The sequence below is a fragment of the Streptomyces iconiensis genome, from assembly GCF_028657195.3.
Classification (GTDB): domain Bacteria; phylum Actinomycetota; class Actinomycetes; order Streptomycetales; family Streptomycetaceae; genus Streptomyces; species Streptomyces iconiensis.
In genome coordinates this window covers 56,552-113,180 of the sequence record NZ_JANCPR020000029.1, presented here as the reverse complement: position 1 = coordinate 113,180, position 56,629 = coordinate 56,552, and the positions used below count along the sequence as shown (strand labels likewise).

Here is a 56,629-nt window from a genome sequence, read left to right as displayed (position 1 = left end):
GAGCATCCGTTCGCGCGCGGCGTGCCCGGACAGCGGGTCCTCGCGGTCGCCAGAGGATCGCTCGGCCGTTGGGCGAGGCGCGACATGCGCCACTCGCAGGGGCAGCTCATGGGCCCGTGCCGTGCGCGCCGCCCACTCCACCGCCGCCAGACTGGCAGCGGAACCGTCCGTACCGACGACAACCACCCGTGTCATGTGGCGCTCCTTTCAAGCCTGCCTGTGTTGCCCAGCGTCGAGGTGCGCAGGGAACCGGGGCAGGGCCGAGTGACCAGGACGGTGGGCCGAACGGCTTGAGGCGGAGGGCCCGTAGCGCGAAGACGGCGCGTCAGCCATGCCGTTCACACAGTGGTCCTCCGTGCCCGTGCCCCACGACGGTCGTCCTGCCACAAAGACCGGGCGGCCCCCGGACTGTACGGAAAAGTGGCCCCGTCCCTCGCGCCGTGCGGGGGACAGGGCCACTCGTCGCCAGGTCACAGCAGCCAGCGGTGCCGGCGTATGAACGGAAGCCGCTCCCACCAGGCGCCGAGCCCCCACGCGCGGCCCGCGTACAGCACTGCCAGGAGGACGAGCACCGCCGCGTACACCAGGTGGTAGTCGGCGAACGGGTTCGTCGACATGCTCGGCGAACCGTCCGACAGGTGCTTGGCCGGCGGCCACTCCGCGATCCACATCAGCGCCATCATGAACGTGCCGGCGACGGCAGAGAGGCGCAGCAGGATGCCTCCGGCCAGCGCGATGCCGATCCCGAGGAGCCCCAGCATGAACAGCGAGTCGACCCAGCCGTTACCGGCCCAGTTGTGGAACGTGGATTCCATCGGCCCGACTGTGACTCCGCTGAGGAATCCCTTCGTAGGGGAGCCGCCCTGGACCCAGCCTTGGCCCGAAGGTGTGGCGTAGCCCCAGCCGAAGGTCTTGTCGAAGAACGCCCACAGAAAGACGAAGCCTGTCAGAAGGCGTACGCCGGCGAGGACGCGGGCCGGAGCCGTGGTGGCCATTGCCGCGCTCCTGCCCTCGCTGGTCACGCGTGCCTTCTGCCGGCGGAGGGAGAGGAGTCGCAAACCCGGACTCCGGTGCTGCTGACCTTGGACCGCCATGATGTCTTTCCCTTCGTTGTCACTGTGCGATCTGTGCTGACGTCATGAGCCTCCCGCGGCAGGACGCTCAAGGACTGGGGCCGATCCGGTACAGGACCGGGGCCGATCGGCTCCGATACAGGCACCGATCGGCCCCCGCGCCGCCACCGGGTGTCATCCGGCTTCGGGGGCTTCGCCGTCGAGCACCGTGTCCGCGGTCAGCCGGGGGCTGACCGGCCCCGGTGGGCCGTAGCCCAGCCGGATCAGCATCTGGACGTGCCGAGCGGGCAGCCCGGCTCCGCCCAGGGCCCGGCGCAGGTCGGGCCATTCGAGGCCCTGGTGCAGCAGGGAGGCTCGCAGTCGGTGAGCTGTGGCGAGCAGCAGCACGTGTTCGAGGGCCTGGCCCGCACGCAACCAATCCACCCTCCGGTCGTGCTGAGTGGACAACACGGCCAGGGTGGGATGCCGCTCGAAGGCCCGGCTGGGCAGGGCACCGGGGCGGCGGGCACCCGTGAAGTCCCGTACGGGCACGTGCCCCCGGGCGTCCTGGGGGCCGAGCACGGCGCTGGCGAGGCCGAGCCGTCCGCCGCTGCTGCCCCAGTAGCGGGTCTCGGCGCGGCGGTCGGCGTCCTGAGAGTCTCGACGCTCGCCTTCGGCGGTGTGCGCCAGCAGGCGGGACACCTCCTGGGACGTGGGGAAGCGGAGGCCGGCGCCCTCGCTGTGCGCGACCTCGTTCAGCTCGGCCCTCACGTCTTCGGGGACGGGGTGTTCCGTAAAGGGGAATCGACTGCTGTGCCGGTGCCAGATCGCCTCGTACAGCTCCTTGCGGTGCGGCCTGCCGATCCGGCCGGCCTCCGCCAGCCGTACGGTCGCCAGAAGGGCGGGATCTTCGGGGGAGGGCAGCAGTCGGACGACGGGATGCCAGCCGTGGCGGGCGATGGCGACCCGCAGGTTGAGCACGGCGGCGCCGACGGACACGAGCAGGGCCCGTCCCTCGGGATCGGCGTGCCTGAGCCCGCGTTCGGTGGCTGCGCGCACGGCCAGGGCCGGTGCATACGGGTCGAGACGGTAGTGCCAGGGCTGGGTGTTGTGAATCGAGGGCGCCGCTACCGCGGCGGAGACCAGGGTTTCCAGGGTGGCCGCGTTGAGCGTCGCGGTACGCATGGCCGGTTCCTCCTCGGTCGCTGGCTTGGCTCTCAGCCTCACCTTCCGCTGCCACAGCGCCGGAATCGTAGGGCCGAACAGGCTGGGGAGACCGGCGAACGTCCTGTCTTCGCAGACGGGTCCGGGCAGGAGACAGCGGAGGATCGATGAAACCGGTGCCGACGGCGCGGACCAGCTCGTCGGCGTCCGTTCCGGCGAAGCCCGGTACTCGGCGGCAGAGGGTGTGGCGCCGAGAGCGCGCCGAGCATGGACTCGGTGACGTCGGCCGCCCACCTGACGCGCCCGGGTTCCGCAGGTCCGGCGTCACTCGGGGCCGAGAAGGCGGTATGTGGTCCAACACCGGGTGTCCGGCGGCAGGTCGCCGCTGAGGGCGACGTGCTTGCGCGCGCGTACAGCCGCTCGGCTTGCCGTGCCTGGACGACCACGTCATGGCCTCCGGCGCCGCTTCCCTCGCCATTCCGAGCCGCAGGCCCCTCCCACCCGTTCAACGGCGCTGCGACCACCGACGGGAGGGGGCAGGGACTGAACGGGCCGCTCCGGGGAACTCCAGGTCCCGTGCGCACAGGGCCGGTCGGCCCCTCAGCCATCCCCTCTTCGGCCCCTGTGGGCCGCGCGGTCCCCGGACAAGCATGTGGGCGAAGGCACGCCGACAGCGGGAGGAGAACAGCCATGACGGTGCGGGTGGGCATCAACGGGTTCGGTCGCATAGGGCGCAGCTACTTACGCGGGGTGTTGGAGCGCGCCGAGGGCAAGGGCACCCCGGTCGAGGTGGTGGCCGTCAATGATGTCGCGCCCGCAGCCGTTCTCGCGCACTTGCTGGAGTACGACTCGACGTACGGACGGCTCCAACGACCCGTCTCGCACGAGGCCGGAGCCCTGACGGTCGGAGGCCGTGACATCGCCGTGAGCGCTGTGCACGACCCGGTGGAAATCCCTTGGGCGGCGCACGGGGTGGAGATCGTGGTCGAGTCGACCGGCCGTTTCCGGGCTCGTGCGGACGCGGCGCGTCATCTGGAAGCGGGGGCGCGGAAGGTGCTTGTGTCCGCGCCGGGCAAGGGCGCGGACGCCACGGTGGTGATGGGTGTCAACGAGTCCGTGTACGCGCCGGATCGGCACCACGTCGTATCCGCGGCCTCCTGCACCACCAACTGTGTCGTGCCGATGGTCAAGGTGCTGCACGAGCGATTCGGCATCGATCGCGGGCTGATGACCACGGTGCACGGCTACACGGGCGACCAGTCGCTGCTGGACGGTCCGCACAAGGACTTCCGGCGTGCCCGGTCGGCCGCGCTGAGCATCATCCCCACGAGTACGGGCGCGGCGCGGGCCGTCGGCGCTGTTGTGCCCGAACTGGACGGTGCTCTTGACGGCTTGTCTCTGCGTGTCCCCGTGGAGGACGGCTCGCTCACCGATCTGACCGCCGTGCTGCGGCGTCCGGTGGAGACGGAGGAGATCACCACCGCGTTCACCGAGGCGGCCACCGGCCCGCTGAGCGGCATCCTGCGCGTGAGCACGGCGCCGATCGTCTCCCGCGACATCATCGGGGACCCCGCCTCGTGTGTGGTCGACGCGCCGCTGACCCTGGTCCGGGGTGACTTGGTGAAGATCTTCGGCTGGTACGACAACGAGTGGGGATACGCCAACCGCTTGCTCGATCTCACCGAATTCGTCTCGAACCACATCGGACTGTGACCACCGGCGAGTGCCGAACCGCGGCCGGGGCGGACCGAGCCGGCTGTTCACGCTTCAGCGTCCCGGCCCCCTCCGGCTGGAAGCGAGCCGTGCAGCCGTTGCTGTGAACGTCCGAAAACGCAGGAACACCCGCAATGGCCAACATCAGGAAAGAGGCGAAAAGTTGTGAGGAACATCAGTGGTCACGTGGTTGTCGGGTACGACGGATCGCAACCGGCCGAACGCGCCGTGGAGCGTGCGGCCTCCGAAGCCACCCTCCGGAACACCGGTCTGGACGTGTTGTGCGGCTGGCCATGGGCTGTGCATGCGCCCCCGACACAGTGGCTCGGCATCGGCTCCGCGTTGGACGCCTCCCTGGCGCACCGTGACGAGACGCGTGCAGCACTGGACCGTGTCGTCGAGCACGTCCGCGAACGTCATCCCGGACTGCCGGTCACAGCGACACTGACCGATAAAGCGGCGGCGCCGACGCTCATCGACGCGAGCCGTGACGCCGCGCTGACCGTGGTCGGCACGCGCGGACATGGCGGATTCGCAGGCCTGCTCCTGGGATCGGTCAGTCTTCGGGTCGCTGCGCATTGTGAGGGACCGCTGATGGTGGTGCCCGTCGGTGCGGAGCCGTCCGGGGAGCGGCGGAACGGGGTGCTGGTCGGCGTCAAGACCGATGTCGACGGTGTGGCCGTGCGCTTCGCTTTCGAGGAAGCCCGGCTTCGCGCGGCGCCGCTGAGCGCGCTGCACGCATGGCTGTATCCGCCGATCCCCAGAGGGCTGCGTATGCCGCCCTCGGAGAACGACATATGGGAGGCGGAGAAGTACCGCAAGGCGGCGGAGGGAGTCGCCCAGTTCGCTGTCTCCCCCTTCCGGGAAGAGTACGCCGATGTCAAGGTGAGCACCGATCACACCTGCGCAGACCCCGCTGCCACCTTGGTGGCCGCCAGCCGGGATGTGGACCTGGTCGTTCTCGCGATGCACCGCCCCGCTCACCGGCTCTCCCTCCAACTAGGCCCCGTCACACACGCGTTGCTTCACCACGCGCGCTGCCCTGTGGTGCTCGTGCCGATGCCGGAGCCGTCGTCCTCATAAGGAGACGGACAGGCGCCGGGCGGTCAAGAATTCCGTCTCGGGAGCGCCGCAAGACCCGCTGCCTGGTCTCCGGCCCGTCCGCCGCCGCCTCCGGCCTATCCGCCGGCGGCGGTGGCGCAGTCGCAACGGCGCGCCGTAATCAGTGCGCTTGCAGACGTTCGGCTCCGCGCCGAGGCGATCACCATGCACGCACCACCCGGCGTACGCCTCCGATTCGCTCTGCCCCAGATCCGCACCGGTTAGCTGGCCGTTGCTTCGGGAGGCCTTCTGTCACCCGCGCTGGTTCCGCCTGGCCCCGCTGAGGAGACGAGGACGTACTGGTGTCCGCCGCAGGAACGGCCGACAGAGCTGTCATCGAGGCCCGTTCGGCACCGTGATCCGTCAGGAGATGAAGTATGCGCCGCACGCGCTCCGCCGAAGTGTGCCCGACGAGGTCGAGCGATGCTCTCCCGAAGAACGCGCAACGGCGAGCAGCAGGTTCCGGGGACTCGATGATCTCTCGGTCGTCTTTCCGCCCCACCGCTACAACATGTTCAGCACCACACGTTTCAGCATGCCGTTGCTGCCGTCCTGAAGCCGGCCCACCGCCTCGGTGGCCGGCGGGCCCATCCGGTTCCGCCGGCCATGGGCCCGGGTGGGCCGATGAGTTCGACGCGATGACGACCCGGGTGCTGAGGGGCCAGGTGGTCACGTTGCCTGTGGTCAGGAGCATCGCGCACCGGCTGAAGCGGCAAGCCTTTGGCACCACTTCGGTATGTACGTGCCCCACGCCTGCGCGTCGGCCGTGTCTGGCAGCGACCGCCGGGACCGTCCCTTCTCCGGAGGGGTGGCGTCATGCGTGATGTGGGCTGGCGATGGCGGTGGCAGCGTGTGCCCATGCGGCGGCCCTGGGATGTGGCTGATGCCTGGGTGGGTCTGCTGACATTGCTGGCGCTGCTGCTGGTGGTTCCGGCCGCAGGGAACGCTGCCGGCCGTGCCGTGGCTGAGAGGGGGATGAGTGCCCGCGCGGCACAGATGACGGAGCGGCACGAGGCTGTCGCCGTACTGCTCCGGGACGCGCCCAGAGCTGGTGCCGACGCGGGCGCAGCTCGTGGGAAGTTGTCGGAGGACGAGGCGTTGGTGCGGGCGCGATGGAGCGGTCCCGACGGTCTGAGCCGGGTGGGTGATGTTGTGGCCGTATTGGGGCAGCACAAGGGCGACCGTGTGCGTATCTGGGTCCACGAAGACGGGCAGCTTGCCGAAGTCCCGTTGAGCCGGGCGCGGGTGACCGGAGATGCCATTCTGGCGGGTCTCGTCGCCGCCTCGCTAGCGGCCTTGCTGCTGGTCGCCCTCCGCCGGATGTGCAGACGATGTCTGGATCGAGCACGCCTGTGTGCCTGGGACCGGGAGTGGGCCGAGGTCGGCCCGCAGTGGGGTGAGTACAGCTGAAGTGGCGTGCGCGCGCAGCGGGTTGGCGAGCTGTGGTCGCGTTCACTCGTGCGGGACGACGGCGACGGGGCAGCGAGCGTGGTGGATCACCGCGTGCGCGACGGGCCCCAGGCGGGTGCCGATGGCGGGGTGTCTGGCCCTGCGGCCGATGACCAGGAGTTGCGCGTGCGCCGCAGCGTGCGTCAGATGGTGTCCGGGACGGCCCTGAACCGCGTTCCCGATCACCTCGACCGTGGGCCATCTCGCGCGCCATGGCTGGAGCGCCGCCGTCAGCTCCCGCATCACCTGGCTCTCCAGTTCCGGCTCGGTGTCCAGCTCGGTGCCGGGCACGGTGAAACCCGGTGCGTAGGCGTAAGGGACCGGAGGCCTCCAGCAGTGCACGACGCGCAGCCGCGCCGAGCGGCGGGCCGCGGCGTCGAACGCGAACGCGAGCAGCGGATCACAAGGGTGGTGCAGATCCAGACCGAGGACGACCTCCGCCTCGGTGCCACGTGTGGAGGAAGCAGCGGCGGATACGTCGCCGGCAGGGGCGCCCGTGTCTGCACGAACGAGTACCACGGGACACGAGGCGTGGTTGGCGATGGCCAGCGCGACCGAACCGATGAGGAACCCGGTCACGGCGCCCAGGCCGCTGGAGCCGAGGACAAGCAACTCCGCCTCTTCGGCGGCGGCTTGCAAGGCGTCGCGCGGGTCCTGCGTGATCTGGTCGGCCTGCACGGTCACCGTCGGGTAGCGGGCCGAAATGTGCCTCTCGGCTTCCTGGAGCATTAGCAGCGAGCGGCGTAGCGGTTCCGACAGTTCAGGCAACCGCGTCGATTTCGGGGTGTCGTCCCATCCGGCCTCACTGGCGTGCAGCAGCCACAGGGGCAGTTCCCGGCGCTGGGCCTCCTCGGCCGCCCATTCGGTGGCGGCGAGGCTCTCGGGAGAGCCGTTGACTCCGACGACGACGGATCGGTTCATGGAGCACACCTCCAGGTGTCCCAGGACACCGGTATGAGAGATGACGGGTGGCGCGCGAACCTCGCTGCCGCGCCGTTGCTCTCCACCCTGTCGGATACCCGATGCGACTTGTAGGGGCCGCACAGACCTGGAGTTGGGGCACCAAAGATGCGAACCTCCCGGCGCCCTTGCCTCGCCCCGGCGTGGCACCGCGGCTCGGCGGAGACGCTGGAAGCCGACCGAGGTGGTGCGGGGTTGGTGAAGGGCGCCCTTGAAGCGGCCACAGTCCTCAAGGGTGTTCCCGGCGCGGTGCCCGCGCTTGGCGGGCACGGGCGGTCGTGGTCAGCCGTAGTAGGCGGTGCGCATGATCCCCTGCATGTCGTCCAGCATGGGCATACGGGGGTTGGCGGGCGAGCATTGGTCCTCGTAGGCGTTCAGGGCCTGCTGCGGCAGGGCGTCGAGGAAGGTCTGCTCATCGACTCCGAGGCGTTGGAACGTCGGCTCGATGCCTACAGCGTCGCGCAGGCTCTCCACGGCCGCGGCGAGCGAATCCACGCCCTCCTGCGGGGTGGCGGCAGGGAGGCCGAGAGCACGGGCGATGTCCCGCAGGCGTTCAGGGGCCCGGTAGCTCTCGTACTTGGGCCAGCCGGTGAGCTTCGTGGGGATGCTGCCGTTGTAGCGGATGACGTGGGGGAGGAGGACGGCGTTGGTGCGGCCGTGCGCGATGTGGAAGGTGGCGCCGAGGGTGTGGGACATGGCGTGGACGATGCCGAGAAAGGCATTGCCGAAGGCCATGCCCGCGATGGTGCCGGCGTTGTGCATCTTCTCCCGCGCCTGGGCACTGTTCATACGGTCGTTCACCGCGGACTCGATGTTGCCGAAGACCAGCCGGACGGCATGCAGCGCGAGACCGTCGGTGAAGTCGTTTGCGTAGACGGAGACGTAAGCCTCGATGGCGTGGGTGAGGGCGTCGAAGCCGCTGTCGGCGGCCAGTGCGGGGGGCAGGGCGGTGGCCAGCAGCGGGTCGACGATGGCCACGCTGGGAGTGAGCGCGTAATCGGTCAGCGGATACTTCTTGCCGGTCGCCGGGTCGGAGATGACTGCGAACGGAGTGACCTCGGCGCCCGTGCCAGAGGTGGTGGGCACGCACACCAGGCGGGCGAGCGTGCCCAGGGTCGGGAAACGGAAGGCGCGCTTACGGATGTCGGAGAACTTCTGCCGCATGTCGGCGAAGTCGACGTCGGGCTGCTCGTACAGCAGCCACATGACCTTCGCCGCGTCCATGGGAGAGCCGCCCCCGAGCGCGATGATCGTGTCCGGGCGGAAGTCCCGCATCAGGTCGGCGCCGCGCTGCACGGAGTCGATGCTCGGCTCTGGTTGGACGTTGTCGATGATCTGGAGGGTGATCGGGTCGCGGCGCTGTTGCAGGACGTGGGTGACGCGGTCGACGAATCCGAGGCGGGTCATGGTGGCGTCGGTGACGATCGTGACGCGGTGCACGTCGGGCATGGAGGTCAGGTAGCGGATGGCCTGCGGTTCGAAGTAGATCTTCGGTGGGACCTTGAACCACTGCAGGTTGTTGCGGCGGGTGGAGACCCGCTTGACGTTCAGCAACTGGGCGGCGGAGACGTTGTTCGACACCGAGGTGCTGCCCCACGATCCGCAACCCAGCGTGAGAGACGGCAGGAGGCCGTTGTAGATGCCGCCGATCGCGCCCTGGGAGGACGGGGAGTTGACGATGATCCGTACGGTCTTCATGCGCTTGCCGTACGCCTCTGCCAGGGCCCGGTCCTCGGTGTGGATGACGGCGCTGTGGCCCTGGCCGTGGAAGGCGACCATGTCGGCGGCCAGATCGAAGCCGTGACGCTCGTTCTCGGCGCGGAGCACGGCAAGGACCGGGCAGAGCTTCTCCCGGGTCAACGGCTCGTCCGGGCCGACGCGTTCGGCCGCCACCAGGATGACCGAGGTGTCCTCCGGGACGCGGAACCCCGCCTGCTCGGCGATCCACGACGGGCTCTGCCCGACGGCCGCCGCGTTGACCTTCGGTTCGCAGCCCGCGCCCGAACCGCCAGAGGCGGGGAACAGGAATGCTTCCAGCGCCGCCTTCTCCTCGGGGGTGGCCATGTGGGCGTGCAGGGTACGGAACTCGGCCAGCGCCGTGTCGTAGATGTCCGCGTCGAGAATGACGGCCTGTTCGGAGGCGCAGATCATGCCGTTGTCGAACGACTTCGACAGCACCAGATCGTTGACGGCCCGGCGCAGCTTCGCGCTCTTGTGCACGTAGGCGGGGACGTTGCCCGCTCCCACGCCCAGTGTCGGTTTGCCGGCCGAGTAGGCGGCTTTCACCATGCCATTGCCCCCAGTGGCAAGTATCAGAGAGACGCCCGGGTGCCGCATCAGTGTGTTGGTCGCCTCGACCGATGGTTGCTCGATCCACTGCACGCAGTGCTCCGGCGCTCCCGCAGCGACGGCCGCGTCCCGCACGACCCGGGCGGCCTCCGTACTGCACCGCTGGGCCGAGGGGTGGAAGGCGAACACGATCGGGTTGCGGGTTTTCAGCGCCATCAGTGCCTTGAAGATCGTGGTGGACGTCGGGTTGGTGACGGGCGTGACCGCGCACACCACTCCCACCGGCTCCGCTATCTCGACCATGTCCTCGGTGTCGTCGCGGGCGATGACACCGACCGTCTTCATCGGGCCCATGCTGTGGGTGACGTGCTCGCACGCGAACATGTTCTTGGCGGCCTTGTCCTCGAACACTCCTCGCCCGGTCTCCTCCACGGCAAGACGGGCCAGCGCGGTGTGCTGGTCCAGAGCCGCGACCGACGCCTTCTTCACGATGTGGTCGACCTGCTTCTGGGTGAGGCGCTCGTAGTCGTCGAGTGCCTTGAGACCGACCGTGACCAGACGGTTCACGGCGACCGCGGTGTCGGACGGAGCCTTGGTGCCGACCGTGGCCATGCTCCGGGAGTCTCGTCGGGTCATGGTGATGTGCCTCCGATGTCAGGGCCGCCGTGGACGTACGACGGCGTTGGGCGGGAGCGGCACCGCGGGGTGGGGTCGCTCGCCTTCTGGGACCACTGTTCTGTGTCATCCGCCCCGCTGCGTGGGCCGGAGGGGCCCCTTCGGGGGTGTCTTCGGCCCACGTCGGCGGGGACTGCCGGCGTGGGCAGCCCGTTCGACACCGGCGCGCCCTGAGTCGGGGGGCGTCCGGCACGGGCTGTTCCGGGCGCACGGTGAGTGCGGGCTTTGTCATCAGGTCCTGCGCCACGACGGCGCGATCGGGGCTCCGGCCCGTCAGGTTCCCCGGCGCACCACCAAGTCGGTTCCGGAGGCCACGCCGAGCGCCTTGTTGTCCTCGTCGACCACGGGCAGCACGCTGATGCGCTCTGCGGTTCCAAGCAGCCGGACGACATCCTGGAGCGGTGTCGTCCGGCCGGCCTGGACGACGTCACAGGTCATCACTTGGCCGACGGCTTGGGCTGACTCGGCGGTTCCTCCTCCACCAGCCCGGCGCGGAGGGGTAATCGGCTCGGTCTCGCCGGGCGGGTGCGGACGCCGGGTGCCTCTACTGCTGCGGGCCGCCTCGCCACGGGGGTGGTGTGGCGGTCCTGCGGTCGGCGTAACGGCGGTGCACGGTGCGTTCCGTGCGGCTGCGCAGCCGGTCGTGCAGACGGTCGGCGAGTTCCCGGGCGCTCGCCTCGCGGGCGTGCACGACGACGAGGTCGGCGCCCACCAGGATCTCGGCGCTGACTGCCCAGGGGCACTCGACGTGATGGGCTGCCGCTCTGCTGACGCGCACTTCCCCGCTGATGGACGGAAGTCCCGGACGGTCGAGCACCGCGCCGATCTTTTCCCGCAGATAGGCGAGCGACTCCTGGTCCACGTCTCCCACGGCCCGCACCTGCACGGTTGCGGTGACGCCCTCGGCGCCAATGTCCTTGGCGGTCATGTGCTCCACTCCTTGCGATCGTTCCGGCGATGCCTCAAGGCTGCTGTGCGCCTCGCCCCTGCTCCCAGGGCCGGTTGGCCCTGGGAGCAGGGCCACGGGGCCCGGTCATCGGCTGTCGCTCACGTCGGTCGCCTCCAGCGCGGCCCGTCCGGCCTCCAGGCGGGCGACGGGGACACGGAACGGTGAGCAGGAGACGTAGTCCAGGCCGACGGTGTGGAAGAAGTGCACCGAGCCGGGGTCGCCGCCGTGCTCGCCGCATACGCCGATCTTGAGGTCCGGCCGGGCGGCACGGCCCTCGGCGACGCCGATCCGGATCAGCCGGCCCACGCCGTCGCGGTCGAGCGTCTCGAACGGGGAGGCGGGGAAGACGCCTTTGTCGAGGTAGGTGGAGAAGAACTCCGCCTCCACGTCGTCGCGGGAGAAGCCCCAGGTCGTCTGGGTCAGGTCGTTGGTGCCGAAGGAGAAGAACTCCGCCGCTTCGGCGATCCGGCCCGCCGTGAGCGCCGCCCGGGGTAGCTCGATCATGGTCCCGACGGGGCAGGTGACGGGGACGCCGGCCGTGGAAGACACCTCATCCAGCACCTGCTTCACCGCCCTCCGGACGATCCGCAGTTCACGGACGTCCCCGACGAGCGGCACCATGATTTCTGCCCTCGGAGCGCCGCCGGCCCGCGTGCGCTCGGCGACAGCCTCGCCGATCGCCCGTGCCTGCATGGCGACCAGACCGGGGATCACCAGTCCCAGACGCACGCCGCGCAGGCCGAGCATCGGGTTCTCCTCGTGCATACGGTTCACTGCGGCCAGCAGATCGACGTCGTTCGCGGTCGGCAGGCCGCCGCGGGCCTCAGCGGTGGCGATGCGCACCGACAGATCGGTGCGATCGGGCAGGAACTCGTGCAGTGGCGGGTCCAGCAGGCGGATGGTGACCGGCAGGCCGTCCATAGCCTTCAGAATGCCGGCGAAGTCCTGCCGCTGCAGCGGCAGCAGAGCCGCCAGGGCCCGGTCACGCTCGGCGTCCGAGCGGGCCAGGATCATCTCCTCGACCAGCTTGCGCCGCTCGCCCAGGAACATGTGCTCGGTACGGCACAGTCCGATGCCCTGTGCTCCGAACCGGCGTGCGCGGGCAGCGTCCTCGGGGGTGTCGGCATTGGCGCGCACCTCCAGCCGCCGGACGGCGTCCGCCCGGGTCAGCGCGCGGTCCACGGCGCCGATCAGCCACGGTGCCTTCGCGTGGACGTCACCGGTCGGCTCCCCGCCGGTGTCACCGGCCGTTTCGTCGTCGGGGCCGCTCTCCAGGAACCGCATGACCTCCGAGTCCGCCAGTGGCACCGCCCCCGCGTACACGGCTCCGGCAGAGCCGTCGACGGAGATCACAGCGCCCTCCTCGACAACGGTGCCGTCCGGGGCGGTGAAGTGCCCGGTTTCGACGTCCACGGCCAGTTCCTCGGCGCCGCACACACAGACCTTGCCCATACCGCGGGCCACCACGGCTGCGTGGCTGGTCTTGCCACCCCGGCTGGTGAGGACCGCCTGCGCGGCGATCATGCCAGGCAGGTCGTCGGGGGTCGTCTCCTGGCGGACCAGAACCACCTTCTCTCCGGCTGTGGCACGCCGTACCGCGTCGGGGGAGTGGAATACCACAGCGCCCACCGCTGCACCGGGCGAGGCGGGTAGACCGTGAGCCAGGGGCGCACCGGTCGCGGACGTGTCGAAGCGCGGGAACATCAGTTGAGCCAGCCCGTCGCCGCTCACCCGGGCGAGGCTCTCGTCCGGGGTGATGAGCCCCTCGTCGGCCAGTTCGGCCGCGATGGCGAAGGCGGCCTCAGCGGTGCGCTTGCCGATCCGGGTCTGCAGCATCCACAGACGACCGTGCTCGATGGTGAACTCGATGTCGCACAGGTCCCGGTAGTGCCGCTCCAGAGTGCGTGTGTGTGCGCGCAGCCGGGCGTACGAGCGGGGGTCCAGGCGTTCCAGATCGGTCAGGGGCATCGTGTTGCGGATGCCGGCGACAACGTCCTCGCCCTGCGCGTTGGGTAGGTAGTCGCCGTACAGGCCGGGCTCTCCGGTGGCCGGATTCCGGGTGAAGGCGACGCCGCTGCCGGAGTCGGGGCCGAGGTTGCCGAAGACCATGCGCTGCACGTTGACGGCGGTGCCGAGGTCGTCGGGGATGTGCTCGCGGCGCCGGTACAGACGGGCGCGTTCCCCGTTCCAGGACTTGAAGACGGCCAGGACGGAACGGCGCAACTGCTCGGCGGGGGCCTGGGGGAAGTGCTCGCCGGTCTCCACGTGGATCAGGCCCTTGTACGTGTCCACCAGTTGGGCCAGGTCACCGGCGTCCAGGTGCACGTCGTCCGGGACGCCCCGCACGTCCTTGAGCAGGATGAGGGCCCGCTCGAACTGTGCGGGGTCGACGCCCATGACCGTGCTGCCGAACATCTGGACGAGACGGCGGTAGGAGTCCCAGGCGAAGCGGTCACTTCCGGACACTTTGGCCAGTCCGAGGACGGATTCGTCGTTGAGACCGATGTCGAGGATCGTTTCCATCATGCCGGGCATGGAGAACCTGGCGCCGGAACGGACGGACAGCAGCAGTGGGTTGTCGGGTTGCCCGAGCAGCCGGCCTGCGGCGCCCTCGACAGCAGACAGGTGCGCCGCAAGCTCCTCTCCCAGGCCGGCGGGCTCACTACCGGTGCTCAGGAAGACCCGGCACGCTTCGGTGGTGAGCGTGAAGCCCGGTGGCACCGGCAGTCCGAGCCGGGTCATCTCGGCCAGGTTCGAGCCTTTTCCTCCGAGGAGGTCGGCCATGTCACGGCCGCCTTCGGTGAAGTCGTAGACATAACGGGCCATGGCGCTGTGCTCCTCAGCTCGGAGGCGTGGTGGTCTCAGCGTCAGGTCGCGACGCGCTCCGCACGAGGTGCCGGCAGTCCTGCCCTCCGGGGCCGGTCGGCCCGGCGCCGTCCGTCCCGCAGGACCCGGAAGGCCCCCTGCCGAAGCTGAATGGCCTCTGGGCTTTCCTGCACACCGAAGTGAGGCTCGGAGAAATCTGGAGGTTCACGAATCCGGGAGGGACTGTCATGGTTCACGGCATCGTCGTAGGGGTCGACGGATCATCCGCGAGTCTGTCGGCCGCGCACTGGGCGGCCCGGGAGGCACTTCGGAGGGGAATCGGGCTCACCGTGGTGCACGCCTGGCACCGCCACGCCCACCCCGCGCCTTACGTCCCTTTGGGCAGCAGCGAGTACGACTGGGCCCGGCGGACCCTGAGGGATACCGCACGCAGCGTCCGTACGGCCCATCCCGGCCTGCGGATCAGAGAGCGCCTCGTGTGCGACGCGGCGGTCGCGGCGTTGGTGGCCACTGCAGCCGACGCCGACATTCTGGTCCTCGGCAACCTCGGTCTGAGCCCCTTCAGCGGGTTCGTGACAGGGTCCGTGTCCCAGCGTGTCGTCGCCCGGTCCGCTCGCCCCGTGGTGCTGGTGCGGGCAGGCCGCGGTGGCGCCAGCGAGCACCTGCCCGTCACGGACGGTATCGCCCCGGAGGAGATTCCCGGGACGCCTTACCGCGAGGTCGTTCTGGGCTTGGACATCGACCATCCCTGCGACGAACTGATCGAGTTCGCCTTCGACACCGCCCAGAGGCGCGGCACCGGTCTGCGGGTGGTCCATGCCTTCCGAATGCCGCTCCGGCCCAAGCCCGGCCCGTCGGTGCCCACCCAGCCGGCGCCCAACGAAGGCCCCGCACCCGACCCGCGGTCACAGACGCTGGCCGACGTGGAGCACATGTCGACAGTGGCGCTGCGCCCGTGGCGGGAGAAGTACCCGACCGTACCCGTGACCGAGACGATCTCCGAGGGCCGGGCCGCTCTCATGCTGGAGCACGCGACGCGGGACGCCGGACTCCTCGTGGTGGGCCGTCGCATGAGCGGGCACCGTATCGGTGCCCACACGGGTCCCGTCGCACATGCCGTCGTGCATCACGTCGGCTGCCCCGTCGCCGTGGTCCCTCACGGCTGAATCTGCTCGCCTGCTGCTACCCGGTGCGCGGGCAGGGCCGAACGTCCTGACGTACCAGGGCCGGTTGGGAACGGGTGCGGTGACCTGTCCGGCACTTCTTGCCGGAACCTCGGGCGACCAGCATCAACTGTGAAACGGATGACTCGTTGAGAGGACCTGTGATGACCGCGACGGTGACAACCGGCCCCCGGGCCGCAGACGTGTGGCGGCAGTTCGCCGGAGTGGGGTGGCGTGAGCGCATCGATGTGCGCGACTTCATCCAGGCCAACTACACGCGCTATGACGGTGATGCCTCTTTCCTGACCGGGCCGACGGACCGTACCCGCGCCGTGTGGGAAAAGGTGAGCTCGCTCTTCCCCGAGGAGCGGCGCCGGGGAATCCACGACGTGGACGCCACCACGCCGTCCACCATCACCTCGCACGCCCCCGGTTGGATCGACCGGGACCGCGAGCTGATTGTGGGCCTGCAGACCGACGCGCCGCTGAAGCGGGCGATCATGCCCAACGGCGGTCTGCGTATGGTGGAGAACAGCCTGAAGGCGTACGGCTACGAGGCTGGCCCGTTCGTCACAGAAGTCTTCGGGACCTATCGCAAGACGCACAACGACGGCGTCTTCGACGCCTACACCCCCACGATGCGCGCCGCCCGCAAGGCCGGCATCATCACCGGGCTGCCCGACGCGTACGGCCGTGGCCGGATCATCGGCGACTACCGTCGCGTCGCCCTTTACGGAACCGATCGGCTGAGCGAGGCGAAGCGCGCCGAACGTGCCCAGCTGGACGCCCGGCCCTCCACCGCGTGCGTCATCCGGGACCGTGAGGAACTGGCCGAGCAGATCCGGGCGTTGAGTGAACTGACCCGCATGGCGGCGACCTACGGCTGCGATGTCTCCCGGCCGGCCGTCACCGCGCACGAGGCCGTCCAGTGGCTCTACCTCGGCTACCTGGCTGCGGTCAAAGAGCAGAACGGCGCGGCGATGTCGCTGGGACGCACCTCCACCTTCCTGGACGTCTACCTCCAGCGGGACCTGGAGGAGGGCGTCCTCGACGAGACCCGCGCCCAGGAACTGATCGACGACTTTGTGATCAAGTTGCGGATCGTGCGTTTCCTGCGCACTCCCGAGTACGACGCGCTGTTCTCCGGTGACCCGACCTGGGTGACGGAGTCCATCGGCGGAATCGGTGTGGATGGCCGCCCACTGGTGACCCGCACCTCCTTCCGTTTCTTGCAGACTCTCTACAATCTCGGACCGGCTCCGGAACCGAACCTGACCGTGCTGTGGTCGCCGGGGCTGTCGGCCGGGTTCAAGGAGTTCTGCGCCCAGGTCTCGATCGACACCAGCGCCGTCCAGTACGAGTCGGACGAGCTGATGCGCCCACGCACCGGTGACGACACCGCGATCGCCTGCTGCGTTTCCGCCATGGCGGTCGGCAAGCAGATGCAGTTCTTCGGCGCCCGGGTCAACCTCGCCAAGGCCCTGTTGTATGCGGTCAACGGAGGCCGGGATGAGATGACCGGCGAACAGATCACTCCTGAGATGCCCCCTCTGACCGGCGAGTACCTGGACTACGACGAACTGTCGGCGGCCTACGACCGCGTCCTGGACTGGCTGGCGCAGACGTACGTCGACGCGCTCAACGTCATCCACTACATGCACGACAAGTACGCCTACGAGCGCATCGAGATGGCGCTGCACGACTACCCGGTGCACCGCTTCATGGCCTGCGGCATCGCCGGTCTGTCCGTTGCCGTGGACAGTCTGTCCGCCGTCAAGCACGCGCGGGTGAAAGTGTTCCGCGACGCGACGGGACTGGCTGTGGACTACGGGACCGAGGGCGAGTTCCCGGCATACGGCAACAACGACGACCGCGCGGACCGCCTCGCCGTCGACCTGGTGGAGACGTTCATGACGAAGGTACGCAGACACCCCACCTACCGCGAGGCCGAGCACACACAGTCCGTGCTGACCATCACGTCCAACGTCGTCTACGGCAAGCACACCGGCAACACTCCGGACGGCCGCCGCGCCGGGCAGCCCTTCGCACCCGGCGCCAATCCCATGAACGGCCGAGACAGGCACGGGGTGGCCGCCTCAGCGCTGTCGGTGGCCAAGCTGCCGTACGAGCAGGCGCGGGACGGCATCTCGCTGACCACGACCATCACCCCCGAGGGGCTCGGCCACGTGCCTGGGGAGCGCGCGGGCAACCTGTGCGGCATCCTCGACGCCTACATGTCCGCGGGCGGCTTCCACATGAACGTGAACGTCCTGGACCGAGCCGTGCTGGAGGATGCCATGGAGCACCCGGAGAGGCACCCGGAGTTGACGATCCGGGTTTCGGGTTACGCGGTCAACTTCGTCCGCCTGACACACGAGCAGCAGCTCGACGTGATAAGCCGCACTTTCCACGGATCGCCGTGAAGGGCGTGGTCCACGGCACGATTACCGGCCGGATCCACTCCTGGGACCTGTCCACCGGTGTCGACGGTCCCGGGACCCGATTCGTGCTGTTCGTCAGCGGCTGTCCACTGCGCTGCCTGTACTGCGCCAACCCGGACACGTGGCACATGCGTGACGGGTGGGCGACCACCGTTGACGAGACGATAGAGGAGATCGACAAGTACCGGGCGTTCCTCACCACGGCGGGCGGGGGAGTGACTCTCACCGGCGGGGAACCCCTGCTCCAGCCCGCGTTCACCGGTGCCGTGCTGCGCCGTTGCAAGGAGGCCGGCCTGCACACCGCGCTCGACACCTCCGGCTTCCTCGGCGCCCGTGCCACGGACGAACTCCTCGCCACGACCGACCTGTTGCTGCTGGACATCAAGTCCTTCGATGCCACCACGTACCGGAAGCTGACCGGCGGTGGACTCGCCCCCACCCTGGACTTCGCCACCCGGCTCGACCGACTGGGCAAGCGCATGTGGATCAGGTACGTACTCGTACCAGGCTGGACCGACGGACCGGTGGCCGTCGACGGGCTCGCCGAATTCCTCGCGGGCCTCAGCAGCGTCGAGCGGATCGACATCCTGCCGTTCCACAAGCTCGGTGCCGCCAAGTACGACGCCCTCGGCGTTCCTTTCCCCCTGCGAGACACGCCGGTCCCCGATGTGGCACTGGTGGACCGGGTCCGCCGCCAGTTCCGCGAACACGGTCTGGTGGCCCACTGACCGGAGACGCGACCTCCGTGCCCCTGTAGCTGCGGGGCCGGGACACTCGTCCCCGAACGCCGGGCTCTCCGGACGAAGTGAGTGTCCGGACGGAGCCCGGACCACCGCGGCCCGGATCTGTAGGGCGCGGGTCCTCGTATCGAGTCGGAAGCGCCGGCCGGGTGCACGGACGGCGCGGCCACTGCTGCGGTACCGGGCGCTCCGACGCCGAAGCGTGGAGCGTCGCGGTGCTCCTGCCTACCGTCTTACCCGTCCCACATCCCAGGCAGAGGGTGCCGGTGGACAACCTCCGCGGTCTCCCCGGAGCGGCCGGGTCGGCCAGGTGCTGTACGCCCCTGCGGGGGCCGGTCGGCCTCTGCCCCGGATGTACCCGAACGTCCCTCATGGGGTAGGCCGTTCAGCCCGTAAGCATGGCCCATCGGTACCCGGCGCGAGACCGGCTCCTGCACCAGGGTGAGTGATGTCAGGAACCAACCGGACCGTCCCCGAAGGGATCACCACGGTGGCCGCCGTGCACGAGCGCTCTCAGCCCAGTGCCGGCTTCCACCTGCTGTCCGTCCGCAGGAGCCGGAGTGCCACCGCACCCCGGACCCACCCTCCCGTCACGCAACGCGTACGCCACGCGGGCCCTATGCCCCTCCTCAGCACATCTGTTGACGGGCCCCGGGTCTTCCTGTGGGGGCTTCCCCGCGACGCCCGGCCCCGATTCAAGACCGGCGGCGCCTGCCCCGAGAACCCGATGAACGAGACGCGGCAACCGCGTCCCCGACCCAGGAGGAAGTCATCATGTCCCGTGTGATCACCGTAGGTCTGGACGGCTCTGCCGAGAGCCTGGCCGCCGCCGAGTGGGCGGCCCGCGAAGCGGCGCTGCGCGGAGTACCGGTCAAGCTCGTTCACGTGTGGCAGCCGGTGCCGGCGCCGATGGCTCAGGCACCCCTCCTCGGAACCGAGACCCACCAGCACTGGTCCGAGCGGATCCCCCGCGAGGCCGCCGAAGGGCTGAAGTCGCGTCACCCCCAAGTCGAGGTGAGTACCGAGCAACGCACCGGCACGCCGACCGACGCCCTCGTGGATGCCGCCCGTGATGCGGAACTGTTGGTCCTCGGCTCCCGCGCGCTGAGCGGACTCGGCGGGTTCCTGGTCGGGTCCGTAGGACAGTCCGTGGTCGCCCGGACCGAGGTGCCTGTGGTGCTCGTCCGTGCCGGGGAACGAGCCGTCGACGAACACGTGGTGTCTACCAGCGTTACTTCCGCCGCCACCGTGTTCCGGCCCGTCGTGCTCGGCCTTGACGCCGGCAGCCCTGATGAGACCGTGATCGCCTTCGCCTTCGAGGAGGCACGGCGGCGCGACACTGAGCTGTACGCCGTCCAGGGCTGGAGCCTGCCCCCGTACCACGCCTACAGCCTGGCCGCCGGTGTCGATCCGAGCGACGACATCGCCCGGCAGCAGGCCGCTGAGCTCACCGAGGCTCTGCGCTCCTGGCGGCAGAAGTACTCGGACGTCGGGGTCGTCGAGGTCTCCCGCCTCGGCAGCCCCGCACGCCAACTGATCGATGCCTCCCGTGAAGCCTCCCTCGTGGTTGTCGGCCGGCGCGTGCGCCGCAACCCCTTCGGCGCCCACATCGGTGCCGTGACTCACGGGGTGCTGCACCACTCCGTAGCCCCCGTGGCTGTCGTCGCCCACGGCTGATACGGCCGATCCACAAGAACGAAGAGCAGGCGTCCCAATGGCCTGGGTGCGTGCTGCCGCACACTTGCCCTCTCGTCCTGATCCGAGCCCACGAAATGAGGTCCCGCCCCCAATGCACCGGTCAGGCAGAAGAACAGCGGGCCGCGCCACGGTCGTTCGGCTGGGCGTTCCCGTACGGGCGGGCCGGGATGGTGCCGCTGAGCTCGAACCGGCCGGGGTCTGCAGGCGATGGTGGGAGGAGGGCTTGGCGGAGGCCGAGCAGCGTGCGCACACGGCCGCGCCAGGTGTCGAGGACAGCCGTTCCGTCGTGGTCGGTGGCGTGCTGGTGGTGCTGGAGATCGAGGCAATGCGGTCGCGTCGGCGGTGGTCGCCAGCGAAGTCTGCCTTGCCTGACTGTCCATACGTCGCGCCGCCGGCGCCGCCACTGCCGCCCTTCCCGCCGCTGCCCTTCGCCACAAGCCCGCCGAGTCCGCCACCGCGCACGCCACCACTGGCCGCCGAACCGCCATTGCCGCCGTTCCCAGGGCCATCACCGACGGCGCCCCCGATACTGCCCGCCGAGCCTTTCGCCACACCGGACGCTCCACCGCCCGTGGTCTTCTCACCGGCGGCCTTGCCGGCGGTGCTGTCCTTGCCGGACTCGCCGTCGGAACGGCGCCCTCCGCCCTTCCCGAGGGCACCGCCTTGACCGCCGGCACCCACGGTGCCCCCTTGCCACCGGCGCCCGCCTCCACGGTGAGCTTCTGCTTGGGTTCGACCTTGGCCTTGCAATGGACGAACGCGCCGCGCACGTCCGCCGGAGTCGCGGACCGCTCATGGTTTGCGTGTGACCCGGCCCCATCGGGGCGGTGGGGGCGGGGTCGGCTATATCCGGGCGCCGTCGGGTGGCGGCACGGGGCCGGGCTCCAGCAGGTCCGGGCCTTTGAAGAAGCCGGCGATCTGTTCGGCTATCCATACGTGGCCCAAGGTCATGGTCAGTTCGGCCCGGACGCTTTCGTCCGGGGTGATGCTGCGCGGCAGATGAGGCAGGGTGCGGGCGGCATCGGCGATGAGGTGGGCGTCGCGGGCGTCGGCCTGCCGGCGCCTGGGTGGACCAGGCGTCGCGTGGACAGGCCCGGCAGGTAGGCGAGGCAGGCTCCGGGGGCGAGCAGTTCGGAGGCCGGCAGCTTGGCCGCGCCGCTCACGGAACCCCCCCGCAGGCAGCCGAGGCCCCTGTGCGGTGAAGGCGCGGGCCAGCACCGTGCGGGTGTCACCGGCCGCTGCTCGTCCGGGACTTCGAGCCGACCGAAACCGTGCGCGTACACCCCCGGATCCGGGCAGGACCAGACGCGACGCACGTGCACGCTCCGACAGCCCCCGTACGGCGGCGACCGGTTCGGTCTCCGGGATGGTCAGCCACCAGGCGCGGCGGTCGGCCGGGTCGTTGAGGACCGGTCCCAGCCGGCGGCGCTCGATGCGGGCGAGCACGGTCATGCTCGCGTTCAGCCCGCCCTCCACCACGCCCCAAACGACTACTACCTGGGCGGCAAGACGAGCTGCACGGTGGACCGTGAGACCGCCGCACAGGTGCTCTCGGCCTACCTCGCAGCTCTCACGGCGGCGCGCGAGAACCGCGGGTTCATGCACCGCGCGGCCCGGCACCTCACACGTGACCACGGCATCCGGCAGTTCCTCGACCTCGGCACCGGCACCCCCACCGAGCCCAACCTCCACCAGGTCGCCCAGAGCGTGCACCCCGACGTGCGGGGTCGTGTACGCGGACAACGACCCGGTCGTCTTGGCACACGCCCGGGCCCTGATGGCCGGCACGCCGGAGGGGGTGACCGAATACGTCGAGGCGGGTGCGCGAACCCGACCGAATTCTCGAACACGCCGCCAAAGTCCTGGGCTTCGAACGGCCCTCAGCCGTCACCCTCATCGCGCTCCTGCATTTCGTCCCGGACCGGGACGACCCGGCGGGCCTCGTACGCACGCTGATGGCGGGCCTCCCCTCCGGCAGCGCGCTGGCCATCACCCAGGGATCGGACGGACTCGATCCGCGCCTGCGCGACGTCGGCGGCCATCTACGCAGGACGGGGCATGGAGCTGGGGCTGCGCGACAGCGAGGAGACCGCCGCGTTCTTCGCCGCCGGCGGCGCCGAGTCGCTGGACCCGGGGGTCACCGTGTCCTACGAGTGGCACCCCGAGTGCGTCGGCGAGGCCAAGCGGCCCCGGCCGGCCAACTCGATGATGCGTGCGGAGGCCGGGGCCTGGGCGGGCGTGGTGCTCACACCGCAGAGCCCCGCCGGGTCCCGGACGCCGCGCCCGGTGCCGGGACGCCGCTCCGTTCTTCTCATTCCCCTTGCCCTTTCGCCTTCACCGACCGTCGACCTTTGAGCGCCGGTCGCCGGTCGCCGATTCGGTATTGTTTTCGGGTATCGACCAGAGTGTCTCGGGCCGCAAACCCAAAAGGGTGGAACCCGGCGGAAGTTGGCCCCTTTCACCGTATCGCGGTCGTAGGTACGGGAACACCAGCTGATGTGTCCACTGATATCTCTTCCGCGTTTCCCTCCACCTCCTTCTCACCGGATCGTTTCGTGGATGTCGTACGGACCCGATGTGCCGTGCGGGAGTACACCGAGGACCCGGTCGACGACGACACCGTCGAATCCATGCTCTCCGCCCTTCTCTCGGCCCCGTCCGGAGGCAACGCTCAGGCATGGGCCTTTGTACTGGTCCGTGCGCCGGCACGCATCCGGCAACTGAGAGCCTTCGCTCCCGGCGTCGTCGGGAAGCCCACCGTCCTGCTGGTGGCGTGCTTCGACGCGCAGCGGGACGAAGCCCACGCCATCGGGCAGCATGCGGGACCGCTGTGCGTGTCCATGGCGGTCGAGAACTTCCTGCTCGCCGCGCACGCGCACGGTCTCGGCGCGTGCCCCACCAGCAGCTTCCGGGGCGAACAGGTGCGGCTACTGCTGGAGTTGCCGCCGCACCTGGACCCGGTCCTGATGGTGGCGGCCGGCCACCCGTCCCGTCCCCCGCAACGGTCCGAACGCCGCGCCAAGGAGGAGGTGATCAGCTATGAAATCCACGGACTCCGAGCTGCCCCCACAGCTGTATGAGGGGCTCGTTCTGCTGGCCTCCTACCTGCTGAGCTGCGGGCGGGGGCTCGCTGAAGAGCCCGCCGGTTACGGCACGTTCCGCTGCGCCGACAGCGCCCGCCGTGTCCTGGACCTGCTGGCGGAGAACGGAGCGCGGGACTTCCGCCTGTCCGCCGTGCACAGAGCGCTCGACGACCTGGCATCGGCACCCCAGAACTCCTCCGACGTGTCCGAGGAACTCGACACCCTCTGCGGGCAGATGGCCCGCATCGTGAAGGACTCCTTCCCGGTGGAACCGTGACCGCACGGAAGCCGGCCGCGCAGCTTTGAGCCGTAAGGCACGACCAGTATGGACGTGAGCCGTGCGGTCGATTCCCTCCAGTCGGTCCCACCAAGGGGAAACAGTCCGGGCCTCTTACCTCCGCGTCGTTCCCGACGCGGAGGTGTCTTGTGAAAAGGAGCAGTGATGTCCCCCCGGAACCATCCGCACGGCCGCGCGACCGGCCCCGGCCCCCGAACTCCCCTGCGCCGCCAGATATCGGTCCTCCGTCCGGCCCGCTCAGCAGGCCACGCCACCTGCCTGCTCCGCAGGCACCCGGTACCGGCGACGGCGGCCCCGTGGCCCGTTCCCGGCGTACGCGGCATGTGGCATGTGAACACGGCGACGCGGTCGTGTGCGGGCAACGCCGGCACCGTTCCTCCCGCTGTTGTCAACGCGACCCGGCGCGCTGACGCGCTGGCCTCTTATCTCGGTACCCGTGGTCTGCGTGCGGCGGGCAACGCGATCTATGTCGAGGGCGGGGGCGCGCGTGAACGGGCAACGAAGAGGGTCTTCACCGAGTCCCGGCTGAGCGGCACCGGTTGTTACCTCCATCTCAAAGGGGCGAAGAAACTCTCCGGCTCCGTACGCGACGCGACCCGGGTCAATCTGCTGAGCGGTGTGTGCCTCTTCAGTTACCGCTCCGCCCGCTTTCTCGACGTGCAGGGGCAGCCCATCCCCTTTCTGCTGCCCCGTGGCCGCTCCCGCGCGACGGCCCGGCTGCGGCGCATCGTGGTCGAAGACGAACTGTCCCTGTACGAGTACGAGAGCGTGGTCCGGCAGGCGCGTGTCCTCGCCGGTCTGGCCGCCGAGTTGCCGCCCGACATACCCATCGGCGTGACGCTGGACGTGCCACGCGTGCAGTACTACCTGTACCTCCTGGATGCCTTCAGCCGGGGCCAGTTGGGCTCCGGCCAGCTGCTGCACTGGTTCGCGCACGTGGACGCCCGGCACACCCGCGTCGCCCGCCTGTTCACCGACCGGGTCCGCGCGGAACTGTCCGCCGCCCGGCGCCCCGACGTCACCGTGCGCTGCGCCCCTGGGCTGGAGCGCATCGCCGCACCGCTGCGCGAGGCGGCCTCGGCGCGTCACCTTCCGCCGCTCGACGCCCTCCTCGCCAGGCTGACGGCGATCGACCCGGTGTGGGAGGTACTGGTCCGGCTGGACGGCGGCACGTTGACGCCGGCCGACCTGCCGGAGGCGAGTTACACGGTGGAGATGCTGCGTGCCACCGGGGCGCACACGCCCGGCGAGAACGTTCTGGGTATCGCCGTGGAGAACTTCGTCGAGTACCGCATCCTGGACCGCGCGCAACGGCTGCGCCTCCGGCTGGAAGGCCCACGTCCCCGCCTGCCCGCACTGGGTGTCTACCCGGCCGAGACCATGGTGACCGTCGACACCGAAGGCCGCCCGGCCTCCCCTTACTTGCTGGACCCCGGCAGGTTCGCGCGCGACGAGTCCGGCGCCATGGTCGACCTCTTCCGCCTCGTGGAGGAAGCCCCTTCCTGATGGAGGACGACTGCCTGATGGAACGCGAGTCCGGGGTGGAGCACGACTGCCCAGGGAGGACGACTCCCTGGCGGAGGACGACCGAAGGTTCCCCGGCCAGTTGTACTCGCGACGTCCGCGGAGAATGAAGCCGAGCCGGTCAGGGCCGCGTCGGGCTGGTGCCCGCCAAGGCGCGCTCGCCCCGGTCAGTGCCGCTTCGGTGGCGTTCCGGCCAAGATGGCACCGGTGACAGTGGCGACCAGCGCCGCGTCGGCTTCGGGGCATCGACGGTGGCCGACGCGGCGTCCGTGTCGGCGGTGGCCAGGTCGGCGTTCATGGGGGCGCCTGCCAGGGCGGCGGCGGAGGCGGAGGCCGACCTGGGCGCTCAGGTCGGTGGCGTTGCCCGCGACCCGCACGCCGGGGACCCGGTGGTGCCGGCCTTGCCGGTGACGAAGTGGCGGCCCATGCCGCCCGGCAGGTCCCGTATCGGGAGGCCCAGCCCGTCCAGCCCCTGGGCGCGAGCCCGCATGGTGGTCGCGACCGCGAGGACCCGGCGGGCCACGGTCCGTCCGTCGTCCAGGCGCACGCCCGTGATACCGCCGTCCCCGGCGGACCCGACCCCGGCGACCGGGGTGTCGATGACCTGGATGCTCCGTGCCGCGAAGCGCCTCCGGATGTCCTCGTCCAGGTCGGTGCCGTTGGTGAAGTAGACCAGGTCGTCGCCCAACTGCCGGAACAGCAGCGCGTGATGGTCGGAGGCCAGCCACACGGCCAGGATGCCGAGGGCTTCGTCGCGTACTTCCCAGCCGTGGCAGTACGGACAGTCCACCACCCCGTGCCCCCAGTGCCGCGCCAGCCCATCCACGTCGGGCAGGACCTCCTGCGGACAGAGTAGGAGTGTTCCAACTGGTGAGATGCGGGTCGTCCCTGGACAGCCCGGCGTCGCGGGCAAGTCGGCGGCGTTCGACGGTGACAGCGGATACGCCAGGATCGGCGAGGAAAGCGGCCCGCACATCAACTCCTCACGCAGCTTCGCCGTCTCCGCCTGGGCCCGACTGGACGAGAGACCCGACCACGCCGCCATCATCACCGCGCAGGCCGGCCACGACCGGCCCGGCTTCGAGCTGTACTACTCTGCCGCCTACGGCCGGTGGGCGTTCAACCAGTACGCGGCCGACCACGTCGACGCCTCACCCGTCCGCGCCATGCAGCCGACCGGTACCACCGCCAGGGCGGGGGAGTGGGTCCACCTGGTCGGTGTCCACGACACCGTCGCCGACACCCTGACCCTCTACGTCAACGGCCAGCAGGCGGGCGCCACCAAGCTCGGCGGAGCCTTCTACGCCGACCGCTCCATGCTGATCGGCGCCGGCTCCTACAAGGGCGGCTCCGTCACCAACCACTTCCCCGGCCGGATCGACGACGTCCGCCTCTTCGACCGGCCGGTCTCCGCCCATGAGGCACAGCAGCTCTTCCAGCAGCGCCCCGTCCTGGCCGGGCGCTGGCAACTGGATGAGTCCACCCCGACCGAGGACGCACCCGAAGGCGCCACCGACCGCACGCCCGACTCGGGCCCCTCCGGCATGGACGCCCTCCTGCACAACGGCGCGCAGCTGGATCCCTCGGCCGCCTTCATGGGCGAGCAGGGACTCCTGCTGGACGGCAAGCGCGCCCACGCCACCACCACGGGCATGCCCTTCAACACCGACGAGAGCTTCACCCGGTACCGGGGGGCGATCTGGATGGATAGTGGTCCTTAAGGGTATATCCGGGTCAACGGAGGCACTTTCGTGCCGGTGGGGTAAGGGCGTCGCATCGCGAGCGCCGTCGTACTGGTCGCGCTGCGCCGGCTGTCCGACGAGGGTGGCGCCACCGATCAGGCGCGCGGCCTCCTGGCCGGGTCCGGCACGGGCATCACGGCCGAGATGGCGCTTGGCCGCTGGAGCCGCACGCCGCGACCTTTGTGGAAGGAAACCCGATGACCGAGCACTTCTACCCTGTTCCCCCACCAGCGGACAGCGGCCTGATCGTGCGCCCCGGCGACGGCCGCACCCTTCGTACAGCCGCCCAGCACGTGACGTTCAAGGTGACCGGCGGGCAATCGCGCTTCTCATCGAGCTTCGAGGTGCTCGTGTCACCGGGCTTCGATGTCGGCGCGCACGTCCACGCGCACAGTGAGGAACTGTTCTACGTCCTTGAGGGCGAACTCGACGTTCTCGCCTTCGAACCGCGGATGCGCACCACGGACGGTTGGCGGGAGTGGCAGTCGCCGAAGGGTGAGCGTGTGGTCCGTGCCACGCCCGGCACGGTCATCATGGTCCCGCCCGGCTGTCCGCACGCCTTCGCCAACCCCACCGGCGTCCCGGCCCGGATGTTCTTCCAGTCCTCCCCACCCCCGGACCACGAACGCTATTTCGAGGAACTCCTGGAGATCCTCTCCGCCGACGGGCCCGTGGACCACAGCGCCATCGCCGCACTGCGCCGCCGCTACGACATCGAGCAGCTCACACCGCTGCGCCATACCCAGCCGACGAGGAGTCAGTAATGCAGGACGAGCCCGCCCCTTTGTACGAGGTGTCAGACTTGACCGCCCTCGACTTCGACCCTTTTCTCCGCGAGGCGCTGCAGAGCGAACCGGTCATCCGGATTCGGCTGCCACACGGAACTCCCGGCGAGTGCTGGCTGGCGACACGGCACGACGCCGTCCGGTTCGTCACCTCTGACCCCAGGTTCAGCCGCGACATCGTCGGCCGGCCGCTGCCCAGCATGAACCGATACCTCATCCCTCTGGACCGTGCGGTCAGCTTCGTCGACCCGCCCGACCACGCCCGCGTCCGCTCCGTGGTCTCCTCGGCGTTCAACCGCTCCAGCGTGGCAGCCCTGCGCCCCCACGCCCAGGCCGTACTCGACCCGCTCATCGACTCCATGGTCGCAGCCGGACCGCCCGCTGACCTCGTCCAGCACGTGACCTCTCAGTTTCCCATGCATGTCATGGGAACTGTGCTGGGTGTGCCGGAAGCCGACCGGCCGCGCCTGCGCACGTGGGCGGACGCCGTGCTGACCCGGGCGAAGGATGAAGCGGAGGTCGAACGCGCGGGGCAGGCCAAAGAAGAAGCCCGCACCTTCTTCCGCGAACTGGCCCGCGAACGCCGGTCCCAGCCGCAGGCCGACCTCATCAGCGAACTCGGAGCCGCTGTCGACAGCGGCAAGATCGAGGAAGAAGAACTCCTCGCCCTGGCCACGCTGATGGCGCTCAACGGCTGGCACGCGGTACGCAACCACACCTCCAACATGGTCTACCTCCTGCTCACCGACGACAGCCTGAAGAACCGGCTGCGCTCCGACCCTGATGCCGTACCGGCGGCCGTGGAAGAACTGCTGCGCTGGATTCCCCACAAGCACGGTGTGGGGCAAGCCCGCATCGCCACCGAGGACGTCGAGGTGGGAGGCGTCCTGATCCGCCGGGGCGAGGCCGTCTACGTCTCATACGTGGCAGCGAACTGGGACGAAGGGTGCTACCCCGAACCGCACCGGATCGACATCGACCGCAAAGGCCCGCCCCACCTGGCCTTCGGCTACGGCCCTCACACTTGTGTGGCACCGCTGCTGGCCCGTATGGAGGCCGAAGTGCTGTTGACCACTCTCATCACACGCCTCCCCGACCTGAGGCTGGCCATCGATCCTGCACACGTTCCCTGGCAGAAGGACGTACTCATCCGAGGACCGGTGGAACTGCCGGTCACCTGGTAGAACACCAAGCCCCGCGACATGACTTCGCCGGGCCGTTCGCGTTCAAAGCGGCGGATCACGGTGTCGATGGCCCACGACCGGGCCATCCTCGGTTACTGACTTGGGCTTGTGAGGCTGAGGCTGATGCGGGCTCTGCGGAAGACCTGCCACGACTTCAGCCGTGTCATGCCGCGTTCGACGAGGGCTCGGGCCTGCGCCGGTGCGCGGTTGACGGTGCACCGGGGGAGAGGCTGCTGTGGGTGTGATGTCCTTTTCGGTTCGCCAGGTTGGTGTGGATTCTCCGGTGATTTCGTGGCTCATTTTGTTGGCCATGGCTCAGTGAATCATTGCCCGGGAGTGCTGGGGGCAGGGCTTCGTAGTCACGGGCCAGGCGGTGCTGCATCAGCCGGCCGACCGTACGCTCCACCACCCAACGCTTCGGCACGGGGCTGGAACCCGGTGTCCGGGGAACGCCTGACGGTCTCGGCGTCGATCCCCCGGCGGGCACCGTGGTTGATGACGGAGGTCTGGTAGCCGCCATCGGCCCAGACCTTGGCCACCTCCGGGTGCGAGGCGGCGACCTGGTCCAGGAGCTGCTTGCCGCCGGCCGAACCGTGCACCGACGCGGCGGTGACGATCACAGCAAGCAGCAGGCCGAGCGTGTCCGTGGCCAGGCGGCGCTTGCGTCCCCTGATCTTCTTGGCCGCATCGGTGCCCTGCCCCGTCTCCGCGACACTGCTGGAGGTCATCACGCTCTGGGCGTCCACGACAGCCGCGGAGGGGGCCGGTGACCGCCCCCGCGCGCGACGGGTTGTGTCACGCGGCAGGTCGTGTACCCGCTCGGTGGTGCCGTCGGCCTCCCACTTCGCGTAGTAGTCGTAGACGGTCTTATAGGGCGGGAAGCCGTGCGGCGGGTACTCCTACGGGATGCCGGTGCGGTTCACGTACAGGATCGCGTTCACGGTCTCGCGCAGGCCGTGCACCCGTGCACCCGTGCCGCCGTCCCCGGCCCCTACGCCTCCCTCGCCACGCGGTGAACACCGGCTCGATCAGGGCCCCGGGCATCGGACATGTCACTGCGATACGGGCGCCGAGAAGTCACACGCCACGCAACGCCCCGGCCACATGACAGCCACCCGACCCGATCAAATCACCCACAACCCAGATCGGATGCCCTCTCAGAGGGGCAGGGGGTTGACGGCCGCGGGCGGGCAACTGTTCAGCCCGGCCCGTCCGACTCCGCATTGCCGAGATCGCTCATGAACTCCGCGACGACGGCCTGCTCATGATGGGGGACGGGCGGCAGCTTGACCGGTCGGCCCCGGTCCGGTGAGCGCTCGGCCAGGGAGCGCCATGCCGCCTCCCGCGCCTGGGTCAGCTGCTCCCGTACCCGGTCGACGGCCCGGAACTCCTCCTCGTGCAGCAGGTGGGCATCGTTGTCGGCAAGGAAGCTCAGCAGTCCTTCGAGGAAACCGATGCTGGTCTCGCGGAGGCCCCCGGGATCGGCGGCGAGTTCACGCAGTTCCTCCAGGGCGCGCTCCACCATGTCGTCCAGCAGCGTCCCCTCGGCGAACCATCCGATCGGCTCATCGAGATGCGCATACCAATTGTTCACCGCGACCCAGCCGGTGGACACACGCTCCGAGATCTGGCCGCTGACATGGTCGTCGACCAGGGCGCGGAACTCGTCGGAGACCTCCTGCGCGATCAGCCGACTGCCGTCCAGCGAGTTCGCGAGCCGGAGCAGACCCTTCGTATTCTCCGACCATCGCGGCAGTTCCAGGACCCGTTTCGCCACGTAATCCGCCAGTGACGAGGAACCTATGGTCTCCGCGGTGTCGAGGGCCCACTCAAGATGGTCCTCTCTGCCATCATCCACGGTGTCCTCGGCCCCGAGCACCGCGGAGGCCAACTCCTCCCTGAGCTGACTTAGTTGTACGAGAATGGCACCGCCGTCCGCCAACCGTCCGGCCTCCACGAGGCGTTCGACCTGCCGCATGTCACCGCAGGAGGCGAGCAGTGCATCCAACTGCCCCCGGCCGGCGGCGAGATGGAAGCGGAAGTAGTCGGCGATCGACGGTTGTGCAAGGAGACGGAGCCTCCGTCGATGACCAGCATGGTTCCGTCGAGCACTTGGAGCGCGTGACGGAAGCGGCGGCCGTCCGCCTCCCGGTCCAATTCCGTGCGATACCAGGTCCACGTCTCCTCCAGTTCGGCGAGTCCGACAGACTCGTACGTGAAGAGGATCTCCAGCAAGTGCACGGCGTCGTCGGTGAGTTCGTTCTCGACGATGCGTTCCCAAATCCGCCGGGGGATTGTTCAGGTTGGCGACCACGGCGGTGGCGACGTCCGGTTCGCGCTTCAGGTCGATGCGCAGAGTCTCCTCGATCAGGCGCGGGCTGAAGTTGCGGTGCCGAACCACGGGCAGCCAAGCCTTGCGGGCGGCGAACTGCCGCTTCTGTCGCGGACGGAGAGCCGAGCGGTGGATGTGGTTGTAGAGGATCCGCCCGCGGGTCAGCGGGTCCAGGTCTGTGAGGCGAATGCTGGTGAGAGCGTCCCGCACATCGTCGGTGGCCAGCCGATCGTGCTTGCGGCGCGCCTCCCCCAGGATGTAGTCGCGGGTCGTCATGACCAATGCCTTGTCTGGCGCGTCTCGTATCTCGCGCAGCACGGACAGCAGGCGCGCGTCCTCGTTCTTGCCGAGCTGGGGCAGCAGCGTGGTCTGGCCCAGGAAGTCGTCGTAGAGAAAGAGTTGGGGGCACACCGTCGCGCCAGAGTTCTGTGACCTCGTCGATGTCCTGGCTGACCTCGTGCACCTCCCAGCCATGGCCCATCCGCCAGGCGGCGAGCATGCGCGCGACCGTGGTCTTCCCGGCACCGGGGATGCCGGTCACGATGCACACGTGCTGCTCGTCGAGGAGCCGCCGGGCACGCGCGAAGCCCTCGTGCGGGACGAACGTTCGGGCCACCTTCCCCAGTTCGCGCCGCAGCCAGTCGGAGCGCAACAGCGGGCCCTTGTGCAGCAGTGCGCCGAGTGCCGCCGTTCCGCTGAGCCAGAGCCGGAAGTGCCGCTCCACCAGCTGCGGTCGTTCCCGCAGGGCGGCCACGATGTCATCCACGCCGTGGATGTCCTCGGTGGACCGGATGTACGGGGCGAAGGCGGCGCGCAGCATCTCCTTGGCGTCGACGGTCAACTCGACGGTGGTGGCGAGGACATAGCGGGCCGGTTTCAGAGCGGCGACCTTTGACCCCGGCGTTTCCGGTGAAGCTGCCGGCCAGCTGAGCGCGGTCGTGTGAGGCCGCGCCGGCCGGTGGGCAGGGTGGAGGGCCCGACCCCGCGTCGGGCCCTCCCAGGTCCTCCCCGGTCCTCCCCGGCAACGGCCGGGGAGTTCGGTTCTGATCCCGGGAAGCCGTCAGCTTTGGGGTGCGTCGACGAGCAGGTGGATCCCGTCGATGAGTGCTTGCGTCTGCCAGTCGGGCCAGTCCTGGATCCTGCCCGCGAGGTGCTTGGTGAGCGCGTCCCGGAGCAACGCCACAGCTTCGGTTCCCTTCGGGGTCAGCGAAAGCAGCGTGCTCCGCCCGTCTTTGGGATCGGGACTGCGCGCGAGCAGCCCCGCGGCTTCGAGTCGGTCGGCATAGCGGCTCGTTCCGGAGCGGTCGATTCCCACCTCGTCGGCCAGGTGGGCCGCGGTCTGCGGCCCGAGCCGGGCCAAACCGCTGAGCACAGGGTAGGTCTGGCGATCGACCCCGACCGGGGCGGCGTCGAGGACCGCGTCGTACAGCGCGCTGCGGTTCCGCCTCAACAGCAACCGCCCCAGTGCTTGCTCCAGATCCCGCGCCAAAGCCATGTCCGCCATGGGGGCATGATACGTGCGGCTCGCATGCATCGTGTCCTCCTGGGATCCGAGGCAGAGTCGTTGTCGAGGGGCACGTCGTGGACTCCTACCGGCCGCCGTTCGCCCCTCCCTCGTGCGCACGGTCGAGCTGCTCGGGCTGCGCTCCGGCGCGTGGGTCATCGTCGTCGGCGCCGGTCCGTGCACGATCGGACTCCGTCGGCGTCTCCTCCGTCGGCGTCGGCTGGGGAGAACCAGCCGGCAGGAACCAGGCGAGCACAGCGGCGACGACGCAGATGCCGGTGGAGGTCCACAGCACCGACGTGTAGCCGCCCTCCGTCGGGTGGCCTGTGCCGCCGAGGTGGGCGGCCAGGACGGTAGCGGACAGCGCGCTGCCCAGGGAGTAGCCGACGAAGCGGAGTACCTGGAAGAAGCCGATGGCGCTGCCCGTCTCCCGGGCCGGAACAGACTGCGCGATCAGGCCGGGAATTGCGGCAAAGGTCGTGCCCAGGCCCACACCGAGGATGCCGGTCATCACGAAGGCCTGCCACAGACTTCCGTGGAAGAGGGCGAAGAAGCCGGAACCGAGTGCCGCGACGAGACAGCCCAGCGTCAGCACCGCCCTGATTCCCATGCGGGCCACCAGGCTCGGCAGGACGCGCGAGCTGGCGAACATGAGGACGGAGAGCGGGATCAGCACGAGCCCGGCCACCAGAGCGGACGCGGAGAACCCGAATCCGCCCGAGCGCGGGGACTGAACGAACTCCGTCATCCCCGTGAGCACCATGTACATCGCGGCACCCAGCACCAGGGCGCAGATGTCCCCGGACAGTACCGAGGGGTGGCGCAGCAGCCGCAGCCGGACCAGCGGGCTGGCCGCGCGCAGCTGCTGGACGCTCCAGATCACCAGCAACAGAGCCCCGGCCACCAGCAAGCCGGTGATCGCAGGCGAACCCCAGCCCCATTCCGAGCCCTGGGACACGCCCACCATCGCGGAAACCAGTGCCAGCGCGAGCAGAACGGCGCCCGGCCAGTCGAGTCGGCGGGGGTCGTGCCGCTCCCGGCTCGGCGGCACGATCACGGCGACGCACGCCAGGGTCAGACCGGACACGGCGGTCCCGAACCAGTACGCGCCCGAGAGCCCCCATATCCCGGCGATCAACCCGCTGATCGGGTATCCGGCGCCCAGGCCTGCCGCGGCCGAGACAGACAGCAGCGCGATCGTCGGCGCCACCTTGGCCTGCGGCAGGGCGTCCCTGGCTGTCGCGATCGCCAGGGGTGCCAGTCCCAGCCCGACGCCTTGCAGCCCACGGCCGACCAGCAGCATTCCCATGCCGTCGGCCAGCGTGGCCACGACACCGCCCGCGGTGACCACGGCCAGGCCGCCGAGCAGCGTCGCCCGCCGTCCGGGACCGTCCCCGAGCCGGCCCAGAACCGGTGAGCCGACCGTTCCGACCAGCAGAGCGACCGTCAGCGACCACTGCGCCGTACTCAGCGACACATCGAAGTCCCGGGCGACAGTGGGGATGAGCGGGGCACCGAACGAGCTGACGATGCTCGAAACCAGCGTGGCCAGTACGAGAACCGGCCCGATCAGTGCGCTGCGACGCACCCCGCTCATCACCGGACCTCGGAGTGGGGCGGTCGTGTGCCGAGCAATGCCATAGTGTCGCCGCCCGTCAGATCTCCCCTGAAAAAACTGCGTGCGGTTCGCACGCAGTTTCCACTGTACGCCCACTCGCCCCGCTCACCGAAGGTCCGGCGGCCGGTCGACTTGACCGGAGTGCGCGAGCCGGGGTTTCCCGGTCCGGATGCGCCGCCGTCAGGCTCGGCAGGTCAGTGGCCGGCCGCCGTTGAAGACGAGGTCGCCGCGACAGATGCTGCGGTCTGCGTGGCCTGCTGGGCGGTGCGGCCGTCGGTGTGCTCGGTCCTGCTCGGCAGGATCGCCTCGCAGTCGTACCACCAGCGGCCGTCGCGGGTGCGCGTGCGGCTGGTGACGACGACGTCCAGCTCCTCGTCGGGCAGGGTGGCACGCGCCCATGGCCCCGCTCGGGGCCCACCGACCCCAGTCGGCCCCCGCGCACCCACTGCTGTTCGTCGTTCATGCGGGGACGGTGAAACTGGGCGCGCGGGGGCGCCCCCAGGCCAGGCACACGGCTCGTAAGACCGCTGCCATGGCGAACGTGATCGACCCCGAGAGACACAGAGACCTTCTCCAGTTCCAGCAAGCCGTCTTCGATGCGGACGCCGAACTGACGGCTTATACCGGGGAGGACGCTGCACCCCTGCGCGAGCAGGTTCGGCAGGCCGCTGCCGCACGGGATGAAGCGCTGCGAGCCAGCGGTCTGGTGAACGAACACGGCTGGTTCACTGCGGACCAGGACCTGAAGAGGGCGACACGTGCAGCCGTGGCCATGGGCTGAGCGCCCGCAGGTCAAGAGCGGCTGCAAGAGCCGGCTGAACCCCGTCGCCCTACCGGGACCTCCCGCCGCGTCGGGGCCGTGGCGGCGAAGGAGGGGTCCGGATTGATGTCGCGCGTCTGCCCCGGAGTTTCCTGCGTCGGCCTGGCCGTTGGCCGCGGCCGGGCGCCGTTGAGGGGCCGTACGTGCGCCACTCGGGTGTGGAACGGTGTGGGCCTATGGATGCCTGGGCCTGCTGGAGCGCTGAGTTGACTTGCGCGGTAGTGGCAGGGACGCCTCCCCCCGTCATCGGCTGGGGTGTGGGGCTTCCGTCGCTGAGCTTCGCGATGCCGCGTTGCAGCTCGTTGATGGTGGAGACGAGTGCGTCCAGCCGTTCGGTGAGGTCCTCGTCGGGCGGACCCTGAGCCCTCAGGTTCTCGCGCAGGGCGTGGAAGCGCCGGGCGAGATCGCCTTCCGAGTCCCCGGGGGCCATCACGTGCTCGGCTTGCGATGCTGAAGATGTCTTCTTCGGTATCGGTGATGGTGGTACGGGCTCGGGAAGCGCGGTGAACAGTACGAGTTGAGTCCAGTCGTCCGGGGTCGGGCGGCGCTGCTGCTCGCCTGTCTCGGGAGGAGGGGCACCCGGCGGCGTCGGGTGCAGGCGCCGAGTGCCGTCGTCTTCAAGTTCCGTGGAGGACGCCTCGTTTTCTGTGTGCGGGCCCTCGGCAAGGTCACCAGGCGTGTCCGGAGTGGTGGATGCTGGACTCGCGGGGGCTGCGTCTCGGCAGCGCTGGTAGACCATCGCCGTCAGTTCCTGAGCCAACTCCCCTTGAAGCTCGGGCGCGTCGAAGAACACATCCCTCAACGCTGAGCCGTCGCGCTGAGGGTGGGTGATCCAGTTGTGAAGCCAGGTGGCGAATCGACCGGCGAAATGGTCGGTGTGGACCGCGCCCATTGGTGCACCCGGTCGTCCGCGGTGGCCGCGGCCACGAGTACCTTCCGCTCCGCTTCGAGTTGCGCCCGGGTCGGTAGGGGAGTGTGGGCACCGGCGGCTCTGGCTGCGTAGGGGGCCCCGCCGTAGAGGATCTCCGCGGGCCCTGGGGAGTGGGGACCCCGGACTTCTGGGACCGCCCGCTTGCCGACCGCGTCCAGGAGCCCGCCCACCACCAGGCGTCCCAACCCCGGGTCGGCGTGCCTGAAGCGGTGCATCGAGATGTCGCGGCCGTCGAGCGGTGCGCCGCCCGAGGACGATGGGCAGAGGCCCATGCGAGGGCACACCGTCTGTCCACCGTCTCCGTATCGCATGCTGGCGCGGACACCCCCACACCATCTGTGCTGACGAGCTGCGTGGACACCTCATGCACCTGCAAGGCGACGACTACGCTGCGCTGCGCTGGTACCTCCACACAACGGCGTGCTGGCGCAGGGCGGTCGGAACGGGAGACGAGCGCACCAGGGCATCCGCGAAGCGCGTGGCGGCGCTGTGGCCTCGCGCACGGTGCGACGCTACGGACGCCGACAAGCAGTCCGTACGCTTCATGCTGGACTGATCTTCGGACCGGACAGCAGGGAAGCTCAGCAGCTGAAGAACCGGGGACCAGGAAGCGAGGCTTCCGCGTATGCACCAGGCGAGTCCCGAGCGTCTCCAGCCCCGGCAGGAGCCGAGACGTGGCGAGGGGCGAACACGTGTGAGTGCCACAGCAGTTTGAAGGACGCCGCACAGCGCAGCCTGCCCGCTCCGGCCGGGCTGGAGCGGGCAGCTGAAGGGGAAGCGCGATCCTGGTCAGCACATGGTGGCCACTTCGGGGGCGGCGCAGCGTGAAGGGTGTAGCGCAGCGACGTCCTTCGGCCGTCGCGTTGAGACCAGCGAACGGTCAAGGCCCCTTTGACTCGCACGGCATGGCCGACACGGTCAGCACCACGTGTGCGGCGGCCGTCGTGGAAGCACAGCAGCCCAACCGTGATCACGGCCTCAGCACTGCCTCGGTGCCACCGTCCCCGGCACTCCAGGGCTCCCTGTTGGAGGGCAGCGGTGATCCGGGCCGGTTCCCTCGCGCTATCTGGCCCCAGGGCGAGCACCTCCCCGTTCCGTGCCTCCCACACACCGCCTGGCCCACCGGTCGACTGCGGGGGAACGGGCCTCTGCTCTGGCGGTGGAGCCGGCGTTCGGCCGGGAAGATGCGTGCCCAACCCCCCTGAACGTGGGGCCGGAAGCTGGCGATGACGAGGAGCCCGCTGGAGGACCGAAGAGGGCGAAGGAAACGAGGACCAGGAGCCCGCTGACGCTGCTGATGGCTACCCCCCCGAACGCAGTCTCTCTTCTCCCGACGTCGAGGCAGGGAAGGCGGTGAAGGACCGGGGCCGGACAGCGGCGGACCAGGTAGCACGCGCTTACCTTCTTCCTCGGGTGAGCGTGAGGAGAGCCCGCAACGAGCAAGCCCGGGGAGCATCAGATGCGGAGACGGGACTGCTCGGCCCGCGATACTCGGTCTCTTCCGGGCGGCGCCGGAGAGAGACAGGCGGGCATCCAGCGAGGACTATGGCGGCGTAACCGTCCGCCTTCCGGTCACAGACGGTCGTACGGTCGCCGTGCTTTGTGAAGTACACGGCCGAGCCGTGGCCTTTGTCGGAGCTGTACCAGGGACCGTACTCCGCGGCCGAGGCCGGGCTCGCCATCAGCACCGTCGATGCTGCCGCCGCAAGGATGCCGGGCACGACTCGCGTGGCGAGCCTGCGGTCGCGGCGCGGTCGCGTGTCAGGCGGGGGCGTTGTCGAGGAAAGTGCGGGAGATGGCACCGTGCCTCCGATCACGGTGGGGGCGAATCTCACGGTGCTCTCGGACACAGAGATGAATGACTCCGAATCGGGATTCGTGCAGCAGCACCGCATGGGTGCGTTCCGCGTGATTCGGGAACGCCGGGGAATACCCTGGCGTGCCGCCGCCGCGTTTCGAAATGGGTTGCCACATGGGCAACTTCCCACGGCCTTCGTTTCCACTGCCGATACGGAAGTCACTTCAGGTCCATGTGCGGATGTCGGAATGGCGGTCCGAACTTGTGCTCACGGTGCGCTAACGTCCTCCGGCGATATGTGCGCAGTCGGCCGGCCCGGTTCAGCGAGCAGTGTTCAAATCCGCCGCGGCAGGTGCGCATAGGTCCGAACTAGGCGTTCCGGCGCCCTGGAAGCGCACACCTTCGCAGGTGGCAGGCGTGAGCACGGTCTCCCCGTCGGCGATTGCGGTCATACGGACCCGGTCTTCTCGCCGCGCGGAACCAGCGAACTCACACATGTCCTCCGCGACCGTCGCCTCGTGCCACTCCGGTGCTGAGCGTGGAGACGTGCGCACGTGTCCGGCCTGCTTCCTGCTCCCCGGCTGCCGCAGGTGGTGGTCGGGCCCTGGCTAGGAGCTGACCGGCGGGAGTGGCGGGGCCTCAGGCAGGGCCGAGGAGGCCGCGCAGGTCGGTGATCTCGTAGCCGCGGTCGCGGCAGGCGTCGATGATCCGGGGCAGTGCCTCGGCGTCGAGCACGGTGTCCTGGCCTTCCGGCGCACCCACGTGCATCTGGAGGATCGCGCCCGGGCGCAGCGCTTCCACCGCTCGCCGCACTGCCCTCCGCACGGTCATGCCGCCACGGGTGCCCTTCCAGCCGTTGGTGTCGGTGGTGAACTCGATGTCGGCGAAGCCGAGCCGGTTGACGTCCGCGATCGCCCGGGGAGTGGTGGCGCCGTAGGGGAAGCGGAAGAACGGCAGCGGCGCGGTCCCGGTGGCGGCGCGGAGCGCGTGATCGGCCCGGAGGACCTCTGCCGCCCGCTCGCCAGGGGTGAGCTTCTCGATGTGCCGGTGGCTGTAGGAGTGGTTGCCGATGCCGTGTCCCGCCTCGGCGAGGGCGCGCGCCGCGGCGGGGTGGCGCTCGGCGAAGTCGCCGGTGAGGAAGAAGGTCGCGGGCGCGTCGGCCCGGCGCAGGGCGCGGAGCACCGTCCCGATGCCCTCCGCGTTCCAGGCGGCGTTGAAGGTCAGGGCGACCACGTGCCGGTGGGTGCGGATCGTGCGGTTCTCCGAGCCGTAGAGCGCGTGCACCGGGCCGGACTCCGGGCGGTGGTGAGGGTGGCGGTCGTCGGCCGTCGCCGCGGCGGAGGCCGTCCCGCCCAGCAGGGCCGCCGCGGCCAGCGCCGCGCCCGCCAGCGCCGCGCCCGTCACCCGCGCCGTTCCTGCCGTCCGAAGTCGCACCCGGCCTGCCGTCCGAAGTCGCACCCGGCCACGGTAGCGGCGCCGGGCCCCGGGACGTGGTTTCCGATCGGGTGATCCCCCGGCCCGCGTCCGCTCCGGGGCACGTGACGCGGCATGATGCTGGGCGGATGCCGAGCATCGACCGACATCTGCTGACGCGCCGTCACCTCCTGGGGGCGGGCGGCGCCGCGCTCCTGAGCCCCTGCGCCGCCCTCTCCTCCTCCGCCGCCCGTGCCGACGCGCTGCCCGAACCCGCGCGTCATGACGTCGCGGGGCCGAAGACCCTGGCGCTGACGTTCGACGACGGTCCCAGCCCGCTGTTCACCCCGGGTGTCCTGGGGGTGCTGGCCCGGTACGGCGTCCCGGCGACCTTCTTCATGCTGGGCGCCAATGTGGCCAGGTACCCGGCGAGCGCGCGTCAAGTGGCGGAGCTCGGGCACGCCTTGGGCAACCATGCGTGGTCGCACCCCGATCTCCGGGACCTTCCGGCGCCACGGGTGCGGGACGAGATCCGCCGTACCCAGGACGTCATCGGCGGCACCACGGGCCGCACCCCCACCGTCTTCCGCGCCCCCTACGGCCGCTTCACCCCCACGGCGCTGGCGGTCTGCGCGGAGCTGCGGCTGCGGCCCGTCTCCTGGTCGGTCGACCCGGCGGACTGGTCCAACCCCGGCGTCGGCCGCATTGTGCGGACCGTCCTCGCCGAGGCGCGCACCGGGTCGATCGTCCTCCACCACGACGGCACGCTCAGCCAGGGTCCGTACCCCGAGTCCGAGGGACGCCACGACCGCACCCAGACGGTCGAGGCCCTCGCTCTCTACCTTCCTCAGCTCCTCGACGCCGGGTACCGCTTCACAGCGTTGGAATAGCCAGATGGAGGAGTTGGGCGAACTGGAGGAGGGCTAGGACAGATCCGCCGACACGCCTTAGTGGTAGGGGTCGACGGGTGGAGCGGTTCCCCCAGGTTCGGGGAGCAGGGGGTTGTCGAGGCGGATGAAGGTCTCAGCCAGGCTGTCGAGGACAGTGACGGCTTCCGGAACAGGGACGAACCGACGGTCAGGCGGGCGCTTGGGGGGGCGGATCTCTGGCTCTTACTCAGCACTCGACACCTCGTCGTCCGAGGAATAGCGGTCCGGCGGCATCAGGGCCAGAGGGCCGTGAACGCCGTCCAGCCACCCGACACCGTAGGTGTTGTCCAGTGCCTCGGCGAGCACTTGGGCTGGGAGGCGGAAGAGGTTGATGGTGACGCGCTCTTCTGCGTCGACGCATATGCGGCCGGTGTCTCCGTCGAGGAAGAGGAGTTGGACGGAGCAGCAGGTGGTCTGCTCGGGAGGCAGGAGGGTGAGGTGGTAGGGACGGAAGGCGACGGCCAGTGCCCGCGCCGCTGCGTCCTTGCTCGTTGTGTAGGCGGAGGCCCATTCCTGGAGGGCGCTCGTGGTTGCGGGCCGCACGGTAACCCCTTTCCCTGTAACGTGCCGCCACTTTGGGGTAGTTGACGGCTATGGGGGGATTTCCCGAAAGTGCATCGGACCGTGCGTTGCTGGCCTTCCGTTTTCAATGTGCTGGCGCTGGAGGCGTCACCATGTCGCCCCTGGATACGGCCGCGCCGTCCGCGCGCCCTGCGCCAGGACGTCCGCAGGGGTCATGACTTCCGCCCGTAGACGGGGTCGTCGCGCTCGTACCGATGGCCGCTGGCGGTCTTGGCGGCCTTCTCGTCGGTGACTGCCCAGGTGTATGCCGTATCGCACCACGCGCACTCCACGTTGCACCCGAAGGTCCTCAGGAAGAGGCAGTGCCTTCCGGCCGCGGCCCCTCACCCTGCAGAGTCGGCCCGAACACCTGACTGACTTGGAGCAGCGTCTCCTCGTTGGTTTCCTGCCGGGGAGACGGCAGGTCCCGGATCTCCCTCATGCGCCCCTCGGAGGGAGGGGGCGTGTTCGGCGGGGCCGACGGGCGACCGGCGGCTGGCTCACGGTCGGAACTGGTGGCGGCGGGCATACGGAGGGCTGCGGCGGCATGTGTGCTCGCGGTGTGGTGGCGGCGCACGGGGGCGATGGTGGAGGCGGCACGAGGATGGGGCGTGGGCCTGGCAGGCCCGCTTGTAGGCTGCGGTCCCCGTAGCCGCGTGCTTCCCGTGGAGCCCTCTGTGTCGCTTCTCTTCGCTCGCTTCCGAGCAGTCGATCCCCTAGAGCTGCGCTCTCGCGCTGGTGCGGGGGTGGCCCGTGGCGATCAGTGATGCGGAGATCTCCCGCACGCACCTCGCGTACATCGAGCGCTACCCGGAAGAGGCCGTACTGCTGGCTGAGCCGGTGGAACGTCTGCGGCAGGGCAGCGACTTCGACTCGCGGCGTACCTTTCCGGTGCACGTGACCGCCGGTGCTCTCCTGGTCCGTGACGGGGTGGAGATTCTGCTGAGCGGGCACCGGGCGTACGGGCTGACGCTGCAGCCCGGCGGGCACCTGGAGCCGGTGGACACCACGCTGGTGGATGCGGCGGTGCGTGAGCTGGCGGAGGAGACTGGTACCGGTGCCGAGGCGGTGCGACCCGTCCCGCAGACCCCGGCCTACGTCGAGTACGGCTGTGCCGTGACACGGTAGTTGGAACCAGGAGGCGTGGTGACCTTGCGACCGGATTCCGTAGGTCACGCTTGTCGGAACCACATGGTCACGCTGCTTGCGACCTGCGGTGAATTGCCCTTCGTGTGGGAACCGGTAGCAGTACGCAGCGCTGCCCAGGGCGCCGAAGCAGCCGAAGCATGGGCCGGGACGGCCGCCACCGTCGATGAACCTGTTCGAGACGCGCGGGCGAAGCCGCCTCGCCCCGGCGGGTGATGACCGCCCGGGGCATCACCAGGACACTACGCCGGCGTCTTCGAAGAACGTGCCGGTCGGGCCGTCGTCGGGCAGGGTCGCCAGCTTGATGGCAACCGCCGCGCCCTGTTCGGGGGTGCGCACGCCACGGAAGCCGTTGAGGTCGGTCGCGACGTAGCCGGGGCAGCCCATGTTGATCAGGATGTTCGTGCCGCTCAACTCCCGGGCGTACTGCAGGGTGACGGCATTCAGGAACGTCTTCGACGGCGCGTACGCCACGGTCACCGGACCCGTCGTCAGCTCAGCGGCGGTTCCTGACTGCCGGGTGAGGGAGCCGACATTGCTGGACATGTTCACGATCCGCGGCGAGGCGGAGCGGCGCAGCATAGGCATCATCGCGTTGGTGACGCGGATGACGCCGATCACGTTGGTCTCCACGACCGTCCGGATGGTGGCGGGATCGACCCGGGTGGGCTCCTGCGGCATCCCGCCGGTGATGCCGGCGTTGTTGACGAGCACGTCGAGGCGCCCCGTCTGTTCCTCGATCAGCCGCGCGGCGGCGGTCACGCTCGCGTCGTCGGTCACGTCCAGTGGTATGCCGAACGCGTCGATGCCGACCGCGCGCAGTTGCTCCACCGCGGCCTCACGGCGCCGATCGTCTCGGGCGCCGACGCCGACGCTCCAGCCGAGGGCGCCCAGGCCCACGGCGATCTCGTAGCCAATTCCCTTGTTCGCGCCCGTGACCAGGGCAATCTTTCGTTCGCTCATAGGGACCATGCTGTCCTCGGACCCCGCCCGGGGTCCAAGACCGATCCGGTGGTCATCGATACTGGCAGGGTATTGATCCGGGATAGCGTGGCTGCATGGAGACCCGGGAACTGCGGTATTTCGTCGCCGTCGCCGAAGAGCTGCACTTCGGGCGCGCAGCGCAGCGACTCGGGATCGCGCAGCCGCCCTTGTCGCGGGCCATCCAGCAGCTCGAACGCCGGCTCGGGGCAGCGCTGCTGGATCGGACCAGCCGCGCCGTCACGCTGACCGAGGCCGGCTCAGTGCTGTTGGTCGAGGGCCGGGCGGCCCTCGATGCGGTCGGCGCCGCCGAGCGTCGGACCCGCCGCGCCGCCCCTTCCGCGACCGGCCGTCCCGGCCTGGTCCTGGTGACGAAAGCCAGCGCGTCCCGCGAACTGCTGGCAGAACTGCTCGACGCGTACGCCGCCGAACCCGGCGCTGTCCCCGTCGATGTCATCCTGTGCGGCCCGGCCGAGCAGGAACGACTCCTGCGCGACGGCCGGGCCGACGTGGCGCTGCTGCACCGGCCGTTCGACTCGACGGCCGGGTTCCACACCGAAGAGCTCAGCACGGAGGGCCAGGTGGCGGTCCTGCCGGCCGGGCATCCGCTCACGGTCCGGGCGCAGGTACTCATGGCCGACATCACCGGGCTGCCGGGCCTGCCTCTGCCACGCTGGCCCGACCCCGACGGCACCTATCCGCCCGGCCCCGGCCCGCAGGTCCGCGACCACGCACAGTTGCTGCAGCTCGTCGCGCTCGGCCGGGCCTGCGCGGTCTCACCGGAGTCGTGCCGGGCCCAACTACACGGTGACCTCGCCGCCGTGCCCGTGCTGGACGCGCCGAAAGTCACCACCGTCATCGCCTGGCCCCCGCACAGCCGGTCCAGAGCCGTCGCCGACCTCGTCCGGACCGCGACACGTCTCTAACGGTTCCCACATGCCTGGCCAGGTTCCACCTATCGTGCCCCGGCTCAACGGCAAGGTCCCGGCGCGGCCGGCGAAGAACGAGCTGGAGCACTACCACCTCGACTTTGGGTTCGCCTTCAGGACGGCGCAGGCGCGGGTGGGGCGGATCCAGGAGTCCGAGGTGACGGGTGCCGGCTGGTATCCGCTCGCCGATGCCGAACGGCTGGTTGGGGGCCGCATCGCCTGCGCGGTGAGTTCCTCGGCCCGCATCGGCTGACGGGGTCCGTCGGCGACGTGCAGCCCTCACCGGGGCGCGGGTGAGGTTACGCGGCCTCGCGGTCGTGATTCGCCCGCCGAGTCGCGCGCGCCGCGGGCGTCGCAGCGGCTGCGAACGGTTCCGTAGGGGAGGCTGCTGTAGGGCTGTTCATTCGCATGACGCCTTCTGGTCCCGGCAGGAGCGGCCGGTGATCCTGCGAGTCGCCCCGAAACCCGGCCGGCAGTTCCGGTCCGAACGACAGCTGATGCGCAACGAGTACGCGTCCGTGCCTTACCTCGCGGTGATCGCGCCGCTGATGCCGCGGGTCATCGCGGGGGACTGGTCGCACGAAGTGATCGGCCGGGACTGGATGGTGCGGAGTCTCCTCGACGGCGTCCCGCCCCCCGAGCATCTCGGCGGCTGTCCCCGTACGGCCTGGCCCACGTTTTTCCGGCAGTTGGGCAGCATCACCCGGTCCGTTCACGGCGTGGCTGGCCCGTACTTCGGTCCCGTGGACGGCCCGGGGTTCGCCACATGGAGCGAGGCGGTGATCGCGTCGCTGGGGGAGATCGCCGCCGACTTGGAGAGCGTCGGCCTGGACGCGGCCGACGTGCGGAAGGTCGCCGCGGTGGCCGCGCACGAGAGGGCCGTGCTCGACGAGGTCACCGAACCCAGGCTGCTGACAGGGGATCTCTGGACGGTTCACTGGGCAAGCCGGTTGTCGGAACTCGGATTGTCGGGATCCATACAGACCGGATCAGCGGACGGGGACGACCGTCAGGACGGCTCGTGCTAGGTAGCCATGGGCCCAAGCCACCTGCTCCCGCGTGCCCGGCACGCGGGAGCTCAGTTCCCGTCCGGTGCGCTGTCGCCGTATTCGGCGGAGCGGACGGTTTCCTCAATGACGATTTCGATGACCTGGTCACGGTCTGCCGCATCGAGCTCCGGTCCAGGCGGCCTGGAGTCCCTGTCGAGCCTGACCCGGACGTGGCGCGCGACCACCTCCGGGGACGGTGCGGGGGTGGTTTTCCGCAAGTCGCGGTAGACCGTCCAGGTCAGACCTGCGATGCTCACGATCAGCGCGCCCAGGGACACCGGGTCGATGTACTGGACGGGGCGGGAAGTGGTAGCCCGGACATGCAGGGCAGCCTCCACCTCGGCGGCGAGGGCGGGGCCGTTCGGTGCAGTCAGCCGGTTGGCGGCGGCCCGGGCACCGGTGGCTATCGGATCGGTCATCGATACGGTCTCCTGGAACGGGGTCGGGCGGGGTTCACACGTCTGCGGGCGGATCGGCGCAAAGGTACTCCCGTACAGGGGCAGGCAGTTCCTGCCCGGTCACCTCTGGCCAGACCTGGACCACGGTATCCATGCCCAGGTCCCGGGCCATCCGCTTCAGGTGCTCGGGTCCGGTGCCGGTTAGGGGATGCGGCACCTGATCGAAGAGCGCCACGCAGCTGACCGTCCACCTCAGGGCCTCCGCCGGCCGCCCCTGCTCCTCGGCGAGAAGCCCGAGCTGTGCGTAGGTGAGGGCCAGGCCAGGGTGGTCATCGAGGGGTTCCCTGGCGGCGAGGGTTTTGTTGTACCAGTCTTCGGCCCGGCCCAGCTCTCCGCGGTCCTGATCCAGAATGCCGAGCTGGTGATATGTGTCGGCGAGGCCGCGGCGGTTATCGAGAGACTTCTGGAACTCAAGGGATTTGTGGTACCAGCGCTCGGCCCGGCCCAGCTCTCCGCGGTCCTGATCCAGAATGCCGAGCTGGTGGTAGGTGGCGGCGCGGCCGTGGCGGTCGTCGAGTTCTTCATAGATGAGGAGGGATTGGCGGTACCACTCTTCGGCCCGGTCCGGCTCCCCCCGCAGCCGAGCAACGATTGCCAGGCCCTGGTATGTGTTGGCGAGGCCGGGACGGTTATCGAGAGGCTTCTGGAGTGCGAGGGATTTGCGGTACCAGCCCTCTGCCTGGTCCAGGTCACCTCGCAACCGGGCAACGATCCCGAGGCCGTAGTAGCACTGGGCGCTGCCCGCGCGGTTGCCGAGTTTTTTGCTGAGGTCGAGGGACTTGCGATACCAGTCCTCGGCCCGGTCCAGCTCTCCGCGGTCTTGATTCACGCGCGCGAGCTGGTGATAGGTGGCGGCGAGGCCGGGACGGTTATCGAGAGCCTTCTGGAGTGCGAGGGATTTGTGGTACCAGTCCTCTGCCTGGCCCTGGTCACCCCGCATCCGGGCAACGTTGCCGAGATTGAGGTAGACGGCGGGGAGATCGGCTTGCACAGCGGGTGACGTCGGCTGCTGTTCCAGGATGCGGAGAACCGTACGGTGGGCGCGTTCGGACTGTTCCAGGCGACCGGTCCGGGCCAGACGAACGGCCTCTGCGTTGGTCAGGAACAGCCACAGCGCGGCGGGCGGGTTGGAAGCGTCAAACGCAGTCCCCTCGGGCGGCTCCACAACGGTGAGGGCGCGATCCAGCCATACCCGGGCCTCTCCGGCCAGCCCTCGGGCATCCCAGTACATGATCAGCAGCGCGATGATTCCCGAGGCGGAGTACCACAGCCGGTGTTCGAGGGCGTAGCCGAGCAAGCTGCCCAGGGTGCGGCGCTTGTGGTCGATGATGGCCAGGGCGCCCTCGGTGTCCTGGCCATCATCGATTTGTTTGGCCAGCACGAGGCTGAAGGTGGCATGTGCCTCCAGCAGGGCGTGAAGTGTCGCGGTGGGCTCCTCGCCGGGGTCGGGTCGGCCTGCTGTGGAGTCGGGCAGGAGGCGAGCGAGGTAGGCGGGCAGGGCGGGGTGGATGCGGTACATGCCCGCCCCGAGAGAGGTGAGCAGACCCACGCCCGCTGCCCGGTCCAGCACGGCCGCCCATTGGTCGGCGGTGCGGTTCCGGTACTGCTCGGGCACCCCGGGCACCGCGGAGAACGCCGCCAGCACCCAATTACTGGTCACGTCGTCGATCAGCCCGAGTACGCTCAGCGCCTTCTGGTCGTCCGGGTGTAGATGGGTGAAGGAGTAGGCGACGCAGGCGGCCAGGGAGCCTGTCCGGCCGCCGTCCCCGGCACCACCAGTCGGCAACGGAGCCGTGCCTCGCAGGCCGGCCAGCAGTTTCTGCGCGCTGGTGGTCTGCAGGTGCGGCAGGGTCAGCCGCATGCTCAGCGGGTGCCCGTCCAGCCACTGCACCAGCTCTCCGAACGCCACGGACTCGCGGCGCCGACGGGCATTCGGATAGGGCGCAAGGAGCTGGTCGGCGTACTCGTTGGCCTCCTCGGGCTCCAACCCGCCTACCGTCACCCGGCCCACCACGTCCGGCCCGCCGAGCCAGTCCTCGGTGGTACGGCTGGTGATCACCACCATGCTGCGCCCACCGCCTGCGATGCGGCGCAGGAACTGACGGTGTTCGGTGCGCTCCTCCTCGTCCAGGGGCGGGGTGGCCTGGTGGGGATCGGGCATGGTGTGCACGGACTCGAAGTTGTCCCAGATCAGCAGCAGTCGCTTGCTGGCCAGGAGTTCTTCGGTCGCGGACCGGCGTTCGTCGCGGTCGAGCCGGGCGAAGCGGTCGCCCCATACTCGCTGTCCGATGGCGTCAATCATCCCGTCGACGCCGAAGGAGGCTACGCCGGGCTCGAAGGAATGCCAGATGACCCAGGAGGGGTCGTCCACCGCGCCGGTGTCGCGGTACCAGCGGCCGAAAGTCTTGGCCAGCTCGGTTTTGCCCGTCCCGCCGGGGCCATGCAGCACCACCACCCGCTGCCGTCGAGCCGCAACGTCCAGCAGGTACAACGGCGCGTCCCGGCCGACGAACTCTCCCACCCTGGCCGGCAGGCCGTCATCGCTGGCGGCTGCCACGTCTCGCGGGCGGGCCGCACCGTCCGCGCGCCGACGCATGCGGTCCAGCAGGTCCCCGACCGGTTCCCGGTCGCCGCGTGCGGTGTGCAGGCCGGGGAACTGCACGTCGCCGCGTGCGTACAGCACTGGGATCATCCAGTCGGCCAGCGGCAGCTGGCCCTTGGGGGAAGGCCGTCGGTCCGCCCTGGCCAAGCGGTAGCGACCGGCCGTCACCGCCTCGGCCAGCCGGTCGCCGGCGAACAGCCGCTCGTAGAAGGCAGTCATGAACTCAGCCGCCGCCACCGTGTACACGCTGTAGGCCATGGCGACCACCGCGGCCGTGCCCCCCTGCAGCAGGCGAGTTGCCACTGCTGCCTCTATCCGCGAGCCGACCGTCGCCGACTGGCAGGCGTTCAGCACCACTACCGGCACCTGGGCCACCGCCAGCACCCGCGCCACCCGGTCGGCCGCCACCCAGTCCGTGCCGCCTGCGGGATCTTCGAAGGCCAGCATCCCCTGCTGGCCGTCCCGGTGGGACGCCGTCTGCCCCCAGCCGATGCTGCCGGACCGGTCGGAGAGCCGGCCGAACACGCCGTGGCCGTCGAAGTGCACGATCTGGAACGGCTCGCCCGCCTCCTGCGCCGCGCGCAGCACCTGTTCCAGATGCTCCAGGGTCGGCGGGCGTAACACCACCAGCTCCACCTGCCCGCGCACCGCCTCCAGCCGTTGCAGCAGCGGCCGGGCGATCATCCGATAGCTCACATCCGCGGTGCCCTGCGGCCGCGAAATCACCATCAGCACCCGCAGCCGGGACCCGGCCACCCCGAACACCTGCCGCAGATCGGCAGCGGGCAGGCTGCGGGTAATCGCAGCCCCGTCCAGCACGAGCGGTGCGGGCCGGCCCGGCTCGGCCATCAACTCCCAGGGCAGGCCCAGCAGATCCGCCGATATCGAGCGCACCACGATCTCCACCGGTCCGCCGCCAGGGGCCTCGGCCCGTGCGCGCGCCCGCACCCACGCCTCACGGGCCGAACCGGTAGAGAAGGCCGCGTCGAAGATCTGCGCGCCCCACTCCGGTAGCCGCGCCGCTGTCCGCGGGCCGCGCTCGCCGTACACCCCGAACGGCGCTTGCAGGTACTTCTCCAAATACCAGCGCAGTTCCTCCAGTTCCGCGTCCTTCAACGGCCACTCCAGCGGCGTGAGCGCGCCTACCGCGCTGGGGAACTCGCCGGACGGCCAGTGCTGTAGGGACACCTGACCGTCCGGTAACAGGTCCATCAGCAGCCGTTCCGTCAGACGCTCCGTCATATCCCGCCCCTCAAGTCGATTACCGTCCGTGCCACCGTGTTGTCCGCTGCGCCGTAAGTCCTCTGCGCCCCGGCGTCGGCCGGTGTGCTCAGCCCAGGGCAGCCACGACGTCAGCCAGCGCCGCGTAGGTGTCCCCTACGCCATGGGCCTTACCCCGGCGGTGGCGCTCAAGACGACTGGCGCCGAGGTGCCGAGCCTCGTAGATCTTCTGCCGCCACACTGTTGCCTCGGACTCGTCCACGGGGCCGTAGGTCTCCCAGAATGCCTGTCGCTCACCGGACTTGGCCCACGCTTCCTGTCGCCGCGGATATCTCACCGCCAACGCAGGGGCACAGCACAACTCTCATGAATCGCCCTGTGGGGCTTGCACGAGCCGTGTGCCGCGATGAGTGGCTCGCACGGTTCTGAGGGGGGCGGCGGGGCAACCCGCCCCTCCTACCCGGCAATGCGCGGAGATGAGGCCGTCGGGAACTGCTCGCTAGTCTGTACGAGTGATCGATCCCAAGCCCCTTGCCAGTACCGCCGGCTATGGCGAAGCCGCCGACGCGCTCGTCGAGCAGTACGAGAGCGTCTCCTTCGCCGACGTCCACCACGATGTACTGCACCTGTTCCCCTCCCAGCCCAGCGCGATCCTCGACATCGGTGCCGGCAGTGGCCGCGATGCCGCCGCGCTGACCGGTCAGGGGCACGCGGTCGTCGCCGCTGAGCCCACTGCGGAACTTCGCGCGCTGGGTCAACACATCCATGCCGACCGGGACATCGAGTGGCTCGACGACTCTCTGCCCGAGATGAGTGTGCTTCGCAGTCGCGGTCAGCGTTTCAGCCTGATTCTTCTGACGGCTGTGTGGATGCATCTGGACGGACAGCAGCGGTCGTCGGCGATGGAGGGTATCGCCGGCCTTCTTGCCTCCAAGGGGCGTGTGGTCCTCTCCCTGCGGCACGGCCCCGTGCCGGCCGGGCGGCGGATGTTCAATGTTTCGGCGCACGAGACGAGCGAGCTCGCCCGTGGCCATGGTCTGAGTGTTGTGCACCTCAGCGAGCGTGAAGACCCGCATGGCCGGCAAGGCGTGCGCTGGAGCTACTTGGGACTGGAATGGGAGACTGCCGCCGGCTGACGAGGGCCGCAACACGGGGCGGGGTCGACCGTGACCGGGCATGGTCAACGTGCTCCGTTCGGCTGGGTGCGGCGGGCGACGTCGGCTGCGTAGGCGCCCCTGTCTCCGGCAGCGGCTCGCTGCCACTTGACGGCGACGGTGATGTCGATGCCGAGGGTGCGTGCGAGGACTGCTGCAGGTAGCTCGGTGGCGAGCTGGGAGAGTGCGGTCGAGCGGGCTTCCGCGAGCCGGATGCCGAGTTTGCGGAGTCGTTCGCCCACGTCCCAGGCGCTGATCGGGCGGCCGGGCCGGCCTCCGGGGAGCAGCCGGGGTGAGTCTGTTCGGGCGAGGACGGCATGGCTGCGGCGGACCGCGATTTGTTGGAGGGCGAGATCTGCAACGGGTGCCGGGAATTCGACCGGGACGGCGCCGAGGTGGATGCGGACGGCTCCGTCCGTCTCCTCGATGTGGTCGACGGTGAGCCGGGAGATCGCGGCGGGCCACTGGGCATAGAGGAGCAACAGCAGGCCGGCGAGTCGGGCTTCGGGCTGGAGGGTGTCGTCATGCGGCAGACGTCGGGCGGAGGCCCGGCGGGCCTCGTCGTCCATCGGCTGTGAGGGGCCGTTCCATCGCTCGGCCGGGAAGGTGAGATCGCGGGCGGTCTTCTGGGCCAGGGCCGCAGGCCGGAAGCTTCCGCGAACCGGCGATGTCGATGACATAGGTGGCGACGCCGTCTTGTACGGCCTGGCTTGCCTGTGACCTCAACGGCGGCAACGGGTCGAGGACGGCACGCCGCACCATCGGCGCCCCGGCGCCGGGGTGGCGCCGCTGAAGTTCCCTCAGCAGCTCCGCGGCTGCTACCTCGCTGCGGCTGGTCTCCAGCAGCCACCGCGAGACCGTGGTGGCACGCACCCCGGACAGCTGCGGCCCCTGCCGAGTGGGACGTTCGACTTCCAGCCGCCCACCCCGCTCCGTGGCCAGGGAGGCGGCAGTGAGACTCAGACCAGGCAGCAAGTCTCCCTCTTGATGAAGCAGCCGGGTGGCCACGGCAGCCAGCCACGCAGGATTGAGCGTGGTCACGGTCCGGTGAGCACGTCCCAGGCGCAGGACGGACGCGGAGCCGGTGAGCAGCGCAGGTGCGACGCCGGCGAAGACGCCGTGCGGGGTAGGGCGCGTACGGGAGCGCAGGTCGTAGCCACTGCGGGGGACGCGCCCGCGCTCGGTGCCGTCAGCCCGTTGGGCGCTCCGGCCGGCGAGGAAGACGCCCTCGTCCAGCAGACCGTCGCTGCCCTCAGCGAGGCCGGAAACGGGGCGTAGCGGGATCCGGGCCATCGCCACAGGGCAGGGGTCGAAGAGTCTGCGCATCAACACCGTCCGTTCAGCACGCCGAACACGAGGGCAGGCCGGGCACACGCCGGTGCGCGTGCCCGGCTCCGGCGACCGGCTCTCAGCAGCCGGTCGTTGCGCCCTGCGGCGGCGATTCCCCGCAGTTGTCTCCCGTGGTGTCACCGTCGTCCTCGTCCCCGCCGAGCCAGACTCCCAGCTCGTCGATCCCCCGCTGAGCGGGGTCCAGAGTGAAGGCGTCGGCCAACTCCTCGGGCGGCCCGGGCACTTCTCCGGACGGATACTCCTGGATTGTCGGTGCTGCCATCGGAAACTCCCTCCACTCAGGCCCCCGGCCTCGGTGCCGGGAGGCGTGGAATCCGGACCCGGCCGGGTCCGCGTCTTCAGGCGATCGTCAGGCGCACACTCGGCTTCTCGACGGCCACCCCGTCGGGGAGGCTGGGACTGTCGTGCCGGAAGGCGCGCACGACGGGCTCCCCGGCGTTCCTGGCCTCGTCGTTGAAACGAAGAACGGCCCCGGCCAGATGCGAAGCGATCTGCACGCGATCCGAACCGTGGGCGATCACCCCCAGCTCGTAACGCCCCCCTGTCGCCTGCGGGGCTTGACGCAGGGCGAGGCAGGCCAGCGAGCCACGGTTCCACACAGCGGGCATCCCTCGCTCCAGTACCCAGCCGACCAGACCACGCCCGGCTGCTTCTCGCGTGGCGCGCAGCCGCCCGTACGGGGTGACCGCACCCGCAAGCCACACCTCCAGCCGCGGCAGCACGCCCTCCTGCCCGCCCAGCTCCACTCCGGTCCACCGCTCATGCCGCGGGCCGGCGAACGCCTCGGCCAGTGCCTCCGCGTCGGCCGGCTGGTCCTCGTCGACGACCAGCCGCACATCCGACCGCCCAGCCGCACGCTGCGCGGAGCGTGGGCGCTGCCGCCCTGGATCGCCACGAACCCCGAGCGGATGAGCGCATCGGAACGCAAGTTGTCCCCCTCGCGGGCGAACGCGACCGTGCGGGCCAGACCACGAAACCGCAGCGGCACCAAGGGCCGCCCGCCCGCGGCCAGCTGGTCCTGCCACGCCGCCACCACATCGGCGGCACCGACAGTGACGATGATCAGGTCGAACCCGCCGGCCGGAGCGTCCGCAAGCGGCTCGGCGCCGTCCGCCTGCCGAGTGCGCACCTGTAGGATCCGCGATTCCGTTAGCACTGAGTACTGCGGAAACGCTGAAATCCACACCTCACAAGCAGCGCCACTGTCGATGCTCGGTGGGCAAGACCGATGCTCCCACCTGTGGGCCTAGTGACTGACTGTAGGCGTCCACCGGGCAGGGGCAGAAGCGGTCGAACCAGAATGCAGTTACCGGCGGTGCGACCCGCCGTGGGACTTCGAGGAGCGGGGTATTGCGGGTGATGCCGGTGTGCACACCAGAGCCTGGGACGCTTCGGGCTCAGCCCAGAATGCCGCGGTCGTATCCCACCGCCACCGCGGCTGCCCGGTCCTTCACCCCCAACTTGCCGTACAGATGGGTGAGATGGGTCTTGACCGTGGCCTCGCTGATGAACAGCTCCCGGGCGATGTCGCGGTTCGCAGTGCCCTTAGCGACCAGTTCGAGCACCTCGCACTCGCGGGCGGAGAGCGTCTCGCCCGCTGGACTGGCCGGCTCCGCACCGCGGAGACGAGGCGGGACGCCACGGCGGGCGACAGGACGGTGCGGCCTTCGGCGGCCGCGCGGACCGTGGTGAACAGCTCGTCGCGGGGCGCGTCCTTGAGCAGATAGCCGGTGGCGCCCGCCTCGATCGCGGGGATCGTGTCGGCGTCGGTGTCGTACGTGGTGAGGACGAGGACCTTGGCGCGGCAGCCGCGCCGGGTGAGCTCGGCGATCGCCTCGACACCGCTGCCGGCGGGCATGCGCAGGTCCATGAGGACGACGTCCGGGTCGAGACGCAGGGCGAGTTCGACTGCCTCGACTCCGCCTGCCGCCTCGCCGAGCACGTCGAAGCCGGGTTCGGATGCGAGCATGCCGCGCAGGCCGTCGCGGACGACGGGGTGGTCGTCGACGATCAGCAGGGTGATGGCCCGGTCAGTCATGGTGAACCAACGGTACGCGGGCGCTGATCTGTCGTAGGAGTCCGCGACGGAGCCGACCGACGCGGAGGCGCCGATGTCCGCGAGCCGGTCGGTGTACCGGATCGATACATATTGGGACCCGCGGTCGCTGTGATGAATGAGGCCGGCCGTCACAGGACATGAACAAAGCCAGACGACAGAGCGGGCCGACGAGGCCGCGGTAGCGACGAGCAGCAAGTGCGGGGAGAACTGTCACAGGCTGCCCTCTTCGGACGGATATTGCGGTGCGGCGACCACGAGGCCCGCGTAGGAGAAACCCCCACCGAAGCCAAACAGGAGAAGGGGCGCACCGGACGGGATCGAGTGCTGCCGGAGTAGTTTCGACAGAGCCAGGGGGATACTTGCCGCGGACGTGTTACCTGATTCCTGGACGTCGGTTGCGACGACCGCGTCCGTCAAGTGAAGTTGGTCGGCAAGGTGCTCAACGATGCGGAGATTCGCCTGATGCGGGATGAACGCCGCCACCTGGTCAGGACGGAGGTTCGCGGCTTCCAGTGCTTTTCTGGCGTGAGGGGCGGCTTCTGTGATCGCCCAGCGGAACACCTTGCGGCCTTCCTGGACGAAAGTGCCCTCCGGCGCCTCGATGCGCGCCGCGTCGGCGAGGCCGGGCACAGTGCCCCAGACGATGGGTCCGAACGTGTCCTCCGCGCTCGCGCGGAGGACAACAGCGCCTGCGCCATCACCGACAAGGATGCAGGTGGAGCGGTCGGTGAAGTCGGTGACGTCTGTCATCCGCTCGGCGCCGACCACGATGACGGTGCGCGTGGCGCCGCCGGCGAGCAGTTGCCGGGCAGTCTCCAGTGCGTGGACGAATCCGGAGCAGGCGGCATTGACGTCGAATCCTGCCGCGCCCGTCAGGCCCAAGGACTCGATGACTCTCCCGGCCGTACTGGGTGAACGGTTCACATTCGAGCAGGTCGCGACGATCACCAGGTCGACTTCTTCACCGTGGACACGGGCATCAGCGAGAGCAGCGCGGGCTGCCTCGGACGCCATGTCGGCGACGGACTCAGTGTCCGCGAAGCGCCGGCTGACGATCCCGACGCGCTGTCTGATCCATTCGTCGTTGGTATCGACCATGCGCGCGATCTCGTCGTTGCTCACCACCCGCGGGGGTTGGTAATGGCCTACGCCCACGATTCGGGCTCCCGGCTGCGACGACGACGTAGTCATTTCAACTCTGCTTTTCTGCTGTTTCGAGAAGGGGACCTGCGGTGTCCCCGGGATGGGTCAAGGCGGGGCGCCAACTGGCCTCACCCACCCCGTGGACGGGTTCCGGGGGAGGTTGACCGGGCCTACGTCAGTAGTCGAACTTCTCGAACTGCACGTATTCCCCTGCCGTCCATTCCAGGACCGACCTCCTCAGGCCGGGACCTGTACACACATAGAAACGCCGCCGAGCCGCTGAGCCCTTGGTCAGAACGTCGTTCTTCTGGATCCGTCGGGTGCGTACTACTGTGCCGAGCCGGCGGATCCTGTCGATTTCTGCGTTTTGTTTTCCGTCGACCGATCGGGTCACGAACAGCTCCGTTACCGCTCCCAGGCCGTCGACTTTTTCCAGGACGTCGACTGCCAGCGGCAGGTCATCCGTTTTCAGGCTCCAGAGGATTCTCATCCTCCGGCCGGATTCCAGCACGGGCTGCGCCTGCGCCATGAGAGGTGTGATTCCTACTCCAGCAGCCACCACGATGATGTCGTCATCGGTGCGCGACCCCTTGGCTGCGTCGGCGTACCTCACCTCTTCTTCGCCGCCGAAGTCCAAAACGGTGGCGGAAAGCGGCGCACCGGGCTTCCACTTGGCCAGGAGTGACGTGACTGGCCCGTTCCTCCGGACAGTGACCTCGAATTCGGCCCCGCTCAGCGGTCCGCGGTGTTCCGTTCCTGCGGTGCGTTCTTCAGGGGTGGGAAGCGTTGGGCTCGAGATGGTGAAGGCCCGGATGTAATCGTCGTTGAGTGAGCGGGGGTCGTGGTCGCGCATGTGTGACCATCCGCGATCGAGCGTGGCGGAAAAATCAAGAGTGACGTGCTGCCCCGCGCGCCATGGTTCGAGCTGCTGGAACTCTGCGCTCGACCGTGGGGTGGACAGATCGGGGGCGAGCCGGAAGGTGTATCGCGAGATCGTCGGCGTCAGATGGTGTGCGCGGATCAATGTCGCCGTAGCCTTCCCCACCGGTCGGCCGTCCGCGTCGACGCTGTCGGCTGAGCGGGACTCCGCTCCGCTGATTTCGTGAGCCAACCTGCGTACCGGCGGGTTGTAGGGCGACTGGTCCAGCAGTTGTCCACGGAACGGCAGCCCGTCCTTCACGAATCGAGCCGCCTCCACCCGCACCCGGACAGCGAGTTTGCTGTGCGGGATCATGGATGCGGCGTCGGCGCCGGCCAAGATCTCTGCCCGTCCTGACAGGTAGAGGACGTCGCCGGTTTCGAAGTCGGGAAAAGTAATTCCCACAGCAGGGTCGGACTTGATGTTTCCCAATGTCTGGAACAAGCGATTCCCCGAATACTCGGGATACACCAGAACGACACCGTCTGCATCGGAGTTCGTGTGTACTCGCGCGAACCCGGGAGCCCCACCCCGGTTGTTGGTGTCCATGCTCTCAGCGCCGTGCCTGCTTGAGATGAAAAAGAGGTCGGACTTGGCGATGAGTTGCACCGCCTCGGGCGGCAGCGGAAGCCGGTCGCCGACCAGGTGAGGAGATGCTTCACGAGGCTGGACGGTTTTCCTGTTCAGGTACTTCGGGCAGTTCCCCAGTGTCTCGTCCACAGCGAGGGCCACCTGCACTTCCGCAGGCCCCCCAGCCCTCCCGGCCACCGTATTCTCCTCCAACGGCCTGGCCAGAACCGCTCCGCCGAGCACTCTCCCGGCAATTTTGACCCGCGTCCTGGTTTCCAGGTCGATCACCAGGCCGGCGGCCAGCCT

Annotated in this window: 49 protein-coding genes and 8 pseudogenes (2 of these 57 cut by a window edge); 27 read left to right on the top strand and 30 right to left on the bottom strand. The window is 69.5% G+C overall.

The window, feature by feature from the left end; translation table 11 throughout:
- The 3 genes from NMN56_RS26755 to NMN56_RS26745 all read right to left on the bottom strand — a co-directional run.
- On the bottom strand, positions 1–195 hold the 5' portion of the coding sequence (locus tag NMN56_RS26755) for a universal stress protein (protein ID WP_274043219.1). Its footprint begins 732 nt before the window's first position; the window shows 195 of its 927 coding nt (coding positions 1–195); it begins with the start codon at positions 193–195; its stop codon lies off the left edge, out of view.
- Positions 196–470: 275 nt separating this feature from the next.
- Positions 471–1,094 carry a hypothetical protein gene (locus NMN56_RS26750; RefSeq protein ID WP_274043218.1) on the bottom strand — a complete coding sequence of 208 codons (624 nt, stop codon included), beginning with the start codon at positions 1,092–1,094 and terminating at the stop codon, positions 471–473.
- A 153-nt stretch (positions 1,095–1,247) separates the two neighbouring features.
- The gene (locus tag NMN56_RS26745) at positions 1,248–2,237 is read right to left on the bottom strand and encodes an Acg family FMN-binding oxidoreductase (protein WP_274043216.1); all 990 of its coding nucleotides are present in this window, start codon (positions 2,235–2,237) and stop codon (positions 1,248–1,250) included.
- 669 nt (positions 2,238–2,906) lie between these two features.
- Between NMN56_RS26745 and gap the strand changes: the two genes are divergently transcribed.
- The 4 genes from gap to NMN56_RS26730 all read left to right on the top strand — a co-directional run bounded on the left by gap (position 2,907) and on the right by NMN56_RS26730 (position 6,440).
- Positions 2,907–3,929 carry a type I glyceraldehyde-3-phosphate dehydrogenase gene (gene gap, locus NMN56_RS26740; protein ID WP_274043215.1) on the top strand — a complete coding sequence of 341 codons (1,023 nt, stop codon included), beginning with the start codon at positions 2,907–2,909 and terminating at the stop codon, positions 3,927–3,929.
- Positions 3,930–4,094: 165 nt separating this feature from the next.
- Positions 4,095–5,012: a universal stress protein gene (locus NMN56_RS26735; RefSeq protein WP_274043214.1), complete on the top strand. Its 918-nt coding sequence runs from the start codon at positions 4,095–4,097 to the stop codon at positions 5,010–5,012.
- A 388-nt stretch (positions 5,013–5,400) separates the two neighbouring features.
- Complete coding sequence (locus NMN56_RS43350) at positions 5,401–5,586, top strand: stealth conserved region 3 domain-containing protein (RefSeq protein WP_430542718.1); 186 nt, start codon at positions 5,401–5,403, stop codon at positions 5,584–5,586.
- Between the two features lie 260 nt (positions 5,587–5,846).
- Positions 5,847–6,440 (top strand): Rv1733c family protein, encoded by a 594-nt coding sequence (locus tag NMN56_RS26730; RefSeq protein WP_274043213.1) that lies wholly within the window; start codon positions 5,847–5,849, stop codon positions 6,438–6,440.
- Positions 6,441–6,482: 42 nt separating this feature from the next.
- Here NMN56_RS26730 and NMN56_RS26725 read toward each other — a convergent pair whose 3' ends face one another.
- From NMN56_RS26725 to ppdK, 5 genes are all read right to left on the bottom strand, one after another.
- A complete protein-coding gene (locus NMN56_RS26725; protein ID WP_274043212.1) occupies positions 6,483–7,400 on the bottom strand; it encodes a universal stress protein in 918 nt (305 codons plus the stop codon).
- Positions 7,401–7,721: 321 nt separating this feature from the next.
- On the bottom strand, positions 7,722–10,364 hold the full coding sequence (gene adhE, locus NMN56_RS26720; RefSeq protein ID WP_274043211.1) for a bifunctional acetaldehyde-CoA/alcohol dehydrogenase: 2,643 nt from the start codon (positions 10,362–10,364) through the stop codon (positions 7,722–7,724).
- Positions 10,365–10,676: 312 nt separating this feature from the next.
- Positions 10,677–10,841 (bottom strand): CBS domain-containing protein, encoded by a 165-nt coding sequence (locus NMN56_RS26715; RefSeq protein WP_274043441.1) that lies wholly within the window; start codon positions 10,839–10,841, stop codon positions 10,677–10,679.
- A 106-nt stretch (positions 10,842–10,947) separates the two neighbouring features.
- The gene (locus NMN56_RS26710) at positions 10,948–11,331 is read right to left on the bottom strand and encodes a hypothetical protein (RefSeq protein WP_274043210.1); all 384 of its coding nucleotides are present in this window, start codon (positions 11,329–11,331) and stop codon (positions 10,948–10,950) included.
- A 105-nt stretch (positions 11,332–11,436) separates the two neighbouring features.
- Entirely contained in the window at positions 11,437–14,178 is a 2,742-nt protein-coding gene (gene ppdK / locus NMN56_RS26705) for a pyruvate, phosphate dikinase (protein WP_274043209.1), read from the bottom strand.
- 227 nt (positions 14,179–14,405) lie between these two features.
- On the opposite strand from ppdK, the gene NMN56_RS26700 reads away from it, so the two are divergent.
- The 10 genes and pseudogenes from NMN56_RS26700 (at position 14,406) to NMN56_RS26655 (ending at position 25,107) form a co-directional block, all read left to right on the top strand.
- Entirely contained in the window at positions 14,406–15,344 is a 939-nt protein-coding gene (locus NMN56_RS26700) for a universal stress protein (protein ID WP_274043208.1), read from the top strand.
- Between the two features lie 161 nt (positions 15,345–15,505).
- Positions 15,506–17,764 (top strand): formate C-acetyltransferase, encoded by a 2,259-nt coding sequence (gene pflB / locus NMN56_RS26695; protein ID WP_274043207.1) that lies wholly within the window; start codon positions 15,506–15,508, stop codon positions 17,762–17,764.
- Positions 17,761–18,510, top strand: coding sequence for a pyruvate formate-lyase-activating protein (pflA, locus tag NMN56_RS26690; RefSeq protein WP_274043206.1), 750 nt, complete (start codon positions 17,761–17,763; stop codon positions 18,508–18,510). The genes pflB and pflA overlap by 4 nt, the downstream gene beginning before the upstream one ends.
- Positions 18,511–19,296: 786 nt before the next feature.
- Positions 19,297–20,199 carry a universal stress protein gene (locus NMN56_RS26685; protein ID WP_274043205.1) on the top strand — a complete coding sequence of 301 codons (903 nt, stop codon included), beginning with the start codon at positions 19,297–19,299 and terminating at the stop codon, positions 20,197–20,199.
- A 1,542-nt stretch (positions 20,200–21,741) separates the two neighbouring features.
- A pseudogene (locus NMN56_RS26680) lies at positions 21,742–21,885 on the top strand (SAM-dependent methyltransferase); the annotation flags it as partial.
- Between the two features lie 112 nt (positions 21,886–21,997).
- Positions 21,998–22,193: pseudogene (locus NMN56_RS26675) on the top strand (SAM-dependent methyltransferase); the annotation flags it as partial.
- Positions 22,194–22,278: 85 nt separating this feature from the next.
- Positions 22,279–22,575 (top strand): hypothetical protein, encoded by a 297-nt coding sequence (locus NMN56_RS26670; RefSeq protein ID WP_274043204.1) that lies wholly within the window; start codon positions 22,279–22,281, stop codon positions 22,573–22,575.
- Positions 22,576–22,718: 143 nt separating this feature from the next.
- Complete coding sequence (locus tag NMN56_RS26665; RefSeq protein ID WP_274043440.1) at positions 22,719–23,300, top strand: nitroreductase family protein; 582 nt, start codon at positions 22,719–22,721, stop codon at positions 23,298–23,300.
- Positions 23,260–23,580 carry a DUF6092 family protein gene (locus NMN56_RS26660; RefSeq protein ID WP_274043203.1) on the top strand — a complete coding sequence of 107 codons (321 nt, stop codon included), beginning with the start codon at positions 23,260–23,262 and terminating at the stop codon, positions 23,578–23,580. The genes NMN56_RS26665 and NMN56_RS26660 overlap by 41 nt, the downstream gene beginning before the upstream one ends.
- A 165-nt stretch (positions 23,581–23,745) precedes the next feature.
- Positions 23,746–25,107 carry a hypothetical protein gene (locus tag NMN56_RS26655; RefSeq protein ID WP_274043202.1) on the top strand — a complete coding sequence of 454 codons (1,362 nt, stop codon included), beginning with the start codon at positions 23,746–23,748 and terminating at the stop codon, positions 25,105–25,107.
- Positions 25,108–25,471: 364 nt separating this feature from the next.
- Here the strand turns inward: NMN56_RS26655 and NMN56_RS26650 are convergent, their stop codons facing one another.
- Entirely contained in the window at positions 25,472–25,951 is a 480-nt protein-coding gene (locus NMN56_RS26650) for an NAD(P)/FAD-dependent oxidoreductase (protein ID WP_430542716.1), read from the bottom strand.
- 49 nt (positions 25,952–26,000) lie between these two features.
- Here NMN56_RS26650 and NMN56_RS26645 point away from each other — a divergent pair, with 49 nt between their 5' ends.
- The 3 genes from NMN56_RS26645 to NMN56_RS26635 all read left to right on the top strand — a co-directional run bounded on the left by NMN56_RS26645 (position 26,001) and on the right by NMN56_RS26635 (position 28,836).
- Entirely contained in the window at positions 26,001–26,846 is an 846-nt protein-coding gene (locus NMN56_RS26645; protein WP_274043201.1) for a LamG domain-containing protein, read from the top strand.
- A gap of 218 nt (positions 26,847–27,064) precedes the next feature.
- Positions 27,065–27,631, top strand: coding sequence for a cupin domain-containing protein (locus NMN56_RS26640; protein WP_274043200.1), 567 nt, complete (start codon positions 27,065–27,067; stop codon positions 27,629–27,631).
- A gap of 29 nt (positions 27,632–27,660) precedes the next feature.
- The gene (locus NMN56_RS26635; RefSeq protein WP_280842767.1) at positions 27,661–28,836 is read left to right on the top strand and encodes a cytochrome P450; all 1,176 of its coding nucleotides are present in this window, start codon (positions 27,661–27,663) and stop codon (positions 28,834–28,836) included.
- 318 nt (positions 28,837–29,154) lie between these two features.
- Here the strand turns inward: NMN56_RS26635 and NMN56_RS26630 are convergent.
- The 3 genes and pseudogenes from NMN56_RS26630 to NMN56_RS43345 all read right to left on the bottom strand — a co-directional run.
- Positions 29,155–29,917, bottom strand: a pseudogene (locus tag NMN56_RS26630) (IS5 family transposase); the annotation flags it as partial.
- Positions 29,918–30,034: 117 nt separating this feature from the next.
- Positions 30,035–31,579: an nSTAND3 domain-containing NTPase gene (locus NMN56_RS26625; RefSeq protein ID WP_274043198.1), complete on the bottom strand. Its 1,545-nt coding sequence runs from the start codon at positions 31,577–31,579 to the stop codon at positions 30,035–30,037.
- A gap of 61 nt (positions 31,580–31,640) precedes the next feature.
- Positions 31,641–31,718 (bottom strand): annotated as a pseudogene (locus NMN56_RS43345) (nSTAND3 domain-containing NTPase); the annotation flags it as partial.
- On the opposite strand from NMN56_RS43345, the gene NMN56_RS26620 reads away from it, so the two are divergent.
- The gene (locus tag NMN56_RS26620) at positions 31,719–32,063 is read left to right on the top strand and encodes a hypothetical protein (protein ID WP_274043197.1); all 345 of its coding nucleotides are present in this window, start codon (positions 31,719–31,721) and stop codon (positions 32,061–32,063) included.
- A gap of 165 nt (positions 32,064–32,228) precedes the next feature.
- Here the strand turns inward: NMN56_RS26620 and NMN56_RS26615 are convergent, their stop codons facing one another.
- The 3 genes from NMN56_RS26615 to NMN56_RS26605 all read right to left on the bottom strand — a co-directional run bounded on the left by NMN56_RS26615 (position 32,229) and on the right by NMN56_RS26605 (position 34,736).
- Positions 32,229–32,672 (bottom strand): MarR family winged helix-turn-helix transcriptional regulator, encoded by a 444-nt coding sequence (locus NMN56_RS26615; RefSeq protein WP_274043196.1) that lies wholly within the window; start codon positions 32,670–32,672, stop codon positions 32,229–32,231.
- Between the two features lie 85 nt (positions 32,673–32,757).
- Positions 32,758–34,269: an MFS transporter gene (locus NMN56_RS26610; RefSeq protein ID WP_274043195.1), complete on the bottom strand. Its 1,512-nt coding sequence runs from the start codon at positions 34,267–34,269 to the stop codon at positions 32,758–32,760.
- Positions 34,270–34,484: 215 nt separating this feature from the next.
- Positions 34,485–34,736, bottom strand: a complete 252-nt coding sequence (locus NMN56_RS26605; RefSeq protein ID WP_274043194.1) for a hypothetical protein — start codon at positions 34,734–34,736, stop codon at positions 34,485–34,487.
- An 86-nt stretch (positions 34,737–34,822) separates the two neighbouring features.
- Here NMN56_RS26605 and NMN56_RS26600 point away from each other — a divergent pair, with 86 nt between their 5' ends.
- Both NMN56_RS26600 and NMN56_RS26595 read left to right on the top strand, forming a co-directional pair.
- On the top strand, positions 34,823–35,071 hold the full coding sequence (locus tag NMN56_RS26600; RefSeq protein WP_274043193.1) for a hypothetical protein: 249 nt from the start codon (positions 34,823–34,825) through the stop codon (positions 35,069–35,071).
- Positions 35,072–36,405: 1,334 nt separating this feature from the next.
- A complete protein-coding gene (locus NMN56_RS26595) occupies positions 36,406–36,597 on the top strand; it encodes a hypothetical protein (protein WP_274043191.1) in 192 nt (63 codons plus the stop codon).
- A gap of 1,881 nt (positions 36,598–38,478) precedes the next feature.
- Here NMN56_RS26595 and NMN56_RS26590 read toward each other — a convergent pair.
- Positions 38,479–39,243, bottom strand: a complete 765-nt coding sequence (locus tag NMN56_RS26590) for a polysaccharide deacetylase family protein (RefSeq protein ID WP_280842757.1) — start codon at positions 39,241–39,243, stop codon at positions 38,479–38,481.
- 158 nt (positions 39,244–39,401) lie between these two features.
- Here NMN56_RS26590 and NMN56_RS26585 point away from each other — a divergent pair, with 158 nt between their 5' ends.
- A complete protein-coding gene (locus tag NMN56_RS26585; protein WP_274043189.1) occupies positions 39,402–40,142 on the top strand; it encodes a polysaccharide deacetylase family protein in 741 nt (246 codons plus the stop codon).
- Positions 40,143–40,364: 222 nt separating this feature from the next.
- Here NMN56_RS26585 and NMN56_RS26580 read toward each other — a convergent pair whose 3' ends face one another.
- Entirely contained in the window at positions 40,365–40,724 is a 360-nt protein-coding gene (locus NMN56_RS26580; protein ID WP_274043188.1) for a hypothetical protein, read from the bottom strand.
- Between the two features lie 771 nt (positions 40,725–41,495).
- Between NMN56_RS26580 and NMN56_RS26575 the strand changes: the two genes are divergently transcribed.
- The gene (locus NMN56_RS26575) at positions 41,496–41,870 is read left to right on the top strand and encodes an NUDIX domain-containing protein (RefSeq protein WP_274043187.1); all 375 of its coding nucleotides are present in this window, start codon (positions 41,496–41,498) and stop codon (positions 41,868–41,870) included.
- Between the two features lie 249 nt (positions 41,871–42,119).
- Here NMN56_RS26575 and NMN56_RS26570 read toward each other — a convergent pair whose 3' ends face one another.
- Positions 42,120–42,851, bottom strand: coding sequence for an SDR family oxidoreductase (locus NMN56_RS26570; RefSeq protein WP_274043186.1), 732 nt, complete (start codon positions 42,849–42,851; stop codon positions 42,120–42,122).
- Positions 42,852–42,946: 95 nt separating this feature from the next.
- On the opposite strand from NMN56_RS26570, the gene NMN56_RS26565 reads away from it, so the two are divergent.
- The 3 genes from NMN56_RS26565 (at position 42,947) to NMN56_RS26555 (ending at position 44,826) form a co-directional block, all read left to right on the top strand.
- Positions 42,947–43,795: a LysR family transcriptional regulator gene (locus tag NMN56_RS26565; RefSeq protein WP_274043185.1), complete on the top strand. Its 849-nt coding sequence runs from the start codon at positions 42,947–42,949 to the stop codon at positions 43,793–43,795.
- 10 nt (positions 43,796–43,805) lie between these two features.
- Positions 43,806–44,051: an NUDIX hydrolase gene (locus NMN56_RS26560; protein WP_274043184.1), complete on the top strand. Its 246-nt coding sequence runs from the start codon at positions 43,806–43,808 to the stop codon at positions 44,049–44,051.
- Positions 44,052–44,238: 187 nt separating this feature from the next.
- Positions 44,239–44,826, top strand: a complete 588-nt coding sequence (locus NMN56_RS26555; protein ID WP_274043183.1) for a phosphotransferase family protein — start codon at positions 44,239–44,241, stop codon at positions 44,824–44,826.
- A 50-nt stretch (positions 44,827–44,876) separates the two neighbouring features.
- On the opposite strand, the gene NMN56_RS26550 is transcribed toward NMN56_RS26555, so the two are convergent.
- The 3 genes from NMN56_RS26550 to NMN56_RS26540 form a co-directional block, all read right to left on the bottom strand.
- The gene (locus NMN56_RS26550; protein WP_274043182.1) at positions 44,877–45,266 is read right to left on the bottom strand and encodes a hypothetical protein; all 390 of its coding nucleotides are present in this window, start codon (positions 45,264–45,266) and stop codon (positions 44,877–44,879) included.
- 34 nt (positions 45,267–45,300) lie between these two features.
- Positions 45,301–49,149 (bottom strand): tetratricopeptide repeat protein, encoded by a 3,849-nt coding sequence (locus NMN56_RS26545; RefSeq protein WP_274043181.1) that lies wholly within the window; start codon positions 49,147–49,149, stop codon positions 45,301–45,303.
- An 88-nt stretch (positions 49,150–49,237) separates the two neighbouring features.
- Positions 49,238–49,465 (bottom strand): hypothetical protein, encoded by a 228-nt coding sequence (locus NMN56_RS26540; protein ID WP_280842756.1) that lies wholly within the window; start codon positions 49,463–49,465, stop codon positions 49,238–49,240.
- 175 nt (positions 49,466–49,640) lie between these two features.
- Here NMN56_RS26540 and NMN56_RS26535 point away from each other — a divergent pair, with 175 nt between their 5' ends.
- Positions 49,641–50,264 carry a class I SAM-dependent methyltransferase gene (locus tag NMN56_RS26535; RefSeq protein ID WP_274043180.1) on the top strand — a complete coding sequence of 208 codons (624 nt, stop codon included), beginning with the start codon at positions 49,641–49,643 and terminating at the stop codon, positions 50,262–50,264.
- Between the two features lie 44 nt (positions 50,265–50,308).
- Here the strand turns inward: NMN56_RS26535 and NMN56_RS26530 are convergent, their stop codons facing one another.
- Both NMN56_RS26530 and NMN56_RS43340 read right to left on the bottom strand, forming a co-directional pair.
- Complete coding sequence (locus NMN56_RS26530; protein ID WP_280842755.1) at positions 50,309–50,962, bottom strand: hypothetical protein; 654 nt, start codon at positions 50,960–50,962, stop codon at positions 50,309–50,311.
- 124 nt (positions 50,963–51,086) lie between these two features.
- A pseudogene (locus tag NMN56_RS43340) lies at positions 51,087–51,431 on the bottom strand (lantibiotic dehydratase); the annotation flags it as partial.
- On the opposite strand from NMN56_RS43340, the gene NMN56_RS26525 reads away from it, so the two are divergent.
- On the top strand, positions 51,330–51,560 hold the full coding sequence (locus NMN56_RS26525) for a hypothetical protein (protein ID WP_280842754.1): 231 nt from the start codon (positions 51,330–51,332) through the stop codon (positions 51,558–51,560). The pseudogene NMN56_RS43340 and the gene NMN56_RS26525 sit on opposite strands and share 102 nt — an antisense overlap.
- A gap of 130 nt (positions 51,561–51,690) precedes the next feature.
- On the opposite strand, the gene NMN56_RS26520 is transcribed toward NMN56_RS26525, so the two are convergent.
- The 7 genes and pseudogenes from NMN56_RS26520 to NMN56_RS26495 all read right to left on the bottom strand — a co-directional run.
- Positions 51,691–51,894: a hypothetical protein gene (locus tag NMN56_RS26520; RefSeq protein ID WP_274043177.1), complete on the bottom strand. Its 204-nt coding sequence runs from the start codon at positions 51,892–51,894 to the stop codon at positions 51,691–51,693.
- 76 nt (positions 51,895–51,970) lie between these two features.
- A complete protein-coding gene (locus NMN56_RS26515; protein ID WP_274043176.1) occupies positions 51,971–52,468 on the bottom strand; it encodes a class I SAM-dependent methyltransferase in 498 nt (165 codons plus the stop codon).
- A gap of 62 nt (positions 52,469–52,530) precedes the next feature.
- Positions 52,531–52,788: pseudogene (locus NMN56_RS43335) on the bottom strand (methyltransferase, FxLD system); the annotation flags it as partial.
- Positions 52,789–53,029: 241 nt separating this feature from the next.
- Positions 53,030–53,670: pseudogene (locus NMN56_RS26510) on the bottom strand (response regulator).
- Positions 53,671–53,694: 24 nt separating this feature from the next.
- Positions 53,695–53,817, bottom strand: a pseudogene (locus NMN56_RS26505) (IS3 family transposase); the annotation flags it as partial.
- Between the two features lie 84 nt (positions 53,818–53,901).
- On the bottom strand, positions 53,902–54,882 hold the full coding sequence (locus NMN56_RS26500) for a beta-ketoacyl-ACP synthase III (protein WP_274043175.1): 981 nt from the start codon (positions 54,880–54,882) through the stop codon (positions 53,902–53,904).
- 127 nt (positions 54,883–55,009) lie between these two features.
- Positions 55,010–56,629, bottom strand: the 3' portion of a protein-coding gene (locus NMN56_RS26495) for a pyridoxamine 5'-phosphate oxidase family protein (RefSeq protein ID WP_274043174.1). 438 nt of this gene lie beyond the right edge of the window; the window shows 1,620 of its 2,058 coding nt (coding positions 439–2,058); the start codon falls outside the window, past its right edge; it ends in the stop codon at positions 55,010–55,012.

Bases quoted from the DNA above. Each gene is read 5' to 3' on its own strand.
- NMN56_RS26645 (WP_274043201.1), top strand. From the start codon at position 26,001: ATGCGGGTCGTCCCTGGACAGCCCGGCGTCGCGGGCAAGTCGGCGGCG.
- NMN56_RS26560 (WP_274043184.1), top strand. From the start codon at position 43,806: ATGCCTGGCCAGGTTCCACCTATCGTGCCCCGGCTCAACGGCAAGGTC.
- NMN56_RS26615 (WP_274043196.1), bottom strand. From the start codon at position 32,672: ATGGCGGACATGGCTTTGGCGCGGGATCTGGAGCAAGCACTGGGGCGG.
- NMN56_RS26550 (WP_274043182.1), bottom strand. From the start codon at position 45,266: ATGACCGATCCGATAGCCACCGGTGCCCGGGCCGCCGCCAACCGGCTG.
- NMN56_RS26600 (WP_274043193.1), top strand. From the start codon at position 34,823: ATGGCGAACGTGATCGACCCCGAGAGACACAGAGACCTTCTCCAGTTC.
- NMN56_RS26750 (WP_274043218.1), bottom strand. From the start codon at position 1,094: ATGGCGGTCCAAGGTCAGCAGCACCGGAGTCCGGGTTTGCGACTCCTC.
- gap (WP_274043215.1), top strand. From the start codon at position 2,907: ATGACGGTGCGGGTGGGCATCAACGGGTTCGGTCGCATAGGGCGCAGC.
- NMN56_RS26640 (WP_274043200.1), top strand. From the start codon at position 27,065: ATGACCGAGCACTTCTACCCTGTTCCCCCACCAGCGGACAGCGGCCTG.
- NMN56_RS26670 (WP_274043204.1), top strand. From the start codon at position 22,279: ATGGAGCTGGGGCTGCGCGACAGCGAGGAGACCGCCGCGTTCTTCGCC.
- NMN56_RS26545 (WP_274043181.1), bottom strand. From the start codon at position 49,149: ATGACGGAGCGTCTGACGGAACGGCTGCTGATGGACCTGTTACCGGAC.
- NMN56_RS26565 (WP_274043185.1), top strand. From the start codon at position 42,947: ATGGAGACCCGGGAACTGCGGTATTTCGTCGCCGTCGCCGAAGAGCTG.
- NMN56_RS26700 (WP_274043208.1), top strand. From the start codon at position 14,406: ATGGTTCACGGCATCGTCGTAGGGGTCGACGGATCATCCGCGAGTCTG.
- adhE (WP_274043211.1), bottom strand. From the start codon at position 10,364: ATGACCCGACGAGACTCCCGGAGCATGGCCACGGTCGGCACCAAGGCT.
- NMN56_RS26520 (WP_274043177.1), bottom strand. From the start codon at position 51,894: ATGGCAGCACCGACAATCCAGGAGTATCCGTCCGGAGAAGTGCCCGGG.
- NMN56_RS26725 (WP_274043212.1), bottom strand. From the start codon at position 7,400: ATGAACCGATCCGTCGTCGTCGGAGTCAACGGCTCTCCCGAGAGCCTC.
- NMN56_RS26655 (WP_274043202.1), top strand. From the start codon at position 23,746: ATGTCCCCCCGGAACCATCCGCACGGCCGCGCGACCGGCCCCGGCCCC.
- NMN56_RS26730 (WP_274043213.1), top strand. From the start codon at position 5,847: ATGCGTGATGTGGGCTGGCGATGGCGGTGGCAGCGTGTGCCCATGCGG.
- NMN56_RS26660 (WP_274043203.1), top strand. From the start codon at position 23,260: ATGAAATCCACGGACTCCGAGCTGCCCCCACAGCTGTATGAGGGGCTC.
- NMN56_RS26610 (WP_274043195.1), bottom strand. From the start codon at position 34,269: ATGAGCGGGGTGCGTCGCAGCGCACTGATCGGGCCGGTTCTCGTACTG.
- pflB (WP_274043207.1), top strand. From the start codon at position 15,506: ATGACCGCGACGGTGACAACCGGCCCCCGGGCCGCAGACGTGTGGCGG.
- NMN56_RS26500 (WP_274043175.1), bottom strand. From the start codon at position 54,882: ATGACTACGTCGTCGTCGCAGCCGGGAGCCCGAATCGTGGGCGTAGGC.
- ppdK (WP_274043209.1), bottom strand. From the start codon at position 14,178: ATGGCCCGTTATGTCTACGACTTCACCGAAGGCGGCCGTGACATGGCC.
- NMN56_RS26745 (WP_274043216.1), bottom strand. From the start codon at position 2,237: ATGCGTACCGCGACGCTCAACGCGGCCACCCTGGAAACCCTGGTCTCC.
- NMN56_RS26710 (WP_274043210.1), bottom strand. From the start codon at position 11,331: ATGACCGCCAAGGACATTGGCGCCGAGGGCGTCACCGCAACCGTGCAG.
- NMN56_RS43350 (WP_430542718.1), top strand. From the start codon at position 5,401: ATGAAGTATGCGCCGCACGCGCTCCGCCGAAGTGTGCCCGACGAGGTC.
- NMN56_RS26685 (WP_274043205.1), top strand. From the start codon at position 19,297: ATGTCCCGTGTGATCACCGTAGGTCTGGACGGCTCTGCCGAGAGCCTG.
- NMN56_RS26595 (WP_274043191.1), top strand. From the start codon at position 36,406: ATGCACCTGCAAGGCGACGACTACGCTGCGCTGCGCTGGTACCTCCAC.
- NMN56_RS26715 (WP_274043441.1), bottom strand. From the start codon at position 10,841: ATGACCTGTGACGTCGTCCAGGCCGGCCGGACGACACCGCTCCAGGAT.
- NMN56_RS26570 (WP_274043186.1), bottom strand. From the start codon at position 42,851: ATGAGCGAACGAAAGATTGCCCTGGTCACGGGCGCGAACAAGGGAATT.
- NMN56_RS26585 (WP_274043189.1), top strand. From the start codon at position 39,402: ATGCCGAGCATCGACCGACATCTGCTGACGCGCCGTCACCTCCTGGGG.
- NMN56_RS26530 (WP_280842755.1), bottom strand. From the start codon at position 50,962: ATGTCATCGACATCGCCGGTTCGCGGAAGCTTCCGGCCTGCGGCCCTG.